Annotated in this window: 51 protein-coding genes and 3 pseudogenes (2 of these 54 running past the window's edge); 23 read left to right on the top strand and 31 right to left on the bottom strand. The window is 70.9% G+C overall.

Annotated features, from left to right (window positions below; genetic code table 11):
* Both AB0O15_RS28935 and AB0O15_RS28940 read right to left on the bottom strand, forming a co-directional pair.
* Window positions 1-1,245, bottom strand: partial view of a PEP/pyruvate-binding domain-containing protein gene (locus AB0O15_RS28935; protein WP_364324414.1) — the 5' end (the start) only. 1,275 nt of this gene lie to the left of the window's left edge; only the first 1,245 of its 2,520 coding nucleotides appear in the window; it begins with the start codon at window positions 1,243-1,245; its stop codon lies beyond the left edge, outside the window.
* 69 nt (window positions 1,246-1,314) lie between these two features.
* The gene (locus tag AB0O15_RS28940; RefSeq protein WP_364324417.1) at window positions 1,315-4,278 is read right to left on the bottom strand and encodes an AAA family ATPase; all 2,964 of its coding nucleotides are present in this window, start codon (window positions 4,276-4,278) and stop codon (window positions 1,315-1,317) included.
* On the opposite strand from AB0O15_RS28940, the gene AB0O15_RS28945 reads away from it, so the two are divergent.
* Window positions 4,277-4,981: a transposase gene (locus AB0O15_RS28945; protein WP_364324420.1), complete on the top strand. Its 705-nt coding sequence runs from the start codon at window positions 4,277-4,279 to the stop codon at window positions 4,979-4,981. The genes AB0O15_RS28940 and AB0O15_RS28945 overlap by 2 nt on opposite strands.
* Before the next feature lie 48 nt (window positions 4,982-5,029).
* On the opposite strand, the gene AB0O15_RS28950 is transcribed toward AB0O15_RS28945, so the two are convergent.
* Window positions 5,030-6,592, bottom strand: coding sequence for a methyl-accepting chemotaxis protein (locus AB0O15_RS28950; RefSeq protein ID WP_364324422.1), 1,563 nt, complete (start codon window positions 6,590-6,592; stop codon window positions 5,030-5,032).
* Window positions 6,593-7,279: 687 nt separating this feature from the next.
* Between AB0O15_RS28950 and AB0O15_RS28955 the strand changes: the two are divergent.
* Window positions 7,280-7,477 (top strand): annotated as a pseudogene (locus tag AB0O15_RS28955) (nitroreductase family protein); the annotation flags it as partial.
* A gap of 227 nt (window positions 7,478-7,704) precedes the next feature.
* On the opposite strand, the gene AB0O15_RS28960 reads toward AB0O15_RS28955, so the two are convergent.
* The gene (locus AB0O15_RS28960) at window positions 7,705-8,295 is read right to left on the bottom strand and encodes a TetR/AcrR family transcriptional regulator (RefSeq protein ID WP_364324425.1); all 591 of its coding nucleotides are present in this window, start codon (window positions 8,293-8,295) and stop codon (window positions 7,705-7,707) included.
* A gap of 88 nt (window positions 8,296-8,383) precedes the next feature.
* On the opposite strand from AB0O15_RS28960, the gene AB0O15_RS28965 reads away from it, so the two are divergent.
* Window positions 8,384-9,403: an aldo/keto reductase gene (locus AB0O15_RS28965; RefSeq protein ID WP_364324428.1), complete on the top strand. Its 1,020-nt coding sequence runs from the start codon at window positions 8,384-8,386 to the stop codon at window positions 9,401-9,403.
* 13 nt (window positions 9,404-9,416) lie between these two features.
* Here AB0O15_RS28965 and AB0O15_RS28970 read toward each other — a convergent pair whose 3' ends face one another.
* The 3 genes from AB0O15_RS28970 to AB0O15_RS28980 are packed head-to-tail and all read right to left on the bottom strand — an operon-like array spanning window position 9,417 to window position 11,646.
* Window positions 9,417-10,154: an alpha/beta hydrolase gene (locus tag AB0O15_RS28970; RefSeq protein WP_364324431.1), complete on the bottom strand. Its 738-nt coding sequence runs from the start codon at window positions 10,152-10,154 to the stop codon at window positions 9,417-9,419.
* 31 nt (window positions 10,155-10,185) lie between these two features.
* On the bottom strand, window positions 10,186-11,169 hold the full coding sequence (locus AB0O15_RS28975; RefSeq protein ID WP_364324434.1) for a zinc-binding dehydrogenase: 984 nt from the start codon (window positions 11,167-11,169) through the stop codon (window positions 10,186-10,188).
* Window positions 11,170-11,223: 54 nt separating this feature from the next.
* Window positions 11,224-11,646, bottom strand: coding sequence for a MarR family transcriptional regulator (locus AB0O15_RS28980; protein ID WP_364324437.1), 423 nt, complete (start codon window positions 11,644-11,646; stop codon window positions 11,224-11,226).
* 113 nt (window positions 11,647-11,759) lie between these two features.
* Between AB0O15_RS28980 and AB0O15_RS28985 the strand changes: the two genes are divergently transcribed.
* Window positions 11,760-12,743 (top strand): phosphotransferase, encoded by a 984-nt coding sequence (locus AB0O15_RS28985; protein ID WP_364324440.1) that lies wholly within the window; start codon window positions 11,760-11,762, stop codon window positions 12,741-12,743.
* A gap of 72 nt (window positions 12,744-12,815) precedes the next feature.
* Here the strand turns inward: AB0O15_RS28985 and AB0O15_RS28990 are convergent, their stop codons facing one another.
* Window positions 12,816-15,041 carry an MMPL family transporter gene (locus AB0O15_RS28990; RefSeq protein ID WP_364324444.1) on the bottom strand — a complete coding sequence of 742 codons (2,226 nt, stop codon included), beginning with the start codon at window positions 15,039-15,041 and terminating at the stop codon, window positions 12,816-12,818.
* A gap of 191 nt (window positions 15,042-15,232) precedes the next feature.
* On the opposite strand from AB0O15_RS28990, the gene AB0O15_RS28995 reads away from it, so the two are divergent.
* Together AB0O15_RS28995 and AB0O15_RS29000 are read left to right on the top strand one after the other, a co-directional pair.
* The gene (locus AB0O15_RS28995; protein ID WP_364324446.1) at window positions 15,233-16,417 is read left to right on the top strand and encodes a histidine kinase; all 1,185 of its coding nucleotides are present in this window, start codon (window positions 15,233-15,235) and stop codon (window positions 16,415-16,417) included.
* A gap of 1 nt (window position 16,418) precedes the next feature.
* Window positions 16,419-17,102: a response regulator transcription factor gene (locus tag AB0O15_RS29000; RefSeq protein WP_364324449.1), complete on the top strand. Its 684-nt coding sequence runs from the start codon at window positions 16,419-16,421 to the stop codon at window positions 17,100-17,102.
* A 72-nt stretch (window positions 17,103-17,174) separates the two neighbouring features.
* On the opposite strand, the gene AB0O15_RS29005 is transcribed toward AB0O15_RS29000, so the two are convergent.
* From AB0O15_RS29005 to AB0O15_RS29025, 5 genes are read right to left on the bottom strand one after another with little or no spacing between them, the layout of a single operon-like run.
* On the bottom strand, window positions 17,175-18,218 hold the full coding sequence (locus AB0O15_RS29005; protein WP_364324452.1) for a methyltransferase: 1,044 nt from the start codon (window positions 18,216-18,218) through the stop codon (window positions 17,175-17,177).
* A complete protein-coding gene (locus AB0O15_RS29010) occupies window positions 18,211-18,528 on the bottom strand; it encodes a hypothetical protein (RefSeq protein WP_364324455.1) in 318 nt (105 codons plus the stop codon). The genes AB0O15_RS29005 and AB0O15_RS29010 overlap by 8 nt, the downstream gene beginning before the upstream one ends.
* Window positions 18,525-20,810: a lanthionine synthetase LanC family protein gene (locus AB0O15_RS29015; RefSeq protein ID WP_364324458.1), complete on the bottom strand. Its 2,286-nt coding sequence runs from the start codon at window positions 20,808-20,810 to the stop codon at window positions 18,525-18,527. The genes AB0O15_RS29010 and AB0O15_RS29015 overlap by 4 nt, the downstream gene beginning before the upstream one ends.
* A complete protein-coding gene (locus AB0O15_RS29020; protein ID WP_364324461.1) occupies window positions 20,807-21,913 on the bottom strand; it encodes a phosphotransferase in 1,107 nt (368 codons plus the stop codon). Before AB0O15_RS29020 ends, AB0O15_RS29015 begins: the two co-directional genes overlap by 4 nt.
* A 28-nt stretch (window positions 21,914-21,941) precedes the next feature.
* Complete coding sequence (locus AB0O15_RS29025) at window positions 21,942-22,256, bottom strand: hypothetical protein (protein WP_364324463.1); 315 nt, start codon at window positions 22,254-22,256, stop codon at window positions 21,942-21,944.
* 273 nt (window positions 22,257-22,529) lie between these two features.
* Between AB0O15_RS29025 and AB0O15_RS29030 the strand changes: the two genes are divergently transcribed.
* The 4 genes from AB0O15_RS29030 (at window position 22,530) to AB0O15_RS29045 (ending at window position 25,709) form a co-directional block, all read left to right on the top strand.
* Window positions 22,530-23,297: an HD domain-containing protein gene (locus AB0O15_RS29030; RefSeq protein WP_364324466.1), complete on the top strand. Its 768-nt coding sequence runs from the start codon at window positions 22,530-22,532 to the stop codon at window positions 23,295-23,297.
* Between the two features lie 186 nt (window positions 23,298-23,483).
* Window positions 23,484-23,771 (top strand): hypothetical protein, encoded by a 288-nt coding sequence (locus AB0O15_RS29035; RefSeq protein ID WP_364324469.1) that lies wholly within the window; start codon window positions 23,484-23,486, stop codon window positions 23,769-23,771.
* Window positions 23,768-25,168, top strand: a complete 1,401-nt coding sequence (locus AB0O15_RS29040) for a hypothetical protein (RefSeq protein WP_364324472.1) — start codon at window positions 23,768-23,770, stop codon at window positions 25,166-25,168. Before AB0O15_RS29035 ends, AB0O15_RS29040 begins: the two co-directional genes overlap by 4 nt.
* Window positions 25,152-25,709 carry a hypothetical protein gene (locus tag AB0O15_RS29045; protein WP_364324475.1) on the top strand — a complete coding sequence of 186 codons (558 nt, stop codon included), beginning with the start codon at window positions 25,152-25,154 and terminating at the stop codon, window positions 25,707-25,709. The genes AB0O15_RS29040 and AB0O15_RS29045 overlap by 17 nt, the downstream gene beginning before the upstream one ends.
* Window positions 25,710-25,727: 18 nt before the next feature.
* On the opposite strand, the gene AB0O15_RS29050 is transcribed toward AB0O15_RS29045, so the two are convergent.
* Window positions 25,728-26,537, bottom strand: coding sequence for an SDR family oxidoreductase (locus tag AB0O15_RS29050; protein ID WP_364324478.1), 810 nt, complete (start codon window positions 26,535-26,537; stop codon window positions 25,728-25,730).
* A gap of 63 nt (window positions 26,538-26,600) precedes the next feature.
* Here AB0O15_RS29050 and AB0O15_RS29055 point away from each other — a divergent pair, with 63 nt between their 5' ends.
* From AB0O15_RS29055 to AB0O15_RS29070, 4 genes are all read left to right on the top strand, one after another.
* Window positions 26,601-27,386 (top strand): helix-turn-helix transcriptional regulator, encoded by a 786-nt coding sequence (locus AB0O15_RS29055; RefSeq protein ID WP_364324481.1) that lies wholly within the window; start codon window positions 26,601-26,603, stop codon window positions 27,384-27,386.
* Between the two features lie 52 nt (window positions 27,387-27,438).
* A complete protein-coding gene (locus AB0O15_RS29060) occupies window positions 27,439-27,693 on the top strand; it encodes a hypothetical protein (protein WP_364324488.1) in 255 nt (84 codons plus the stop codon).
* Between the two features lie 77 nt (window positions 27,694-27,770).
* Window positions 27,771-28,106, top strand: coding sequence for a hypothetical protein (locus AB0O15_RS29065; RefSeq protein WP_364324490.1), 336 nt, complete (start codon window positions 27,771-27,773; stop codon window positions 28,104-28,106).
* A 25-nt stretch (window positions 28,107-28,131) separates the two neighbouring features.
* Window positions 28,132-28,692 (top strand): MerR family transcriptional regulator, encoded by a 561-nt coding sequence (locus tag AB0O15_RS29070; RefSeq protein ID WP_364324493.1) that lies wholly within the window; start codon window positions 28,132-28,134, stop codon window positions 28,690-28,692.
* A 30-nt stretch (window positions 28,693-28,722) separates the two neighbouring features.
* Here AB0O15_RS29070 and AB0O15_RS29075 read toward each other — a convergent pair.
* The 4 genes and pseudogenes from AB0O15_RS29075 to AB0O15_RS29090 all read right to left on the bottom strand — a co-directional run.
* Window positions 28,723-29,880 (bottom strand): annotated as a pseudogene (locus AB0O15_RS29075) (MFS transporter); the annotation flags it as partial.
* Between the two features lie 116 nt (window positions 29,881-29,996).
* Window positions 29,997-30,410, bottom strand: coding sequence for a hypothetical protein (locus AB0O15_RS29080; protein ID WP_364324496.1), 414 nt, complete (start codon window positions 30,408-30,410; stop codon window positions 29,997-29,999).
* Between the two features lie 37 nt (window positions 30,411-30,447).
* On the bottom strand, window positions 30,448-31,242 hold the full coding sequence (locus tag AB0O15_RS29085) for a PRC and DUF2382 domain-containing protein (RefSeq protein WP_364324499.1): 795 nt from the start codon (window positions 31,240-31,242) through the stop codon (window positions 30,448-30,450).
* Window positions 31,243-31,356: 114 nt separating this feature from the next.
* On the bottom strand, window positions 31,357-32,058 hold the full coding sequence (locus AB0O15_RS29090; RefSeq protein WP_364324502.1) for a hypothetical protein: 702 nt from the start codon (window positions 32,056-32,058) through the stop codon (window positions 31,357-31,359).
* Window positions 32,059-32,500: 442 nt separating this feature from the next.
* Here AB0O15_RS29090 and AB0O15_RS29095 point away from each other — a divergent pair, with 442 nt between their 5' ends.
* Window positions 32,501-33,661, top strand: a complete 1,161-nt coding sequence (locus AB0O15_RS29095) for an EAL domain-containing protein (protein WP_364324505.1) — start codon at window positions 32,501-32,503, stop codon at window positions 33,659-33,661.
* A gap of 29 nt (window positions 33,662-33,690) precedes the next feature.
* On the opposite strand, the gene AB0O15_RS29100 is transcribed toward AB0O15_RS29095, so the two are convergent.
* From AB0O15_RS29100 to AB0O15_RS29125, 6 genes are read right to left on the bottom strand one after another with little or no spacing between them, the layout of a single operon-like run.
* Entirely contained in the window at window positions 33,691-34,230 is a 540-nt protein-coding gene (locus tag AB0O15_RS29100; RefSeq protein WP_364324508.1) for a cupin domain-containing protein, read from the bottom strand.
* A gap of 44 nt (window positions 34,231-34,274) precedes the next feature.
* Entirely contained in the window at window positions 34,275-35,897 is a 1,623-nt protein-coding gene (locus tag AB0O15_RS29105; RefSeq protein WP_364324511.1) for a long-chain fatty acid--CoA ligase, read from the bottom strand.
* Entirely contained in the window at window positions 35,897-36,916 is a 1,020-nt protein-coding gene (locus tag AB0O15_RS29110) for an ABC transporter permease (RefSeq protein WP_364324514.1), read from the bottom strand. The genes AB0O15_RS29105 and AB0O15_RS29110 overlap by 1 nt, the downstream gene beginning before the upstream one ends.
* On the bottom strand, window positions 36,913-37,905 hold the full coding sequence (locus AB0O15_RS29115) for an ABC transporter permease (RefSeq protein ID WP_364324517.1): 993 nt from the start codon (window positions 37,903-37,905) through the stop codon (window positions 36,913-36,915). The genes AB0O15_RS29110 and AB0O15_RS29115 overlap by 4 nt, the downstream gene beginning before the upstream one ends.
* Window positions 37,902-39,425 (bottom strand): sugar ABC transporter ATP-binding protein, encoded by a 1,524-nt coding sequence (locus AB0O15_RS29120; protein ID WP_364324520.1) that lies wholly within the window; start codon window positions 39,423-39,425, stop codon window positions 37,902-37,904. Before AB0O15_RS29120 ends, AB0O15_RS29115 begins: the two co-directional genes overlap by 4 nt.
* Entirely contained in the window at window positions 39,422-40,447 is a 1,026-nt protein-coding gene (locus tag AB0O15_RS29125) for a sugar ABC transporter substrate-binding protein (RefSeq protein ID WP_364324523.1), read from the bottom strand. The genes AB0O15_RS29120 and AB0O15_RS29125 overlap by 4 nt, the downstream gene beginning before the upstream one ends.
* An 88-nt stretch (window positions 40,448-40,535) precedes the next feature.
* Between AB0O15_RS29125 and AB0O15_RS29130 the strand changes: the two genes are divergently transcribed.
* Complete coding sequence (locus AB0O15_RS29130) at window positions 40,536-42,374, top strand: GAF domain-containing protein (protein WP_364324526.1); 1,839 nt, start codon at window positions 40,536-40,538, stop codon at window positions 42,372-42,374.
* A 26-nt stretch (window positions 42,375-42,400) separates the two neighbouring features.
* Here the strand turns inward: AB0O15_RS29130 and AB0O15_RS29135 are convergent, their stop codons facing one another.
* Window positions 42,401-43,435, bottom strand: a complete 1,035-nt coding sequence (locus AB0O15_RS29135) for a hypothetical protein (RefSeq protein WP_364324529.1) — start codon at window positions 43,433-43,435, stop codon at window positions 42,401-42,403.
* Between the two features lie 194 nt (window positions 43,436-43,629).
* Here AB0O15_RS29135 and AB0O15_RS29140 point away from each other — a divergent pair.
* Window positions 43,630-43,716 (top strand): annotated as a pseudogene (locus AB0O15_RS29140) (DNA-binding response regulator); the annotation flags it as partial.
* 29 nt (window positions 43,717-43,745) lie between these two features.
* Here the strand turns inward: AB0O15_RS29140 and AB0O15_RS29145 are convergent.
* Window positions 43,746-46,232, bottom strand: coding sequence for an EAL domain-containing protein (locus AB0O15_RS29145; RefSeq protein ID WP_364324532.1), 2,487 nt, complete (start codon window positions 46,230-46,232; stop codon window positions 43,746-43,748).
* A gap of 263 nt (window positions 46,233-46,495) precedes the next feature.
* On the opposite strand from AB0O15_RS29145, the gene AB0O15_RS29150 reads away from it, so the two are divergent.
* Both AB0O15_RS29150 and AB0O15_RS29155 read left to right on the top strand, forming a co-directional pair.
* On the top strand, window positions 46,496-47,263 hold the full coding sequence (locus tag AB0O15_RS29150; protein ID WP_364324535.1) for a DUF427 domain-containing protein: 768 nt from the start codon (window positions 46,496-46,498) through the stop codon (window positions 47,261-47,263).
* A 47-nt stretch (window positions 47,264-47,310) separates the two neighbouring features.
* Complete coding sequence (locus tag AB0O15_RS29155; protein WP_364324540.1) at window positions 47,311-47,910, top strand: hypothetical protein; 600 nt, start codon at window positions 47,311-47,313, stop codon at window positions 47,908-47,910.
* Here the strand turns inward: AB0O15_RS29155 and AB0O15_RS29160 are convergent.
* Window positions 47,900-48,124 carry a hypothetical protein gene (locus tag AB0O15_RS29160; RefSeq protein WP_364324543.1) on the bottom strand — a complete coding sequence of 75 codons (225 nt, stop codon included), beginning with the start codon at window positions 48,122-48,124 and terminating at the stop codon, window positions 47,900-47,902. The two genes, AB0O15_RS29155 and AB0O15_RS29160, sit on opposite strands and share 11 nt — an antisense overlap.
* A 153-nt stretch (window positions 48,125-48,277) precedes the next feature.
* Between AB0O15_RS29160 and AB0O15_RS29165 the strand changes: the two genes are divergently transcribed.
* Window positions 48,278-48,766 (top strand): RICIN domain-containing protein, encoded by a 489-nt coding sequence (locus tag AB0O15_RS29165; protein ID WP_364324546.1) that lies wholly within the window; start codon window positions 48,278-48,280, stop codon window positions 48,764-48,766.
* A gap of 190 nt (window positions 48,767-48,956) precedes the next feature.
* On the opposite strand, the gene AB0O15_RS29170 is transcribed toward AB0O15_RS29165, so the two are convergent.
* Complete coding sequence (locus AB0O15_RS29170; RefSeq protein ID WP_364324549.1) at window positions 48,957-49,775, bottom strand: polysaccharide deacetylase family protein; 819 nt, start codon at window positions 49,773-49,775, stop codon at window positions 48,957-48,959.
* A 199-nt stretch (window positions 49,776-49,974) separates the two neighbouring features.
* On the opposite strand from AB0O15_RS29170, the gene AB0O15_RS29175 reads away from it, so the two are divergent.
* Both AB0O15_RS29175 and AB0O15_RS29180 read left to right on the top strand, forming a co-directional pair.
* Window positions 49,975-52,032 (top strand): hypothetical protein, encoded by a 2,058-nt coding sequence (locus tag AB0O15_RS29175; protein ID WP_364324552.1) that lies wholly within the window; start codon window positions 49,975-49,977, stop codon window positions 52,030-52,032.
* 20 nt (window positions 52,033-52,052) lie between these two features.
* Window positions 52,053-53,879 carry an endonuclease/exonuclease/phosphatase family protein gene (locus AB0O15_RS29180; RefSeq protein ID WP_364324555.1) on the top strand — a complete coding sequence of 609 codons (1,827 nt, stop codon included), beginning with the start codon at window positions 52,053-52,055 and terminating at the stop codon, window positions 53,877-53,879.
* A gap of 139 nt (window positions 53,880-54,018) precedes the next feature.
* On the opposite strand, the gene AB0O15_RS29185 is transcribed toward AB0O15_RS29180, so the two are convergent.
* Window positions 54,019-54,459 (bottom strand): hypothetical protein, encoded by a 441-nt coding sequence (locus tag AB0O15_RS29185; RefSeq protein WP_364324558.1) that lies wholly within the window; start codon window positions 54,457-54,459, stop codon window positions 54,019-54,021.
* Window positions 54,460-54,661: 202 nt separating this feature from the next.
* Between AB0O15_RS29185 and AB0O15_RS29190 the strand changes: the two genes are divergently transcribed.
* A complete protein-coding gene (locus AB0O15_RS29190) occupies window positions 54,662-55,846 on the top strand; it encodes an acyltransferase (RefSeq protein ID WP_364324561.1) in 1,185 nt (394 codons plus the stop codon).
* Here the strand turns inward: AB0O15_RS29190 and AB0O15_RS29195 are convergent, their stop codons facing one another.
* Window positions 55,847-56,320 (bottom strand): hypothetical protein, encoded by a 474-nt coding sequence (locus AB0O15_RS29195; protein ID WP_364324564.1) that lies wholly within the window; start codon window positions 56,318-56,320, stop codon window positions 55,847-55,849. It lies immediately after the preceding gene.
* Window positions 56,317-56,730, bottom strand: partial view of a HAMP domain-containing sensor histidine kinase gene (locus AB0O15_RS29200; RefSeq protein ID WP_364324567.1) — the 3' portion only. Its footprint extends 966 nt past the window's final position; only the last 414 of its 1,380 coding nucleotides appear in the window; its start codon lies off the right edge, out of view; the stop codon is at window positions 56,317-56,319. Before AB0O15_RS29200 ends, AB0O15_RS29195 begins: the two co-directional genes overlap by 4 nt.

Raw genomic sequence — 56,730 nt, forward strand, 5'->3', positions numbered from 1 at the left:
GTCGTCGGTGGACGGCTCGGCGGCCAGGAGCAGGCTGGTCCGGTTCTTCAACGCCGGCTGCCACTGGTCGTACCAGGCGGTGATGTGCCGGGCCGGCAGGTCCGTCCGGTACGCGTCGACGCAGGCGCGCACCCGCCGGCGTACCGCCGGAACCAGCCGTGCCAGCAGCCCGACGAGCAGGTCGGGTGGTGGGCGGCGGTCCCGGCCGCCGAGGGGCACCAGTCGTACGTATTCCCAGCCACCGATGTCGCGCAGGTCCACGCGCTCGAGGAGGAAACCGAAGTCCGCGCACATCGCCGCGATCGCGGGCGCACGGGCGGTGAGCAGCTCCCGGGTGAACGGCGTCCACGGCAGCGGCGCATGGCTGGCCTCGCGTGTCCAGTACCCGGGTGGCGGTTCGGCCGGGACCGGGACGGGGACCGGCACGTCCATTGCGGCGGTGACGATGGGCCGGGCCTGCAGCAGGACCAACCGGTCCCCGGCCAGCGCCCATTCGATGTCCTGCGGGCTGCCCTGATGCTCGGCCACCCGGCGGGCCAGCGCCGCGACGCGAAGCGCCGAGTATCGGTCGATCGCCGACCCGTCGCTGGTCAGGCGCTGTGCGGCCGCGTCGCGCACGACCCATTCGTCGGCGGCCACCGCGCCGTCGACCAGCCGGTCGCCGAGGCCTTCGACCGCGTTCACGATCGTCTCGCGCTCGTCGCCGCTCACCGGGTTCTTGGTGAACGCCACACCGGCGGCGTCGGCCGGCACCATCGGCTGGACCAGGACGGCGACGCGTCCGGCGGCCGGCAGCCCGCGGCTGGTCCGGTAGGCGGCGACGTGCTCGGTGTAGCCCGACGCCCAGCAGTGGCGGATCGCGCGCAGCAGCGCCGCGCCGCCCGGTACGCCGAGGAGCGTGCGGTACTGGCCGGCGTGTGACGCCTGGGTGCCGTCCTCGTCCACGCCCGAGGAGCGGACGGCGTACGGGCCGCCGTCCAACCGCTCGGCGGCGGCGAGGATCCGAGCGGCCAGTTCCTCGTCGAGGTCCAGCTCGGCCGCGCCTGCCGCGGTCAGGCCGGTGTCCGGCCCCGCGGCACGGACCACCCGATCCAAAGCGTCGGTGGTGACCACGAATCCATCCGGTACGTCGAACCCGGCCCGGCGCAGCACCGCCAGGGTGGTCGCCTTGCGGCCGGCCGCCCCGGCGTCCGGTGCCTTCAGGCCGGCCAGCATCAGGACGTCGCGGGAGGTGGATGCCGACATCGACGGCTCCTCTGTTCGGGGACACCACCAACCTTCCCGGCCCTTGCCCCGGCGCGGCTATCCGTCGGGCTACGTACCGGGCTGTCGCGGGCTACGTATCCGCGCCGGGGCCACCACCGCGTGATCGAGGGCGTAGCGGACCAGCGCGGCCCGCGAACCGATGCCGAGGCGGGCGTAGACGTGTTGCAGGTGGGTGGTGACGGTGCGCGGGCTGATCACGAGCCGGCGTGCGATCTCCGCGTTGCCCAGCCCGGCCGCGACGAGCAGGACGACCTCCCGTTCGCGTGGGCTCAGCGGGTCGCCGGCCGGCCGGGGCGACCGATCGGCCGGCGCCGGTACGGCGCCCAGCGCTCGCAGCCGGTGCCGGGCCTGGTCGGCGAGGTGCCGGGCGCCCAGCCGGACGAAGACACGCAGGGCCTTCTGGACGGTGTCCACCGCACCGGGAGGATCACCGTCCCCGGCCCACTCCAACCAGCACCGCGCGGCCTCGAACGGCATGTGCAGGCCGGTGAACGTGGCGGCGGCACGCGCCGCCGCCTCCCGCGCCGCGACCACATCACCGCGCGCCCGGTGGATCGATGCGGTGAGCCGGTCGGCCAGGGCCAGCGAGAACGGCGCGCCGGGCCCGACCGCCGTCAGGCGATCGCGGGTCGTGGCCGCCGCCACCACGTCGCCCGCGGCCAGCTGGGCGTGACCATGGACCGCCAGGGTGAGCTCGGCGAGGAACAGCCCGGGCGCGGTCGGCGCATCGGCCGGAACGCCGCCGGGATCGCGATGTAGAGCGACCATCATGTCCAGCGTCTCGATGTGGCTGAAGATGTGGCGGTCCGCCGGCCGCCCACCGCCGAAGGCCGACCGCGCCTCGGCCAGGCACTGGGCGGCGGCGGCCAGTTCACCTCGGTGGCAGAGCACCAGGGCCCGGCCGGACAGCCCCGCCGCCACCGCCCGCGGGCTGGCGATCCGGTGGCCGACCGCGAGCAACTCGGTCGCCGCGCGCAACGAGGCCTCCCAGTCGCCGGCGAAGAAATGCGCGATCCCGATCAACGTACGAGGCCTGACCTCCAGGGCGAGGACGGCCGACGCGCGGGCCCGGGACATCGCCTCGGCGCCGCGCCGCAACGCCGCCGGGGGACCCGCCAGCGCCAGCTCGATCAGGATGAGCGGACGCAGGGCCATGTTGAGCAGCAGGGGATCGTCGAGCGCGACGATGGCGTCGTACCGATCGAGCAGCACGCGCCGGGCGGCCTCGTATTCACCGCGATCGCGTTGGGCCGCCGCCTCGAAGAGATCGGCCAGCAGGGTGGCCCGGTTCGAGCCGAACCGTCGGCCCTGCGCTCGCAGTTCGGCGGCGTGGGCCTCGCCTTCCGCCATGTCGCCGGTCCGCAGAGCCAGCCAGAGCGCCGTCTCCCGCAGCCGGAGCAGCTCCGAAGCCGGTCCGGCCGGCTGGTCGGCGGCCAGGACGTCCGCGACCAGCTGCCTTGTGCGGTCGAACTCGCCGCTGTCCCACAGCGCGTCGGCGAGGTGGCGAGCGACCCGCGCCACCGCCTCGGTGTCGCCGGCCCGCCGGTGGCCGTCCAACGCCTCGGACCAGGCCTCGACCGCCGCGTCGGTGCGCCGGACGCTGTACCAGGCGTCGCCCAGCCGCTCGGCCAGGGTGATCCCGAGCGCCGCGTCGCCCCGGGCGCGGGCGACACCCCGGGCCGCGGCCAGCAGATCGACCGCCTCGGCGCCGGCGTGGGCGGCCAGCGCGCGGTTCCCGGCCGCGTGGAGCACCGCCAGGGCCCGCTCCGGATCGACCTGGTCATGAGCGCCCAGGTAGTGCGGTGCGAGCAGCCGTACGTCGTCCGCGTACCGCCGCTCGAGCGCGGCCGCGACCACGGCGTGCCGGTGCCGGCGCATGGACTCCGGCTGCCCGGCGTACGCGACCTCGGCGTACACCGGATGGGTGGTGCGGTATCGGACCGTGCCGTCCACAATCTCCTCGGCCAGCAGGCCCACCTCCGCGAGGTCCCGGGCCGCGGCCAGGACGGACGCCGCACCGGCGCCGGGGATCTCGGCGCCGTACGCGTCCGCCAGCACCGGCACGGTGGCGGCGGCGCCCGCGACCGCGACCAGCTCCACGACGGTCCGCTGCGCCGGGTCCAGGCGGCGCAGTCGCGCCCGGGCCAGATCTCCGACGACCGCGGGTACGGTCCGCAGCGCACCCGGGCCGACCACCCACGCGCCGCCGCTGCGGAACAGCTCACCGGTCGAGCGCAGCTCCTCGACCAGCGCCGTCACCATGAACGGACTGCCGACGGTGCGCGCCACCAGGCTCGTGACCAGCTCCTCCGGGGGATCGCCGCCCAGCATCGAAGCGGCCAGCGCGCGGGTCGCCTCCACGTCCAGGCCGCTCAGCCGGATCTCGTCCACCAGGTCGTCCCGGCTCAGGTCCCGCAGCATCGTGAACAGTTCCGGCGTGGCCTCGGCCTCATCCGTGCGGTAGGTGCCGATCACCAGCACCGGCCGGTCGGCCAGTCCTCGAGCGGCGTAGTGCAGCAGCTCCATCGACCCGGGGTCGCTCCAGTGCAGATCGTCCAGCGCGACCGTGACAGGTCCGCGATCGGCGATCCGGACCAGAAGCCGGGCCACTGCCTCGAACAGCCGGGTACGCTCCAGCGCCGCGTCGAGCAGCGGCACCGGGGGCGCCAGGTGCAGACCGGCGAGCAGCCGCCCCAGATCCGGCAGCCCGTCGACCAGCCGCGTTCGCTCGGGCTGCGGCAACCCCGCGAGGTACGGCGCCAGCACGTCCAGCCACAGCGCGTATCCCTGCCGGCTGCCCAGAACCCGGGCCCCGCCGGTGAGCACCGTCCAGCCCGCGTCGCGGGCGAGCGCCAGGATCTCCGACGTCAACCGGGTCTTGCCGATGCCCGAGGGACCGGCGACCATCAGCATCCCGCCCTGCCCGCCGGCCGCGCGCTCCAGCCGCACGGTCACCCGGGCGAGCTCCGCCGACCGCCCGACCAGCGGCGGCACCGCTCCAACCGCAGACATGGCGACCGTCCATTGCCGACCGGATCGAACCGTCACAGTATCGCGCGGACCGGCCGGGAGCGCGATAAATCGGTCTTGTCCCCGTCAGCCGGGGGACAGCCAGGCGCTGTCCAAGATCTTCCGGAAGGCCGGAAGGCCGGAAGGCCGGAAGGGTGGTGGCACCTCGCGCGGCCGCTGCTGCCCGAGCACCCGAGTAAGGCATCAGGGCGGCGGCCGGCGGCGTATCGACGACCGCGTAGCGCTCGCGGCGATCCTGTACGTGCTCGGCTCCGGCTGCGCCTGGAACGAGCTGCCGGAGTCGTTCCCGATCTCGTCGGCCAGCACCCACCGCCGCGGAAACGGCCCGCGAAGCTGCACGGCGAAAAAGGCTACGACCCTGGCCCGGCGCGGGATCACCCGGCCGACCGCCAACACAGCCTGCCCACCGCGCAGGCAGGCGACTGCCAGCTCATCCCAACGGCACAGGTGCGACCACAGCATCGCCACCGCCGGCCTCGCGGAAGCGCCGCCGGCGCGGCTGTCCTGGCCGCCCACCGTCAGGACATCGAAGCCGATAACTGGCCCGACCGCGCTCCGCCGCGCCGTCGGACTGAGAGTTTCGTCGGGCGAAGTTGCGGATGGCTCCGCCCCGGGGCTGACGCGCCGATCATCCTCGGGCCGGATGAGGCCTACCGATGTGGCACCTCGGAGCGGGGTGCCATAGTGGATCTTCTCTCACAATGGGCCGTTCGTGGAGATCGAGTCGGGGTGGTCAGACCTGGTAGGCGGCGACGGTCGACTGGAGTTCGGCGGCCATTCTGGCCAGGTCCTGGGCGGTGGCCTGGGTTTGGGTGGCGCCGGTGGCGGTGGAGTCGGCGGCCTGGGCGACGCCGTCGATGGTGGAGGCGATGTCGGTGGCGCTGGTGGCGGCGTCGTTGACGCTGCGGGCCATCTCGCTCGTGGTGGCGGTCTGTTCTTCCACGGCCGCGGCGATGGTCGAGGTGTAGTCGTTGATCCGTGAGGTGACCGAGGTGATCTCAGCGATCGCGGTGACGGCCTGGCCGGTCTCGTCCTGGATCGTCGCGATGCGGCGGGAGATGTCCTCGGTGGCCCGGGCGGTTTCCTGGGCCAGGTCCTTGACCTCGGAGGCGACGACGGCGAAGCCTTTGCCGAGTTCGCCGGCGCGGGCGGCCTCGATGGTGGCGTTGAGCGCGAGTAGGTTGGTCTGTTCCGCGATTGCGGTGATCAGCTGAACCACGCTGCTGATCTCGGTGGACGACTGGCCGAGTTTCGCGACGATGGTGTTGGTGCGGTTGGCGGTCTGGGTGGCTGAGGCGGAGACGTTGGCCGCCTCGCTGGCGTTGCCGGCGATCTCCCGGATCGACGCGCCCATCTCTTCCGCGCCCGCGGCCACGCTCTGCACGTTGCGTGAGACCTGTCCCGCCTGGGTGGCCACGTTGCTGGCCTGCGCGGAGGTCTGTTCGGCGGCTGAGGACATCTCGACCGAGACACTGGACAGCTGTTCGGAGGCGGCCGCGACGTGCTGCGAGCTGGCGCCGACTTGCTTTACCATACCTGCGATCGCGGCGGTGGAAGCGTCCAGCGCCTGGGCCAGTTGGGCGACCTCGTCCCGGCCGGTCAGTCCGGTGCGTCCGGTCAGGTCACCGCCGCGCACCCGGTCCAGAACTTGCACGCAGCGCGCCAGCGGCCGGGTGATCAGCCGGGCGATCCCGATCGACGCGGCCACACCGAGTGCGGCACCCACGATGATCAGCACCACGACCAGGGTCCGGGAGGTGGTGTAGTCACTCTGCGCGGTAGTCTTTTCTTCCTTCGCCTTGACCACGGTCTGCGCGGCCAGGGTGTCCATCGCCTCCCGCATCTCCGCGATCAACGGCAACGTCTCGGTCTTGCGGAGCTTGGCGATCTCGGCCTGCTTGCCGGCGCGGCTCAGCGGCAGCAACCGACCCTTCACGATGCTCAGAAACTCTCGCCAGGCGTCGTCGAACTTTGCCAGCGCTTCGACACGGATGGGGCCGAGGGGGAATTGCTTGTAGGCGTTCTCCGACTCGGCGACACCCTTCTCGTTCTTGGCGAGAGACTGCTCGGCCGCATCTTTACCGGCACCGTCGGCAGCCACCAGATGTTCGAGGACGTCGGTGCGGACACGGTTGAACGCGTTGCGCATCTCGGCGACCTTCTGCAGCTGTAGGCCGCCGTCGTACACCGCGCCGGTGCTGTCGTTGACCGCCGACATCTTGACCAGTGAGAACACCGCGACCCCGGAACCGATCGTCGCGACCAGCAGCACCGCTGTCAGGATCTTCGTGATCACCGACCGGTCCTTGATCAACCCTAGAAGACCGGACGTGCCCACCGGCCGACCGCTATCCGACACCGAACTCACGACGACCCCCGTGGACGTGGATGCTCTACCGAAGCACCAATCGGCATCCTCGGCGGAGTTCTGAGCTTTCTCCGTTTTGGCAGAACCGATCACGGCCGACGACGGAAGGCTGTCTCCTGGTGGCGAAGGACGCGATGCTCGGCTCAAGCGGCGCCTGCTCGCCGCTGATGGTGTTCGTTGTGGTGAAAGGGCTTCTTGGGGTTGATCTTCGAGGATGATGATCCGGCGGGCCGCTTCCAGAGCGGTCCCCTGGCACACCGTGTCCTATGCCTGCGGGTCTGGATCGAACTTCCGTCATCTCCCGAGGCCGCCACCACCGAGACCCGGATGGTTCCAGTGGCCCGGGTGGTCAGCAGTTTCGAGTCAGCTCCCGGGCTCTATCTGGCGCTGGACCCGGATCTGCGGATCGTCGCGGCAAGCGACGCTTATCTGAGCGCCACCATGACGGCGCGCGGCGAGCGCCGGACACGATGGCGGTGCGGAAACACGACGAGGCGCGGAGGTCGACGCCCTGAGCCGGATGGCGCCGGCCGGCACCGGCGGCCCGCCGGTCGATCCTCCGCAGGATCTGCGCGAGTACGACCCCGAATGGGGCGACGCGTTTAGGAGCACCTGGTGACACCGGCCTCCGTCGAGGCGGGCGGGCTCGAGGCGGCCGGCCGCGGGTTGCTGTTCGGCGACGCGCACACCGTCAAACGGTTCGCGCCCGCACCGGTCGGCGACGATCTGCTGGCCGAGATCTGGGACCTCGCGAAATGGCCACCGACGATGTTCAACATCCAGCCGTTGCGCGTGCTGTTCGTGCGTACCCCGGAAGGTTTTGACCGGCTCTTACCGCACCTCAACGAACGTAACCGGGCGCAGTCGCGTGGCGCGCCGGTGACCGCCGTGCTGGCCCTGGATCGTGACTCCACGAGTTCGCCGGCCGGGTGGCGCCGTACATGCCGCAGCTCGGCGACCACCTGGCCGCGGCCGACGGCGAGCGTGCTGAGCTGGGCCGGTTCAACGCCGGCGGGGACGTGTTGCGCTGGGCGTGAGGGTTACGGCGTTTGTGCCGTCAGTCCGTCCACGAATACCCGGGCCATCCGCCGGTTGAAGTCCGCCGGGGCGCCGGGAACCGGCTGGCAGATCAGAGCGACGGTCGTGAGCACGTCACGCGCGGTGACGTCGCCGCGCGCCTGCCCGGCGGCCACCGCGTCGGCGAGGAGCACCTCGAGCGCCGGTTCGAGCCGGTCGAGGAGATGCAGCGGGAGGTCGTTGTAGGCCGGATCGCCCGAGTGTAGCGCGGTGGCCAGCCCGCCCTTGGTGCCGACGAACTCGGTGTACTGCTCGATCCAGGTCATGAACGCCGGCCAGGGAGCGACGGTGGTCCTGAGCTGCCCGGCGGCTTGCACGCATTCGTCCACCTCATGTTGCAGCACCGCGACGATGAGGTCGGACCGGCGGGGGAAATGCCGGTAGAGAGTTCCCACGCCCAGTCCCGCCAGGTCGGTGATCTCCTTGGCCGGCGCGTCCACGCCGCTGCTCATGAACACCGACTTGGCGGCCTGCAGCAAGGCGGTGACGTTACGCGTGGCGTCGGCCCGTTGACGCCTGGGCGCGTCACCGTCGCGTCTGCCGCTCGCGGGCATGATTCCCTCCTGTTGCTAACCGGAAAGCTTTTCCGCTACAGTTCCGGAAGGGCTTTCCGGTTATCGCAGAGTACAACAGGAGACCGCCATGCAGTACCGAACCCTCGGCCGAACCGGCATCAAGGTCAGTCCCTACGGGCTGGGCGCGTTGATGTTCGCCACCTCGATGGGCAACGAGCCGGCCGAATCGATCCGCATCATCCACAAGGCGCTCGACGCCGGCATCAACCTGGTGGACACCGCGGACGCCTACCAGGACTCGGAGGAGATCGTCGGACGGGCGCTCAAGGGCCGCCGTGACGACGTGGTGCTGGCCACCAAGGTGGGCCGTCCGGTCGACGCGGACCCCAACCATCAGGGGGCCTCCCGGCGCTGGATCACCACCGCCGTGGAGAACTCGCTGCGCCGGCTGCAGACCGATCACATCGACGTCTACCAGATCCACCGGCCCGATCCGGGCACTGACATCGAAGAGACGTTGTCCGTGCTGACCGACCTCGTCCGCAGCGGCAAGATCCGTGCGTTCGGGACGTCCGGGCTGCCGGCCTCCACCATGGTCGAGGCGCAGTGGACGGCCGAACGGCGCGGGCTGGAGCGCCCACGCACCGAGCAGCCGCCCTACTCGATCCTCAACCGCGGCATCGAACGTGAGGTGCTTCCGATCGCGCAGCAGTACGGCATGGGCACCCTGGTCTGGGGTCCGCTGGGTCAGGGCATGCTCACCGGCCGGGTCCGCCGCGGGCAGGACAGCGACGTCCGCCGCTCGACGATGATGAGGTCGTTCAGCGATGAGCGCCGCGTCGACGCGGTCGAGAAACTGATCCCGCTCGCCGCGGAGGCGGGGCTCACCATGCCGCACCTCGCGATGGCGTTCGCGATCGCACACCCCGGGGTCACGACCGCGCTGCTCGGCGCCCGTTCCATGGAGCAGCTCGACAACCTGCTCGCCGGGGTTGACCTCGCCCTGTCCGACGCGGTGCTCGACCGGATCGACGAGATCGTCCCGCCCGGCACCGACGCCGGTCCGCTCGACCAGGCGTACGTGCCGCCGGCCATCGCGCGCACCGAGCTGCGCCGGCGTCCGCTCGGCGAGCGCTCCGCCGCCTGAGGGGCGAGGCGCCTTACCCGGCGGCCCGTCCCCAGAAGTCGCGGAGCAGCCCGACGGCGCCGTCCGGGTCCTGGTGCATCCAGTAGTGCGACTTGCCGGGCAGGTCGATGAACTCGGTGCGGAGCCGCTCGGCCGTCTGCCGGCTCAGCTCGACGTCGCCGTACGGGTCCTCGTTCCCGTGCACGATCAACCCCGGTGCACGTACCGCCTCCATCCGCGGGCCCCACGAGCGGTAGTGGTAGAAGTTCGGGACGGCATCGCGGTAGAACATGAGCATCGTGTCGGCCAGCACCTGGTCCGAGGTCCGGTCGACGTCCGCCAGCGACGCCTCGTTCATGCCGCGTGGGCGCAGGAACTCGGCGAACGTGCCGCCGGGTCCGGTCAGGCCGGCCAGGAACTCCGGGCCCTGTGGCGATTGGATCACCTGGGCGCCCTCGGCCCAGACGAAGTCGGGGTGCCAGGCTTCGGCCGCGTCGGCCACCCAGGACCGGCAGTCGACGTCGTAGGCCGACAACGCGCGGATCAGGAGGTGGGCTCCCCAGTCGTGGGCGACGAGATCCAGCGGTCCCGGAATCTCGCGCAGCCGCTCGGCCAGCCAGGAGGCGTAGGCCTCGTTGTCGCCCAGTTCGGCGGGGCGGGGGATGCCGAATCCGGGCAGGCGCACGACCTCGCTCCCGGCATCGAGGCGCTGGCGGATGACGTCCCACATGGCGGGTGTCTCGGGCACTCCATGAATGAAGACCACGGTCATGACGACTTCCTTGTCGGTCGGAGGGGTGCGCTCACGGGATCAGGACGACTTTGCCCTCGACCTGGCGGTTCTCGAGCCGGCGGTGCGCCTCGGCGGCCTGGTCGAGCGGCACGGTGCTGACCTCGGGCTTGAGCGCTCCGGTGGTCAGCTGATCGACCAGCGCGGCCATGTCGGCCCGGAAGCCGGCCGGGTCCCGGTCGACCGCCCGCGCCACGGTGTGCACGGCCACCCGGGCGCCCGGCGTGAGTTTGGCCCGCAGCAGGGCGCCGACGGTGCGGGTCATCGCCCCGGCCTTGGAGTAACCGGCGCCGGTGGCGAAGCTGAATCCGTAGGACACGACCACCCCGGACGGTTGCGTGGCACGGCGGGAGCGTGCCAGCGACGGGCCGCCCACCGGGTCGAAGGTGGCCGCGACCGGGGCGGGCACCGCGGCCGCGTCCCGCACCCAGATGGCCCCGCCGGCCTCGACCCGGGCCCGCCGGGCCGGACCGGAGGTGCCGTAGACCTTGACGCCGGCCGCCTGGGCGATCTGGCTCAACGCCGACCCGACACCGCCGGCCGCGCCGAGCACCAGCACCGCCTGGCCGGGCGAGGGCCTGGCCACCCGGTGGAACATCTGCCAGGCCGTGAGGTAGTTGAGCACCAGGGCGTCGAGTTCCTCGGCGGGATGACCCTCGGGCAACGGGGCGACCCGCTTGGCCGGCGCCAGCACATGGGTCGCGTACCCGCCGGCGCCGATCAGGGCGCCGACCCGCTGGCCGACGGCGAATTCCGTGACGCCGGCGCCCACCCCGGCGACGTGGCCCACGACGTCGAAGCCGAGCACCTCGGGAAGGGCGCCGGGGGTGAGGCCCTGCCGCGTGGTGACGTCGTGGAAGGCCACCCCCGCGGCCTCCGTGGCGATGAGGACATGCCCTGGTCCGGGCGCTGGTATCGACATGGGTTCCACGCGAAGCACCTCGGGGCCTCCGGTGGAGGTCAGCCGGACCCGGCGCGCACCTGCTTCAACAGCCATGTTGAAAACATACATGAGTTTCTCAAGGAATTGGGTACGTGTGTTCCGCTCCACTCACCGGCCGGCGAGCGCCTTGCCCAGCAGGGACTGCAGGTGCCGCTGCTCCTCGGCGTCGAGATCGGCGAACGGGGAACGCTTGGCGACGATGCCGAGCAGTTGCTCGCGCGTCTTCCGGCCCTCGGGGGTCAGCACCAGCGTCCGGACGCGTCCGTCCCTGGGGTGAGGGCGTCGCTCGGCGAGCCCGCGTTCCTCCAGCTTGGCGCTGAGGAGGGTGACGTTGGAAGGATCGCAGTGCAGAAGGGCGGCCAGCTTGCGCAACGGCGGCGGTTCGGCGTCGGGGTTCAGGATCCAGAGCAGGTTCGCCGTCGGGCCGGTCAGGTCAAGCCGCTCCAGGCCCTCCTGCATCCGGCCGGTGACCTGACCGGCAACGGCCATCACCTGATAGAGCAACGACGCCGCCACCTCGTTCACCGCCATGGGCCGAGCTTAGCCCGGCATACTCCTGGAGTATCTCCATGAGTTGTCGCACGTCCGCTCGGGCGCCGACAAAGTGCTGGCGGCCACCGAGGCGTCGGCGGTACGTTGCGCGGATGCCGCCACTGGTGTCGAAGCGTGCACAGGTCGCACGCCTCCGCCGCACGGCCGTGCGGGCGCTCGCGGACTATCCGATCGACGAGCCACGCCTGTCGTTCATCGCGCACGGCGAGAACACCACGTTCCGGGTCGACTCCCGCGAGGCGCGATTCCTGATGCGCGTGCACCGGCCGAACCGGCACGGCCGTGGAGTCGATTCGCGGGTCGCGGTCGGATCGGAACTGACCTGGCTGGCCGCATTGCAGGCAGACACCGACCTGAGCGTGCCCATGCCGATTCGGGCCCACAGTGGACAGCCGACCACCGTCGCCGACGGCCGGGTGTGCTCGGTCCTCGGCTGGCAGAACGGACGGATGCGGGCCGCCCATCCGAGATCCGTGCACTTCCGGCGGTTGGGCGGCGTCCTCGCCCGCCTGCACGAGCACGCTTCGGTGTGGGCTCCGCCATCCGGGTTCGTACGCATGCGGTGGGATTGGGAGACGTTCTTCGGCAACACCATGGAGTACGGCGGTGTTTCCGCCGCCGGGTGCTGGGACCTGGTGCCGGCGCCGGTGCGTACGCGATTCGATGAAGTCGCGCGCCGGATGCGTACGGTCATGGCGGGTCTGGGATCCGAGCCGGACGTCTTCGGGTTGATCCATGCCGACCTCCACCTGGAGAACGCTCTGTTCGACGGTGATGTGGTGCGGCTGATCGACTTCGACGACTGCGGATTCGGTTACTGGCTCTATGACATCGCGGTTCCACTGTGGGAATACCATGGCCGGGCCGACTACGCCGCGATCCGTGCGGCGCTTCTCGATGGCTACGGTGAACGCCGCGAGCTGCCCGATCTCACTCATCTGGACGACTTCATCGCCACCCGGGACGTGGCCTTCGGCCTGTGGTTCGCCGGGATGGCCCAGGTCAATCCGGCGTTCGCGGCCGACCTGGACGAGGTGATGGTCTCCCTGCAACGGTCACTTGATCGAGTGCTGTGACCGCACCCTTGGCGCAGGCCGCTGTCCGGCGCCTGCTCGCGTGCCGGACAGCGGCCCACCGTGTTGAGCCGGTTACGGGCGCTGCGCGGCGACGGTTTCCCCGGGCGCGGAGCCGAGCCCGGGCTGATCAGCCGCCGGCGACCTTCGGCCGGCGAGCCGCTGGGACAGCCGCTCGCCTTCGACGTCGACGTTCGGCAGGATCCGGTCGAGCCACCTCGGCAGCCACCACGCCGACCGGCCGAGCAGTGACAGCACGGCCGGGACGATGGTCATGCGGACCAGGAAGGCGTCGACCGCGACGCCGAACGCGAGGGCGAACCCGAGCGACTTGATGATGATGTCGTCGGCCAGGACGAAGCCGGCGAAGACGCTCATCATGATCAGCGCCGCGGCGGTGACGACTCGCGCGCCGTGCCTCATGCTGGACACCACGGCGTCGTTCGGGTCGGCCCCGTGCACGAACTCCTCCCGGGCCCGGATGATCAGGAAGACCTCGTAGTCCATGGCGAGGCCGAACAGGATGCCGATCAGGAAGATCGGGATGAAGCTGACGATCGGGCCGGTCGACTCGATGCCGACCAGATCGGTGAGGTGGCCCTGCTGGAAGATGAAGACCAGGGCGCCGAACGACGCGATCACCGACAGCAGAAATCCCAGGGTTGCCTTGATCGGCACCAGGATGCTGCGGAACACCACCAGCAGCAGGACGAAGGCGAGGCCGACGACGACGGCCAGATAGGGCAGCAGCGCGTCGTTGATCTTCTCCGACACGTCGATGTCGACCGCGGTCCGGCCGGTGACGGCCAGGGTCGCGCCGCCGGTGGCCGCGGTGAAGTTCACCTGCTGGGCGCGGATGTCGTGCACGAGCTTCTTGGTCTCCTCGCTGAGGGGACCGCTCCGCGGAATGACGTTGAGGGTGGCGGTGTCTCCGGCCCGGTTCGGTTCCGGCGGGGTGGCGACCACCACGCCCCCGAGACCGGAGATGAGCTTCTGCGCCTGTTCGCCCGCGGCCGCCGACCGGCCGGCGGCGGCCTCGACCACCACGAGCAGGGGACCGTTGATACCGGCTCCGAAGCCTCCGGCCAGCTGGTCGTACGCCTTGCGCTGGGTGGACCCGGCGGCCGCGGTGCTGTCGTCGGGCAACGCGAGGTTCAGGCCGAGTCCGGGGATCGCGACCACGCCGACCACGACCACCGACAGGATCAGTGCGGGTACGCGATGCCTGACCACACCGCGGGCCCAGCGCTCGCCCAGCGGAGTCCGGGCGGGCCGGTCGGTGCCGCGGCGCTGGGCCCGGGGGAGGACCTTGCGACCGGCGAAGCCCAGCAGCGCGGGCACCAGGGACAGGCTGATCACCACGGCCACGGCGACGGTGCCGGCCGCGGCGGCGCCCATGGCGGCCAGGAACGGGATGCCGACCACGGCGAGCGCGGCCAGGGCGATGATGACGGTCAGGCCGGCGAAGACGACGGCCGAACCGGCGGAACCCGCGGCCCGGCCGGCGGCTTCCTCACCACTACGGCCGAGCGCGAGTTCGTGTCGATAGCGCGACAGGATGAACAGCGCGTAGTCGATCCCCACGGCCAGGCCCAGCATGACGGCCAGGTCGGCGGTGTTCGAGGTCAGGTCGAGGAAGCCGGTGGTGATCTGGATGCCGAGCAGGCCGATCCCGACACCGATGAGCGCGGTCAGCACCGGCAGGCCCGCGGCGACGAGCGAGCCGAAGGTGATCAGCAGGACGATGGCGGCCACGACGAGGCCGAGAGCCTCGGTGCCGCTGCCGGCTTCCTCCTGCTCGGTGACCTCTCCGGAGTACTCGACACCGATGCCGGCCTGTCGCGCGGTGTCGCCGGCGGCGACCAGCGCCTCGCGCGCTGCGGCGTTCACGTCGGTCGCCACCACCGCGTAGTCGACACTGGCGTAGGCCGTCTTCCCGCCCGGCGCGATCGTCTTGGCCTCGTAAGGGTCGGCGACCGCCGTCACCTGGGGCGCCTTGCGCAGGGCACGGATCGTGGCCCGTACGGCGGCCTGCTGATCCGGGCCCGCCAGCGTGGCACCGCCGGACACGGTGAACACCACCCTCGCCGAGGCGGTGTCCGTGCCCGCGTGGAACTTGTCCGTCACCACCTCCAGCGCCCGCAGCGACTCGGTGCCGGGAATGGCCAGCTCGTCACTGGTCGGCCCGGACAGTTGGGCCGCCCCCACGCCGAACAGGCCCAGGAGCATCACCCACACGACGAGCGTCAGCCGCCGGCGCCGGAACGAGAACCGTCCCAGTCGGTACAGAAGGGTTGCCACGATCGTCTCCTCTTGTCGTCAGGCCCGAGTTCCGGGGCCGTCTCACGATCGCGGCCGGCGCCGGGGTGTGTCGTCCGGCCGGCGCAGGCGTCCGGCTACCGCGAACGCGGTACCTTCGTGGCGCTCGGTACCGCGGGAAGAGGTCGATGGGAACGGCTCGCCGCACTACCGTCGTGATGATGTACGCGGCGATGAGTCAATGGAGGCTCCCGAACCTCGACCGTTACCGTGGCCCGCTCGGCGACGTGCTGCTGGCGGTGAGCGGCGTGGCACTGCTGCTGTACCTGGGCCCGACGCCGGCGCACGGTGGCACGGCGCTGCTGGCGGTGGCGTCCGCCGCGCTGATCCTGATCCGCCGCCGGTATCCCGTGCCGGTTCTGCTGGCCGGCGCCGGCGTCTTCATGCTCACCACCGCACTGACCCGGCCCCCGGACGGGATGTTCATCCTCGCCGGCGTGCTGACCTACTCCGCCGCCGCGTCGAGCCCGCGTCGGCGGCCCTGGTTCTACGCCGCGCTCATGTGGGGTTCGCTCATGGTCGCCGGCTCGGTCGTATACGTCGCCGACTGGTGGACCGCCGACCAGTTCACCACCTTCGCGCTCGTCTTCGGCGGCGCCGCGGCGGGGGACTCGACCCGGATGCGCCGGGCGTACGTCGCCGAGGTGACCGAGCGGGCCAGGCAGGCGGAGATGAGCCGGGACGAGGAGGCCCGCCGCCGGGTGATGGACGAGCGTCTGCGCATCGCCCGGGAACTGCACGACGTCGTGGCCCACCACATCGCGGTGATCAGCGTCCACGCCGGCGCCGCCGGATACGCGCTGCGCGACGAGCCGGAGAAGGTGTGGCCGGTGCTCGGGCACATCCGCACCGCCGCGGACACCGTCCTGGACGAGATCAAGTCGGTGGTCAGCGTGCTGCGTGACCCGGACGAGATCCGGAGCACCGAACCGGCGCCCGGCGTGGAACGCCTGCATGAGCTGCTGACCGTGCTGAGCGCCGTGGGCTTCGCCGTACGCCATCAGCAGCGCGGCGAGCCCCGGCCGTTGCCGGCGGTGGTGAACCTGGCGGCGTACCGCATCGCGCAGGAGGCACTGACCAACGCCCACCGTTACGGCGACGGCGGCGCCACCCTCGAGATCGAGTACACCGTCGACACCGTCAAGATCGGCATCACCAACCGCATGGCCGGGTACGGCCACGGCCGGCCCGGATCCGGGTTCGGGCTGCTCGGCATGCGAGAGCGAGCCGCGGCCGCGCGCGGCACGATCGAGGCCGGGCCGGTCGCGGGCGGCCTCTTCCGGGTTCAGGCCGAGTTACCCACCGACGATCGGGCGATCAACCGCCTCAACGCATCCACCCCGGCCGAGAGGGCGTGACGTGAGCATCCGGGTTCTCCTCGCCGACGACCAGGCTCTCATCCGCGCCGGCTTCAAAATGATCATCGATGCCGACCCCGGTCTGGAGGTCGTCGGTGAGGCCGCCGACGGCGCCGAGGCCGTCGAGCTGTGCCACAGCGGCCGGGTCGATGTCGTCCTGATGGACATCCGCATGCCGCACGTGGACGGCATCGAGGCGACCCGCCGCATCGGCGCCGACGAGCGCCTCGCCGGCGTGCGGGTGCTGGTGCTCACCACGTTCGACGACGACGACAACGTGATCTACGCCTTGCAGGCCGGGGCCAGCGGCTTCCTGGGCAAGAACGTGGCGCCCGGCGATCTCGTCAACGCCATCCGGGTGGTCGCCGACGGCGAGGCGCTGCTGTCACCGCGGGCCACCAGTGGTCTGGTGAGCCGGTTGATCCCCCACATCCGGCCGCCCGTCACGGATGTGCCGCAGCTGGCGCTGGTCACCGATCGGGAGAGGCAGATCCTGTTGCTGGTCGCACACGGGCTGTCGAACGACGACATCGCCGAGCGGCTGTACCTGTCGCCACTGACGGTCAAGACCCACATCAACCGTACGATGATCAAGCTGAACGCCCGCGACCGGGCCCAACTGGTGGTCTTCGCCTACCAGCATCACCTGGTCAAGCCGGGCGACCCGCTGCCCGACGGCCCGTGACGACCGCCTTCCTCGGCACCATTGGCACGGTGGCCCAGGTTGCCGGCCCCGTGTGGCGGGAACGGCCCGGTCTCACGGAGTTGCCGATTCCGACTCGAGGAGCACGGCGCTGCGGTGCTGGGCGGCCTCGGTCGAGACCACCCGCAGCCCGGCGGCGGCCCCGAGGGCGCAGACCTCCTCGACGGTACGGGCGGGCCGGGCCATCTCGATGTCGAGGCGGACGCGGCCGGCCGTCGGGTCGAACAGGTCTCCGGCGCCGCCGGGGAGGATCAACTGGGTGACGAGCACGGCGGGCCGTACGCCGGCCGCCTTCCGGACGACGCCCAGCAGGTGGATCGCATCGTCGTCGGGCCAGTCGGCGAGGATGTCACAGAGGACGTAGAGGTCGGCCGCCGGCAGCGGGTCGGTCATGAAGTCGGCCTCATGGAGGCTGTAGCTCCGGTGGTCGATGTCGTCGAGCATCTCGTCGGCCAGCGAGATCATCGGCTCCAGATCGACCACGTGGCAGTGGGAGCAGAGCCGCCGGGTCAGCAGTTCCCGGGCGAGTCTCCCGGTGCCGGCGCCCAGGTCGCACACCGTGCGCGGCGCGTAGGCCCGGACCAGCTTCTCGATCGGGCCGAACTCGACGACGGGGTTCCGGTGCCCGAACAGGGCCCGCGTCTGGTCGAGGTCCATGCGGGCCACCCGGGACCAGACCGGCTCGCCGTGGTGTTCCTCCAGGCCGGTCCGCCCGGAGCGCACCACGTCGAGCAACGCGACGACGCTGTGGTTGACATCGCCGGTCAGCGTGCCCAGGCGTAGCGAGTCGACCAGCCACGATTGTGGTGAAGGGGCCGGCGTGCTGCAGGCGGCCCGTCCGAGTGCGGTCAGGGTGTAGCGGCCGCCCGGTCCGGCGCGGACGACCTCTCGCGAGGCGAGGTGCTCGAGGATGCCGGTGAGGATGCGGGCGTTGCATGACGTCAGCTCGGCCAGCTCGGCGGCCGTGCCCGGCCGGTCTCGCAGGTGGTCCGGTAGCCCGAGCGAGACGAAGGTCCGCAGCGCCATCGGTGTGACCAGGTCGGTCAAGGCGTGCAGTCGGCGGACCACGTCGAGCTCGGCGGGTTCGCCATCACTCATTGCACGATCCGGCGCAGGACAGGACCGGGCTGCACGTCATGAACGTGAGGATCATGACGGACACCGTTCCGTAGCGGGGGTTGAGCTGTTTGGCCAGCTCCACCAGGCGCTGACGCTCGTCCGAGCCGCCGATCAGGTCACCGTCGAAGAACTCCATCATCTGCCGGCTCGCGTCGTCGAGGGAGACCTCGCCGTTGACGAAACCGCGGGCCGAGCTGGCGAACCGGTCGATTCCGGGGATGCTCGCCGTCTCCTCCTTCAAGCGGGCGAGCATTGTCGCTTCGAACCGATGTCCGTCCGCCGCGTTCATGATTTGTCCTCTCGTCGGCGTGGCAACAGGGGATACAGGGGAGACGGGACGTCTCGTGGAGCGCATGCGCGCAGAGCGGTCAGACCCGCACCGGCGGCCCCGGTCATCAGGCCCGGAGCCGTTCGCGTCACGCTGCCGGTGTGGTAGTGCTCGAATGCTTCGGTGAGCAGCTGGGCCTGCCGCCCGGCGTTCATCGGCAGATCGGTGAGGTGGGTGATCAGCTCGGCGGCGCCCGCGACCGCGAGTTTGCCGTGGCATGCGCAGGAGTCGGCGGACCGGCCGAGGAAGCGGGCGCCGGCCGCGTCCACGGCGCGCGCCGCGAGCGTCAGGTCCTCGGTCGCCACCGCACCCTCGGCCAAGACCAGCCGTGCCAGCGCGATCCCCGGCGCGCCGTAGCACCAGTTGAACCGGGACTCCTCGGCGCCCGAAGGGCCGCCGGGCCAGTTCTGTGTCGTGTGGTCGAAGTGGCGGCGCTCGTGCTCGACGGCCAGTGCCGCTGCCCGGTCCAGGTCCGCCACCCCGCCGGCCAGGCGGCTCAGCTCGGTCAGGGCGAGCACGGTGGAGGAGGGCCCGTGCGCCAGGCCGGGGACCGGTCCTGCGTCTGGCGCCGCGCCGAGTTCGGCGTGGGTATGTGCGGCCAGTTGCTGACCGAACGCACTTGCCCGGTCCAGCAGCTGTTGCCGGGCCCGGCCCGGTCCAGCCGACTGTGCCGCCCAGCAGTAGGCCAGGACGGTCCCGGAGATGCCGTAGATCAGGTCGTGATGGCGCACGTCCTCGGCCGGTTCGGCCGCGTCGGGATCATCAACGGCGTCGGCGGCGAGCAGGTATGCGATCGCGTCGTCGCGCAGGCCCCGGTGGGTGAGCGTCCGCCCGACCTCCGCCACCGTAGCCGCTGCGCCGACCCGGCCGCCGTAGAGGCCGTGATGGTGCTGTACGGCGTGAAGGCGGTCCAGGGCGCTGGCCGCGGCCATCTCCGCCAGCTCCGCGTAGCGGGGCTTGCCGAGGACAGCGTGCGCGTGGGCCAGGAACATCGCGATCCCGGACAGGCCATCGTAGAGTTCGGCTTCGACCGTCCGCAGGTCCGTCGCGTCATCCGGGTCGGCACCCCGGGTGAACCAGGTGCAGCCGTGACCGGCGGTGACGGCGAGGCCGGCGACCAGGTCGGCGAGCTGCTCAGCCTGGTGCGCGGCCGCGAGGGTGCTGCGGCGTGCCGCGAGGGTGGCGGGCCGGCTCGGCCTGGCGGCAAGCGGTCCGGGCTCGGCGGGCAGTTGCAGGTCCAGTTCTCGGTTGCCCGGATTGAGATGGGTGGAGCCGGCCGGGCGACCGCTTCCGGCCAAGGCCAGGCGGATGCTGACGGCCCTCGTCGCGGGCGTGGACCGCGAACCGTGGCGGATGTGGTCGTCGACGATGCCGGCGGCGAGAATGCGGGAGATGGTCTGGCCGAAGCTCAGTCCGCCCGCCGGGTCGTCGGCGAGGGCGAGACCGGGTGCGATCGTGCGCGTGTACGCCGGGGTCCACGGACGCAGGTCGGCGCGGACCTCGTCGTACACGGCGAGGATCGTCTTCCAGCGCGCCACCAGTCGGCTGGCCGGCAGGTACAGCACCGCGACGTCGGCACGTTCCGGCCAGGTCGGGCCGCTGTGCGCGATCTTGAACTGGAACGGCTCCGACTGGTCGTTCAGGGCCGCGGAGAGGCCGGCGACCAACTCCGGCGCTCCCCGCCGGGAGACGTTCCAGTAGAGGCGGGTTGTGCACTCGCCGGTCGAGGCGATGTCATGCGGCCCCTGGTCGCCGACGAAGTACACGAAGCCCGGTGAGCGCATCGGCAACGCGGTGGGCAGCCGTCGACTGTGGTCGTCGGAGGTGAGTTCCGGGCGCAGGAAGCGGACTCCCCAGAGGGTGATATCGGTCTCCGTCTCCTGCTCGAAGGTGGGCTGCCAGGACCGCCCGCCGCGGTAGGCCGACAGCAGCTCGCGGACCATGCCGGCGTTGCTGCTGAGAGCAGGTGAGAGGTTCTCGACGGCGGAGATCGGCCGAGGGGCGCCGAAGACGTAGTGCGCGGAATAGATGATGTCGGCCAGGTGCGATCGGAGCGCGTCCGGCACCAGTTCGTCGGCGACCTGCAGCGGGGGCACGGCGGTCTCGCCGAACCAGGAGATGCCGGTGTCGGGGTGGATGCGTACGCGGGCGGCCAGGTCGTCAATCCCGTCCGCGTCCGGTCGGAGCGCATCCAGCCGGACCGCGTCCGGCTCGATTGTGGCCGACCGGTGAAGTGGTGTCACGGCTGCCTCACCCCGAGGAAGATGTGGGCGCCCGCCTCGGGACGCCGGAAGATGTTCGCCGCGACCTGCAGCAGATGCCGGCAGGCGGCCGAGACCGCGGGGGCCGTCGAACAGCGTTCCATCGTGGTCAGGATCATCCGTCCCGCCACCCATTGCACGAGTTCGGCGGGCTGCAAAAGGGTCTTGGTGCCGTCCTGGTAGGCGTCGAAGACGTGCCGCACGACGGTGTGCAGTTTGCCGAGCCGGTCCGCTGAGGCTGCGGTTCGCTGGTCCGGTGGCCGGGTCCAGGTGTCCGCGTCCTCGAGGAACGCGATCACGTGCTCGGCCACGAGTGCACCGAGGTCCCACAACGGGTCACCGCGGCCGGCCAGTTCCCAGTCGATGACGACGAGGTCCCCGTCGGGGGTCACGATGATGTTCTCAGGTCGCAGGTCGTTGTGGATCTGGTGGCCGGCCCGCCACCGCGAGTACAGCAGCAGCAGCCCCGCCACGAGCGCTTTGTCGGCCTGGACCAGCCGGGTCAGCTGGTGCGTGCCGTGGCTGTGGAACTGAAAGGCGGTCAGCGGCGGGCTGACCAGCAGGAAGACCGGCGAGGGGCGGGCCGGTGGGATGGTCGGCAGGTCACCGGCGCTGCGGTGCAGTCGGGCCAGCACGCCCGCCACGTCCGCCGCGCGCCCGGCATGCACGCCGGGGTCACGGTTGATGCTGTCGGCCAGCGTGGTGCCGGGCACGCACTCGGTCACCAGACAGCCGTCCTGGAACGAGTACAGGCGCGGGATGGGCACGGATTCCCGGAGCCCGTCCAGCCGGGAGTAGGCCTCGGCCTCGTTGTGCACCGATTGCACTGTCTCGCTGTTGGTGCCCTGCTTGACCACGTATCCGGATGTTCCCGAACGGACGACGAACGTCCGGCACCGGCTGGACTTGTCGGTCACGGTCACCCCCTCGCGGACCAGGCGCTCCGTCGACATCAGCCCGGCCGCGATCAGGTGGTCGATCGTTCCCCTCGCGTCAAGCAGCTGTGCGCCCTCCGGTGCGGAGTTGATCAGCGCTCTCGGCGGTCCGGCCGCCCGTTCGTCGTCGTGATCGCGGGAAAGTCGCACAGCTGCTCGATTCAGTTCGCGGTGGGACTCAGCAGGTCCCGCAGCTGAGCACGAGAGTGCAGGACGTGATCGTCAGCAGGATCGACGGCGTGCCGCACATCGTCTCCATCCGCTTGGTGAGCTCGACGATGCGGTCGCGCTCGACGCGCCCGTCGATCATCGCCCCGTGGAAGAAGCTCTCCATCTCGTCGAGTGTGGCGTCGATGTCGAGGTCCCCTCGCAGGTACGACCGCGAGGCGACGTCGAAGGAATCCGCGTCCTCCAGGGTGCGGAACGAGGCGGCGATCGCATCCATCGCGCTGTCGTAGGTCTTCTCGGACTCGGGCATGGTGACGGTGGCCATTTTCCGAACCTTTCGCAGGCAACTAGTACGGGTACGGATCGAGGTGGTGGATCGGGCGCCAGTCTCCCCACTGGGTCTCGTGACCGATCGGCGACAACCGCTGCGGTGTGCCGCTTCGCCCGAAGGTCTATCGAGGCCGAGCTTCAAAGATGCTTCACGGCCGCTGTCACGCCGGCCAGGTGGCGGGATCGCGTTGGAGATTGGCTATTTTGCGCATATCGCGCCGGAGGTTCGATGCCTACCGTCAAACTCACCGTCGCCCCTGGAGGAACTGTGCCGAGCTTCAACATCGAACCAGATCGTCAAGCCGTGGATCGGCGAACATTGCTGCGCGGAAGCATGGCCGCCGCCGCCGTCCCAGCGTTACCCGTGGCCGGCGAGACAGGGAAACGACCGGCGGGGCTGCCGCCGGTGGTAGCGGGAATCCCGATACCCCAGACCAAGCTCGCCCGCGATTCCGCGGCATTCGCCCGGGAGGCCTTTCCCGAGGTCTTCTTCAACCATTGCATGCGTACGTACGTCTTCGGCTGCCTGCTGGCCGATCGCCAAGGCGTCCGGTACGACCGTGAGCTCGCGTTCGTCGCTTCGGCCCTGCACGACCTCGGCATGCTGCAGAAATACGCCACCCCGGCGCAACCCTTCGAGGTGGACGGTGCGGACGCCGCCCAGCGCTTCCTGACCGGCAAGGGCGTCTCGGCGAGTCGGATCGATGTCGTCTGGGACGCGATCGCCCTGCATACGAACGGCGGAGTCGCCCGGCGGAAGCGGCCGGAGATCGCCCTCGTCTCGGCCGGGTCCGGACTGGACTTCGCCGGCTTCAATTACGAGCTCATACCGCCCAGCACGATGCGTGACGTGCTTTCTCATTTCCCGCGGTCGGGCTTCAAACAGATGGCGCTCGGTGATCTGTTGCGGCACCTCAACGAGAAACCGGCGGCTTATGTCCTGCATCCCTTTTCCGAGGTGGGACGGCGCCGCATCCCGAACTTCCCGATTCCCGCCCCGGACGACATTTTGATGAACGCTCCGTTCGCCGAGTAGGAGAAGCAGCCCGCGGCCCTGGCTTTGGTTCAGGTCGAGGCGTTCAACGGCCCCTCGACCGGCGCGTCCAGCGCCTCCCCGAGCCCCAGCTGTAGATGCCGCGGAATCGAGGGGCGGCGATCCACGCCCGCAAATTTTAGTATGGTGCCGGGTGGAGGCCGATGCAGAGGGTGGTGACCACGGACTGTGAGCGGTTTCGAGCTTCAGATCGGCCAGCTGCGGAGCGCGGCCAAGGCGGCCGGATCCGCCGCGGACCAGGCCAGGGCGGTGAGTCCGGGTACCGGCCTGGACGCGATCGCGACAGCGTTGCCCGGTGGGGCCGCGGCGGCCGGCGCGCCCGCTCTGGCGTCGGCGCTCAATGAACGCGCGAAGGGGTGGGCGGGCGAGATCGATCGGTGGAGCAGGTCGGTCACGTCGGCCGCGAAGGAATACGCCGCGAGTGACGAGTCGGCGAAACGAGCTTTCGGGGGATGACGGTCAGCTACGACGACGTCCGGAACTGGGACGCTGACGGGCTCGAGACGTCGGCCACCGAGCTGCGTGGCCGGCAGAACACGCTCGTCGGGCTGCAGGACGAGCTCGACGACGCCAAGAGACTGCCCGACTGGCACGGCCCCGCGGGGGAGGGCGCCCGCAGCTCGCTGGGAAAGACCCGGAACAACGCCGAGATCCTGGTCGCGGAGCTGTCCGCCGTCGTACGAGCCCTGCAGAACGCGTCGGACGATGTGACCGCGTTGAGGAGCCGGATCGCCAACAACGACGCTCTCGCCGACACCTACCAGTTCCGCATCAACCCCGACGGCGCGATCGTGGACGTCAGACCGGCCGACCCTCCGCCGCGGTCGCGGTTCGAGGCCGAGGACCGCGCCGAGGTCCAGCGGTACCGCGCCACCATCCAGCAGCAGCTGGTGCGCGAGACCACGGCGATCCTCACCACGGCGACCGCCATCGACGCCGCGCTGGCCCGGGTGATGCAACTCGTCCAGGACCGCAGGATCAGCGACCACGAGGCGACCACCCTGTCCGACGCGGGCAAGGGCGGCGACCTCGACGCCCGGGTGGCCGAGATGGAGCAGTCGCTGCGCGACGCCGGGCTGCTGACCGGGCCACCCGTGGACGGCCAGTACCGGCACTGGCTGGAGAACGCCGTACGCCGCGGCGTTTCGATCGACACGATCAAGCAGATCGCCGCCGACCACCACATCACGCCGGAGTCCTTCAAGGTCCTCGACGGGATGGAGGAGATCCGCGAGGACGAGGACGGCGACGGGATCTACAAGTCGTACTTCCTGATGCCGACCGACATCAGCGGGGACGACGCGGCCGCCGCGGTGCGGATGACCTACGTCCTGAACGCGGGCACCGACTACGGCACCGAAGGCGAGACGACCGACTTCACACCGACCCCGTACAGCTCCGAGGAACTGCGCCGGATCACCGACCGGCAGAAGGAGAACTCCTTCAGCTACGACGACGATGTGGGATTCGTGCACGGCAACGGCGGGCGGTTGGTGACCACCCCGAACGGCATGATGATGGGCCTGGGCGGGAACCTCATCCAGGACCAGTTCAGCCAACGCGGCGGAACGACGTGGGGCGACACGTTCATGATGAACATCGACGACCCGGACGATCCGGCGCAACAGCTGCGGGAGGCGGCGAAGTCGGGCCAGGCATGGTACGAAGGCGACGCGGGCCCAGAACCTGGTCAACTCGACATGGACCGGCTGCTGCACCACGAGGAGCGCCACTCCCAGCAGTGGGCGCGCGAAGGCTACACCGGCTTCCTCGCCTCGTACGTGTGGGAGCAGGTCACCGGCGGCAACGAGACCGAGGAAGACGCGGGACTGTCCGATGGCGGATATCACTGAGCGGCTGCGCGCCGCGTGCGCTGCCCTGCTCGTGGTGGCGGCGGCCGCGGCGTGTGACACCGAGGCGCAGTTCGCGCCGTCCCTGCCGCCGGCGGCCGGGTTCCGCGTCGACGACGGCGTCCTGAAACTGTGGACGGGCACCCCCTGCCAGGGTGTCATCGGCATGAGATTGATCTTCGACTCCGGCACCAAGCAGAGCACGCAGCAGGAGTGGACCGCGCCCAAGCCGGGAGTGCAGGTCGAGCGCATGGACCTGCTGCGTAGCGGTGGCGGCTCCCCGCCGGACTCCGGTGGGCCTCTCCAGGTCAGGACGCCGCTGCCCGCGGGCTACGACTGGACCAAGGCCAGTTCGATCGTCTTCTCCGTCGACGGCCCGAAGGCGAACGGCGCCCGGGCCGACGTCGCCCAGGTGCTGCGCGAATCGGCCCAGCACCCGGCCGACAGCTACCTGTTCGGCCGGCAGGGTTGGATGACCGCGTCGGACGTCCAACGCGAGAACCAGAAAACCTTTCTGACCATCTGTACGCCCGACCCGGACTGACGGCGGCCCGGTGGACGCTTATGTCGCTTGCTCGGCGAGCCAGCGCCAGTCATTCCACGTGGCCAGCCGCTCCTTGTAGAGCTTATCGACGACGGTGTACGGGAATAGGCCGAGAAACAGACGCAGCGGCGGATGCTCGGCGTCGACAAGCCGCAGGATGGCCGCGGCGGTCACCGCGGGATCGGCGGGGGTGCGGGCGGATGCTCCGGCGCGGCGCGCCTGCCGTACCGGCTCGTAGGCGTCGATGGGCTCGGTGTGCACCGCCGATGCCCCCGACCAGTCGGTTCCGTACGGTCCGGGCTCGACGATCGTCAGCTTGGGGCCAAGCGGTGCGAGCTCCGCGGCGAGCGCCTCGCTGAGCCCCTCGAGAGCCCATTTCGAGGCGTTGTAGAGGCCGAGCGTCGGGAACGCGCCGACGCCGCCGATGCTGGACACCTGCAGGAGGTGGCCGCTGCCCTGCGTACACAGGACCGGCAGGACCGCCTGCGTCACCCAGAGCGCGCCGAAGAAGTTCGTCTCCATCTGCGCGCGGGCTTGTTCCTCCGTCGTCTCCTCGACCATGCCGAACAGTCCGTATCCGGCGTTGTTGACCACGACGTCCAACCGGCCGGTCACCTCAACCGCGCGGGACACCGCGGCGAAGACCGCTGACCGGTCGGTCACGTCCAGCGCCAAGGGGAGGACGCGGTCCCCGTACGTATCGACCAGATCGTTGAGCCGGCGAGGATCGCGTGCGGTCGCGACCACCCGGTCCCCGCGTTCGAGAGCGGCGTCCGCCCAGACGTGGCCGAAGCCGCGGGACGCGCCGGTGATGAACCATGTCTTCATCGCTCCACCGTCCGTCGGCCGCTGGACGGTAACCAGACCCCTGCCAGGGGTACCCTCGGAGCGATGCGCGAGGACAACGAGCTCGGCGCCTTTCTCAAGGCGCGGCGCGGGCGGGTCCGGCCGGAGGACGTGGGCCTGACCACGTCGGGCCGCCGTCGCGTCCCCGGTCTGCGCCGGGAAGAGCTCGCGCGCCTCGCCGGGGTGAGCGCACGCTACCTGACCCGGCTGGAACAGGGGGAGGACCACAATCCCTCGGCGCAGGTGCTGAGCGCCCTGTCCAGCGCGCTGAGACTCGATGCCGACGAGGCCGCACATCTGTACGCGCTGGCCGCCCCGCGACCACGACCGGCCGGCGAGGAGAACGCCTCCGACGCGGTGCAGCGGTTGCTCAACACGTGGGAGCACGTCCCGGCCTACGTACGCGATCGTCGCTTCGACGTGCTGGCGGCGAACAAGACGGCCATGGCGCTGTCCGGCCTCTACACGCCCGGACAGAACCTGGTCCGCGGTATTTTCCGCGATCCCGCCGTACGCGCGCTCTTCCCGGATTGGACGCAGGTCGCCGCGCATACCGCTGCCGCGTTGCGCGCGGAGGGCGACGTCCGCGATCCCCGCACGGCCGAGCTGATCGAGTCCATGCTGACGGACGACGAGTTCCACGGCATGTGGAAGACCTACGACGTACAGCCCGTACGCGATGAGATCAAGCGGTTCGTCCACCCGGTCGTCGGGCCTCTGACGCTGCGACGGCAGGCCCTGACGATCGCGGCCGCGCCGGATCAGACGATCATCGTTTACCAGGCCGACCCCGGCACCCCTTCCGAGGATGCCCTGGCCCGCCTGCTCTAGCCGGGGGTCCGCAGCTTGCCGCCGGGCCGGTTCGCAGATCTTCCGGCTGGTCGTGGCCCTCGTGCTGCTCCCGCTCGGGCTCTGGTTCTGGCTCCTCGCCCGCGCCGTACGAGGCAGAACCGCTGACCGGCCGCCCCTGCCCCGGCGCGCCGTCCTGGCCCTCGGGGCCGCCGTCGGCACGATCGGCGGCTACCTCGGCGCCCACCTCCAACCCCGGATACCCGAACGAGCCCTGCGGATCCTGCTCGGCGGCCTCGCCACCCCCCTGGCCGGCCTCTATCTCGTCCAAGCGACGTTCCTGCCGTAGCCGGGGGCTTGCATCCGGTACCCGGGTACAGCCTTACCGTCGAGGGACGCCCGAAGACCTCACACAAGGAGACCGGCATGTCGTACGCCGTACTCGATGCCTGCACGTTGCCGACGGCCGAGCAGCCCGTGCGGCTGGCCGAGTTCGACACCCTGTTCAGCACCGCCGTCCGGACCGTCGAGCACCTCACCGCGACGCACGCCCGGATGCGCCTGACCGGCCCGGCCGACCTGGCCGCCACGGTCCGCGACCTGACCACGCGCGAGTCGCAGTGCTGCTCGTTCTTCAGGTTCACCGTCACTCCCGCACCAGACGAGGTGGTCCTCGACATCGAGGTGCCCTCCCGGTACGCGGACGTCCTCGCGTCCCTCGCCGAGCGGGCCCGCACCGCGACGAACGGCCGGGCGTCATGACTGGCGCGACGCACGGCCGGCCGTCATGAGCGGCGCCGCGAACGGGCTGCGTACCGGCGAGGTCGCCGAACGCGCCGGCGTCAACGTACAGACCCTGCGTTACTACGAACGCCGTGGCCTGCTCGCCGAGCCGGTCCGGTCGAACGGCGGGCACCGCCTCTACCCGCCCGACACGGTCGCCCTGCTCGGCGTCATCAAGGCCGCCCAGCGCCTCGGCTTCACCCTGGACGAGGTCGCCGACCTGATCGCCGCCGGACGAGGCCGGCATCCCGCTCCTGACCTGCGGCAGCGGGCCACCGACAAGATCGCCGAGATCGACGCCCGGATCGCCGATCTCACCGTCATCCGAGCCGCCCTGACCGACGTCGTCGACGCCCGCTGCGACAGCCTCACCAACTGCACCTGCGAAGACTGCCCCATCCCGTTCCTGACCATCACGCCGGTTCGCCCGCCTGACAGACCTTGTCAGGACCCCCTCGCGGTACCACCGACAGCAGGAACACCCCGGCCCGCGGGGCCTGCGGTTGTCTTGACGGTGTCACCTCGGGGTGCGCCGACCAGGTGCCTCTCGTGGGCGGCCGGGTGACGCGGGCGAACTGGGATCCGGCGTTCGCCTGCGGGCCAGAACGGTCAGCAGGATGAGCATTGCGGCGGCCTGCGTGGCCGCGACCACGACGAGAAGCCAGGTCAGGGATGCCTCGTAGAGGGTGCCCGCCGTGGCGCCGCCGATCAGCGCGCCGGCTCCCTGCACGGCGGCGAAGATCCCGTACGCGGTGGCCCGGCGCTGCCGTGGCACCAGGTCGGCGACGAATGCCTTGACGGTGGAGTCCTGCACCCCCGTCGCGGTACCCCACACCAGAACCCCGCCGGCCGCCACGGCCAGGCTGGTGGAGAAGGCCAGCGCCGGGACCACCGCGACCAGCACCGGCAGAAGCAGCAGCACGCGTGGACCGACACGGTCGTAGAGAGCGCCGGTGGCGAGCGCCGCGACCGCGGCCGCGGCCATCGCGGCGGCGTACAGCAGCGGCACCCCGGCGGTCGGCACCACACCGGCTCGTGCGAGATGGAACCCGATCAGCCCGAACGTCATCAGTCCGCCGGTGCACACCGCGCACGCCACCGCGAACCACCAGAACAGCCGGGGCAACCTGGTACGCGCCTCCTCGGCCGGTTCGCCGACAGCAGCGGCGCCGGCGCGGGGGCGCGGATGGACGGCTACGGCACGGCGCCGGACGACAACGAGCACGACCATCGCCAGCAACCCCGGCACGGCCAAGACGGCCAGACCCGGCCACAGCCGCCCACCGGCCGCGACGATGAGCCCCGCCAGCAGCAGCGGGCCGGCGAACGCCCCGACCTGATCGAGGGCCTGGTGCACGCCCATTCCGCGGCCCATCCCGACCGCGCCGGCAGCGTCGGCCAGCAGCGCCGACTTCGCCGGTGAGCGCACCGCCTTGCCCAGCCGCTCAACCACGATCAGCACTACGGCCACCGCCAGCCCCGCCGCACCCAACGCCGGAGTCACCGCCAGCAGCGGCACGCACACCGCCGTCAGCGCATACCCGGCGATCGTCAACGTCCAGTACCGGCGGGTCCGGTCGGCCAGCGGCCCCGACACCAGCCGCAGCACCAGCGCGGCCGCCTCGCCGGCGCCGGTGATCAGACCAACCGCCAGCGCGGACGCGCCGAGGGAGGCCAGCAGCGGCCCGTACACCGACCGGGCACCCTCATAGACCATGTCCGCGGCCAGGCTCACCACACCGAAGCCGATCACCACCCGCCACGGCGACCACCCCGGCCCAGCCGACAACCGATCACCGGAATCCACGCGGCCGACCGGCCCTGACGTTGTATCGCTACCTGGCACCTCATGACCTCACACGACTCTTGTCACGGGGTCAACCAAACCGGCGTCCAGCGCGGCCTGCGCGACACCGGCATCGTGGCGCGGATCGGCGGCGACGAGTTCGGCCTGCTGCTGAACCGACGCACGACGGACGACGCACCACCGTGGTCGCGCGCATCGACGCCGAGCTCGAGGCCGCCGGCATCTCCGGATCCATCGGCTGGACGGCCGTCACCGCGCGGAAGACTTCGCCGCAGCCGCAGCCGCAGCCGCAGCCGCAGCCGCAGCCGCAGCCGCAGATCGATGTAGGCGTCCTTGGCCGGGGTGCCGGTGTGGCCCGTGATGATCCCCAGGGCAGGTCGAATGGTGGACCGCGCGGCGAGGGCCTCCGCGAAGCCGGTGAGTAGCTCTTCGCCACCCCATCGTGCGGCTACCCCGGCGTGCGGCGTGTACCCCAAGAGAGGGCGCTCACACCGCCCCGCCTCGATCTGGAGTTCAGCGGTTCGACCGGTTGCGGTCCTCGGGACCATCGAGGTCGATCTGCTCCTTGCGGACCTCGCCGCTGACGGTCTCCTCGTCGGTGACGGTCTGCTTGCCGAGTCGCACGCGCTCGACCGGGACGGCCTCGGTCTCCACGACGGGGCGTTCCGCGTGGAGGGTCACCTCGTGCTCGGACTCGGTGATGGCCGGGCCGTCCAGCGCGTTGCCGGCGTTGGCGTCGGTGATCGGCTCGCGGTCCAGCGTCACCTCTTCGCGGGTGACCGGCACGGTGACCTGTTGCTCCTCGGTGACGACATACTTACGCAGCCGCGCCGTGCCGGCCCGCTCGGTGCGGGTGTCGGCGACCAGGCGCTCCTCGGAACGGGTCATCGCGTTGTCGCCCGAGCGGTCCCGGGTGTCGTCGCGGCCGGCGTCGGTCACGGTGTCGCTGGTCGTATCGGTGTTCCGGTCGGTGTCGCCGGCCGGGCGGTCGTTGCCGGCGGCCCGGCCGTAGTAGCGGTACAGCTCTTCCTCTTGGCCGGGGCTCAGGTCGTCGTCGACGTCGACGTGAGGCGCCTTTCTGACCTGGGACTTGGCGTACGGCACCTCAAGGCGGTCACCGGACAGTCTGGCCCCGTCGAGCGGCACGAAGGACTCCTTGGTGCCGAAGAGGCCGGTCTTGACCGATACCCATTCCGGGTTGCCGGTTTTGTTGTCGAGGTAGACCTGGCCGGCGGAGCCGATCTTGTCGCCGTCGTCGGCGTAGACGTCGGTACCGATGAGTCGTTGAATGTCGTTGCGGGTGATCACGACGATCCCTTCCTTCCGGGGGAGTGCCCGGCATGTTCGTGAGCAGGGCAGGGTGAGGTAAGGGCGCACGAGAACGTACGCCCGCCTGAGATCGGTTTTGGGTGTTGCCTTGAGTCAGTGGCCGAGGCCGGCCCGGTCGACCTTGCGGTGGAACCGCATGCCGGCGAGCCCGCCGAGGATCGCGCCGGCGAGGGCGGCGATGACGGCGATCACCAGGGCGATGATCGCGCCGGTGGTGACCTCGTCGCCGCCGACCGGCAGCCGGGGGAACCCGCCGACCTTGTCGAGGATGTCGAACTTGCTGCCGGCGACGGCGCCGGCGACCGCGACGAGCGCGGCGATGACGATCGCCCACACCCACACGGCGATGCCCTGCTTGGCGCCGTTGAAACGGGCCATCCGCCCGGCGACGTAGCCCCCGCAGAAGTAGGCGATCAACAGCACCAGCAGCAGCAGGAGACCGCCGGCGACACCGATCGTGCCGGCCTGGTCCGACGCCTGTGCCTGCGCCTCGGAGGCGTCGGTGCCGGTCGAGACGCCGACCGCGGCGCCGGTGGCCACGAGCAGGGCGGTGAGGATGACCGCGGTGCCGGTGGCGGTGAGCCAGCCGAAGAAGGCGGAGCCCCACTTGATGCCGCCGTATCGGTTCTTCTCCCGCGCGATGACCGAGTCCCGGTCGGTGCGGGCGGGGGTGGAGCCGTGCCTGCGGTCGCCGGACGAATCCTTGGTGTGCGACGGCGTCTCGTGCTCGCGGTCGTCGTTGCCGGGTGTGAAGGCGTGCGACCCGGAGTTGGTGGAATCGGTGGACGAACTCATGATTCTGCTCCGATGAACATCGGCGATGAGGGGTGGGCGAGACTGGATCTTCGGCTCGTCCCGGTTGACGTGGCGCCACTGTCCGCATGCCCGAGCGTTCCGTCCATAAACGCGTGAGCTGCGACTTCGGTCGATGTCCCATGGTGCTTGCCGGCACACCAGCGGCCGAGCCGATCACCATCCGCACCGGTCGATGTCGTCCGGCATGAGTTCATCGACCGCACGAGGTGTTGACCCCGTACGCGGCAGAAGAGGACGGAGGCGGCGGGCTGGACTGTCTCCAGCCCCTTCCTCACCAGTGGCCCCCCACCGGGTCGAGGGTTCGCTCAGGTCATGGCCACGGCAGCCGATGGGTGGATGGTGTGGCGGGTGTTCCGTCGCCGGTTGCGGGGCCGCGGAGGGGAACGTAGTGCGCCAGGAACGCACGGAAACCGCTCAGAATGTGGCTGAGCTACTCCGCGCCGCGGGATTCACGGCCGACAAGAACCTCGGCAAGCGCGACAAGGCGCTGATGGAGGCGTTGTCGCGGGCCGCGTCGTTGCTCATCGAGCCCGACATGCGCCGACGTGTTCAGCACGCGGAGATCGCCGCGCGGATCGCGCCGATCGTTGCCGCGGGTGGGCCGGTGGTGCTGCTCCAGCCGATCGTCGACCTCGACAGCGGTGATCGGATCGGCGCCGAGGCGCTCAGTCGTTTCCCGCGGCAGTGGGGCCTCCCGCCGGACCGGTGTTTCGCCGACGCCCACATGATCGGTGAAGGACACCGCCTGGAGCTCCTCGCCTTGCGCCGGGCGGCCGACCACCTCGCTCACGTCCGCGGGTACGTGGCCATGAACGTGTCTCCGTCGACGCTGCTGATCCCGGAGTGCACCGATCTGCTCTCGCGTCTCCCCACCGACCGGGTCGTACTCGAGCTCTCCGAACACGACCCGGTGGACGACTACGATCAGTTGCGCGCGGTTCTCGCACCGCTGCGGGCCGCCGGCATGAGGCTGGCCATCGACGACGTCGGCGCGGGAAGCGCGGGCCGGGCCACCCCGTTGCCCGGCAGGTCACGTGACACCTCGGCGGTGAGCAGGTCGACCAGCGCGCGCCGGTCGGAGTCGGGTGGCGTGACGATGACCGGCGGCAGTTCCCGGAGGAAGCGGTGCTGGGGCCTCGTGGTGCTCGCACCGGTCGTGGGGGCGACGGTCGGCGCCCTCGACGTGATCCGGGCGTTGTTCGCCTCGGATCGCAAGCCCTTCTTCACGTCGTACGCACGGATGAGCGACTCGCCCGGGGCACGACACTGGCTGGTCGAGGCCGCCACGCTCACGCGGCGAGCGGAACGGACGATGCTGGCGCTGGCCGCCGCCCTCGACGCGGACGCCATCATCACCGACGAGCAGGGCAGCCGCATGCAACAGGACCGCGCCGATGCGGCCGCCGACTGCCGGGCCGCGCTCGAACGCATGCTCGACCTGCCCGGCGCGAGCGGTTTCCGGCCGGCCAACGCGCTGCGTCGCTTCTGGCTGGACGTGTCGGTCGCGAGCCGCCACCCGGGGCTCAACCCGTACCTGGCGATCGAAGACTACGGACGCGCCCTGACCACACCGGCGGAGTGAGCCGGCGCGGCCACAGCGGAGGTGGATGTTCAGACGCGCACCGCTCCGATCTGGACATAACACATCAGCGCCGGTTGGTCGCTCTTGTTGTGCCACGCGTGTCTGGTGCCCAGCTGGATCACGCAGGTGCCGGGGGTCAGCGTCTTCTCCGCGTCGTTGTCGAGCGTGAGACACAGCTCGCCTTCCAGGCAGATCGCGTAGTCGATGGTGTCCGTCGTGTGCATGCCGTCGCCGTCGTCCTCGAACGGGTCCAGCAGCCCGGGGAGTTTCGCCGCGACCTCGCTCGCGATGTCGGCCGGGTCGACGACCGGCTCGGGCTCCGAGGAGTGGGCGGCCCAGCGCAGGAAGAGGGCCCGGCTGCCCCCGACGCCGGGGAAGTAGGGCCGCAGTACCGGTTCCGCGTCCTTCTCGCCGACCCGGGGCTCGCCGTCGGCGGTGCCCCACAACAGGTAGAAGTCGGCGCCGGGCAGAGCCTGGACGGTCACCGATTCGGGCCGGCGATCCTCGACGAAGACCGCGTCGCCCTGAGGGCTGTGGCCGGTGACGATCAGGCGTGGTTCGATGGGCATGGCGGCTCCTTCGTTCGCTGGCGGTTTACTGTGACCCGGTCGGTTCACGGTGACCCGGTCGCCGGGTCGGCGAATCGTCGACGCAATGCTTGTTTCGACCATTTCCCGGTCGCGGTCTTCGGGATCTCGCCCATGATTTCGATCCGTTCCGGAATCCACCACGAGGCGACTCGGCCGCGGAGGTGCGCACGGACTTCTTCCGCCGTGAGGTTAACTCCCGCGGCAGGGACCACGCAGGCCATCGGGCGTTCTCCCCAGCGCGGGTCGCTGATGCCGATCACGGCCGCTTCCCGGACCCGCGGGTCGGCCATCACCGCGTTCTCGAGGAGCACCGACGAAATCCATTCGCCTCCGGATTTCACCAGGTCTTTCGTACGGTCGACAATGCGCAGATAACCCCATTCGTCGATCGTGGCCACATCGCCGGTGCGGAGCCAGCCGTCGGAGGTGAAGCCGTCCCGGCCGATGTCCGTGCCGAAGTAGGCGCGGGCGATCGTGGCTCCGGCGACCTGGAGTTCGCCGGGGGTCTTTCCATCGTGCGGCTGCACCGTGCCGTCGTCGCCGACGACCCGTATCTCGGTCAGCGGCACGGCCGGCCCCGGGGTGCCGATCAGGAGTCGTCGCGCCTCGCCGCGGAGGTTGTCGTGGTGCGTCGCCAGCCGGGAGGTGGTGACGACCGGACTGGTCTCGGTCATGCCCCACGCGTTGGTCAGCGGGATCCCGACGATCTGCTCGTACGCCCGGGACAGCGCGTCGTCGACCGCGCCACCGCCGCAGGCGATGTGGCGCAGGCTGCCGAGATCGTGACTCGCCAGGGCGGGGATGAGGTCGCGCCAGACCGTTGCCACGGCGGCGCTGAAGGTGACCCGGTGCCGGGACAGCAGGGAGACGATCTGCTCCGGGTCGCGAATGGATCCGGGGAGGACCAGATCGGAACCACACTGCATGACGGCGTACGGGAGCCCCCACGCGTTGACGTGGAACATGGGCACGATCGGCGCCACCACGTCCCGCTCGCTCAACGCGAAGACGTCCGCGCCGAGCAGGAGGAGGCTGTGCAGGATCACCGACCGGTGGCTGTAGAGGACGCCCTTGGGGTTGCCGGTGGTTCCGGACGTGTAGCAGAGGGCGGCGGCCGTGTTCTCGTCCTCGACCACCGTCTCGAAGGGCCGGTCGGCCTGCCGGCTCAGGAGCTCCTCGTAGTCGAGAACGCGGGGGTCGTCCGGCAGCGGCATGTCGCCGCCGTCCTCCATCACGACGACGTGCCGGACCGTGCCGAACGACGACACCAACGGCCAGATGACGGGCAGGATCGTCCGGTCGATGAACAGGACGTCGTCGGCGGCGTCGTTGACGATGAAGCTGATCTGCTCGTGGTGGAGCCGGTGGTTGATGGTGTGCAGGATCCGCCCGGAGCTGGGAATCGCGAGGTAGAGCTCGACGTGGCGCTGGCTGTTCCAGGCGAACGTGCCGACGCACGCGCCCGCGGGCACGCCCAGGCTCTCCAGGGCCCGGGCCAGTTTGCGGACCCGGGGTGCCACCTCGCGCCACGTGCTCACGGTCTCGGTGGCGCCGCCGGTGACGATGCGCTTGTGACCGAAGTTGGTCTCGGCTCGCGACAGCAGGGGCGGAATGGTCAGCTGGCGGTCCTGCATCAAGCCGCGCATCAAGACAGCTCCCTTGTGGTGATCGGCATCGAGGCGGGGTTTCGCTCCGGGCGCAGGCGCGTCCGTTGCCGCAGGAGCGCCCGGTGCAGGTCGGGGGCGTCGATCACGACGATCACGCCGAGGAGACCCGCGAAGAAGAGCTGCGTGACGTAACCCGGCAGGGCGGCGACCGTGACGATCTCGGCGAGCAGCGCGACCGCCATGATGCCGCCGAGCAGCCCGAGCGCGTTGCCGCGGCCACCGGCGAGGGAGAGCCCGCCGAGCAGCGCGGCCGCCGCGGCCACGATCAGCGGCTGGACCCCGGGGTCGGGGTTGGCCGATCCCAGACTGAAGCTCAGGAGGGAGCCGCCCAGGGCGGACAGCATGCCGGAGAGCATGAACGTGCCGACGATGAGGCGGCCGACCCGGACGCCGGCCACCTGGCTCGCGCGCCGGTCGCCGCCGATGGCACGCAGCTCACGGCCCCATCGGGTGACGGCCAGCACGACCGCCGCGAGGAGGAAGAGCCCCAGCGTGAGCAGGCTGCGCGGGGAGAAGAACGTCAGCACCGTCTGATCGACCCACAGGGTCACGGACGGGTTCGAGTACGTCTTGGTGAGACCGCCGGACAGCGCGCTGGTAAGGCCCAGGAGCGTGATGTACGTCGCCAGGGTGACCGGCATCGACGGGAGCTTGAGGCCGGCGATGACGCCGCCCTGCACCAGGCCGATGACCCCGCCGGCGGCCACCGCGGCGAGCAGGCCGTAGACCCAGTGCTCCTGGCCGGCCTGAACGGCCAGCATCCCGCCGAGCGCGTACGTTCCCACCACCGACAGGTCGAATTCTCCCGCGATCATCGTCAGGCCCAGCGCGAGCGCGAGAAGACCGAGGCGGGCGAAGATCTGGAAGGTGTTGTAGACGTCGAAGGGCGCGATCGCCGCATCCGTGTACGCCGGGATCATCGCGAACGCGACGATCATGATGGTGACCGACGCCAGCGGCACCAGCGTCTCGGGCCGGCGGAGCGAGCGGGACCTCATGCGTTCCTCCCCTTCGCGTGCAGGTGCACGAGAATGACGACGATCAGGACGATGAGTCCCTTGACCATGATCTGGACCCCGGTGGAGTAGCCGCGCAGCAGCAGGATGTCGGACACGGCGGCGATCAGGACGGCGCCGGCCAGGGTGCGCAGCGCGGAACCGCGACCGCCGGAGATCGGGGTGCCGCCGGCCAGGACGGCGGCGATGGCGTCGAAGGTGAGCGTGCCGCCGAGGTTGACGTTGGCCGACGTGTTGAAGGCCGCGGTGAACGCCGCCGTCACGGCGAACAGGGCGCCCGCCGCGAGCCAGGCCACCGTGGTCGTCCGGCCGACCGGCAGGCCCGCGGTCCAGGCGGCGCGACGGTTCTCGCCGATCAGGTAGAGGGTCCGTCCGAAGGCCGTCCGCCGCAGCAGCCACTCCAGGATCAGCGTCAGGCCGACCAGCGCGTACACGCTGAGCGCCACGCCACCCGGTGTCGCGTTCAGGCGGTCGTACCCGGTCCCGGTGGGGGAGACCGTCTCACCTCCGCTGATCCCGGTGGCCAGCCCCGCGATGGCGAAGCTGGTGGCGATGGTGAGGAGCACCGGGTTGGCCGCGGCATAGCCGATGACGGCGCCCTGCAGGCCGGTGATGAGGGTCCCGCCGGCGATGGCGAGGACCAGCGCCGGCGCCAGGCCGAGCGACTGGGCCGACAGGAAGATCATGCCGACCGCCGCGACGCTCGGCGAGATCGCGAGCGAGACCGCCGACCCGCCGATCGTGATCAACGTCAGGCCGAGCGCCGCGATGCCGACGAGGCTCGCCGACGTGATGATCGCCTTGGCGTTGGCCACCGTCGCGAAGCGAGGGGTCGACAGGCCGGCGACGATGGCCGCCAGCACGGCGAGGACCACGACCACGACGATGATGATCTCGGTACGCGAGCGCCGGCCCGCTCGCTCGGTGGCCGGGGCCTCGGGGCGCGCCGGCGCGGACAGCAGGTTGTTCATGGCCGTTCCTCCACCAGAGCCGGGCCCGCGCCGTGGGTCATCTCCCGCAGCAGGACCGTGTCGGCCGGGTCGCCGTCGTGGCGCCGTACCGCCTCGCCCTGGTGCATGGTGACCACGACATCGGCCAGGTCACGCAGTTCCTCGAGCTCGGTCGAGCTGAACAGCACCGCGATGCCACGGTCGGTGGCGTCCCGGAGGAGCGCGTGGATCGCCGCCCGCCCGCCGACGTCGACGCCACGCGTCGGATCGTCGAGCAGCAGCACGCGGACGTCGTCCCGGCCGAGGCAGCGCCCGACGAAGACCTTCTGCTGGTTGCCGCCGCTGAGCGAGCCGACCGCGTGGCCGGCCCGCGCGGGGTCGAGACCACACAGGTCGAGGAGTACGGCCAGCGCCTTCGACCAGCGGCGCGGGTCGAGAACCCCGAGCCGGGTCACCTGGGACAGCCGCGTGGCGAGCAGGTTCCAGCTGACCGGCCGGCGCAGGAACAGCCCGTCGGCCTTGCGGTCGTTCGAGACGAACGCGATGCCGGCCCTGATCGCGCCGGCCGGGTGGCCGAGGCCGACCGCCGTACCGTCGACGGTCAGCTCCGCGGTGGCCGCGGGCATCAGACCCGCGATCGCGCGCAGCACGTCGGAGGCGCCCGACCCGAGCTGGCCGGCCAGGGCGTACACCCGGCCGGCCCGGAGGGTGAGGCTGAAGTCGCGGACACGGCCGGGCACGGACAAGCCGGAGACGGTGAGCACCTCGACGCCTTCGACGTCGCCGGTGGTGCGCCGGCCCAGCCGTTGTGGCGCCTCGCCGAGCATCTGGACGATGAGCGAGTCGAGCGTCAGCTCCGCCACCGGGGTGGTCGCCACCACCACTCCGTCGCGCATCACGGTCACCTTGTCGCAGAGGCCGAGGACCTCACCGAGCCGGTGCGAGACGAAGAGGACGGCGCAACCGGCGGCCGCGACGTTGCGGACGGCCTCGTACACGTAGGCGCTCTCGACGTCGCTGAGCGTGGCCGTCGGCTCGTCGAGGATGACCAGCCGCGCGTCCTGGCCCAGGGCGCGCGCGATCTCGACCAGCTGCCGCTCCCCGATGCCCAGGTCACCGAGCGGCTGATCGAGGCCGACGTGGGCGAGGCCGACGCTGTCGAGCAGGACCCGCAGCCGTCGCCCGGTGGCGCGTGGCCGGTTGATCCAGCGGGCCCGGAGGTCGCCGAGAATGAGGTTCTCGGCCACCGTGAGCGAGGTGACGACGCTGAGCTCCTGGTCGACCAGGGCCACCCCGTTGCGCTGAGCGACCTGCCGGCTCCGCAGGTCGACCACCTCGCCGCCGATGAGCACCGCGCCGTCGTCCGGCGCCACCTGCCCGGACAGCATCTTGACGACCGTGCTCTTCCCGGCGCCGTTGTGCCCGCACAGGGCGTGGATCTCGCCGGCCGCGAGGCCGAACGAGGCGCCGCGTACCGCCCGCGTGTTGCCGAAGCTCTTGACCAGCCGGTCCACCCGGACCAGGTCGTCATCCGGACTCATGCTTTGCTGCACTGTTCCGCGTACTGGTCGACGTTCCCCTTGGTGACCCGCTCCTCCTTGACCAGCTCCTTCGCCGGCGGCTTGGGCCCGCCGAAATACCTGATCACGTAGTCGGCGGTCTGCTCGGCGATGGTGCCCGGGTCCTCGGTGGCGGTTCCGTAGAGGGCGCCGGACCTGATCGCGTCGATGCCGACCTTGAAGCAGTTGCTGCCGGTGACGATGACGCCGGTTTTGCCGCCCACCTCGCAGCCCGCCTGCTTGGCCGCGGCGATGATCGGGAGCGCCTGGTAGTCGGCCATGCCGTACGCGCCCTGGATGCCCGAGCAGCCGTACTTGGCGAAGAGCTGGGTGGCGATCCGGCCGGAGAGGGTCGGATCCCAGTTGCCGTCCTGGACGTCGACCACCTTGTACTCCGGCGTCCTGGCCAGCTCGGCGTCGAAGCCCTTCATCCGGTCCTGGGAGGCGAAGCCGGACTTGGTCCCGGTGATCGCGATGATGTTGCCGGAGGACTTCCCCTGCGCCTTCATCCCTTCGACCAGGTTCTGGGCCGCCGCGGTGCCCAGCGCGTCGCTGTCGGACAGGACCTGCATGACATCGCCGTCGGTGGACGGGTCGGGCCGGCCGTCGAAGACGAGCACCGGGATGCTCGCCTGCTTCGCCTTCTTGATCGGCACGACCATCGACGAGGTGTCCAGCAGGGCGGCGACGATCAGGTCGGGACGGTTGGCGATCGCCTGGTTGAAGTTCGACACCGCGGTGCCGGGATCCATCGTGGTGAGGTCCCGGATCTTGGCGCCTTCGGCTTCGAGCTTCTTGACGAACACGCCGTTGAAGTAGGCCCCCCACGGGTTGTCCTTGCCGTACCCGACGAAGTCGATCGTCTTGCCCTCGAGCCCGCCGGCGCCGCCGGACGACGTGGCGCTGCCGCCGCCGGACGAGCCGCCTCCACACCCGGCGGCGAGCAGGCCGACAGCCGCCGCGGCTACGGCGAGCCTCAGGTGCGTGACATGGGCACTGATCATGAGACAACTCCCGGTTTGCGCATTTCTGTGACCCGTGTCACATGGTCGTGCGACGAACTCTAGGAGCGTCTGGATCACTCGGTGAGGGATGATCAGCACACTGTCCGGCGCAACGAGGTGGGGAGATAGTCCACTGAGTGACCCCTCCACACCTGAGACGTCCAGCGCGGATCTGGCGTCCTATCGCCTGCGGCGAGAGCGAGAGCTCAGTTCGCTGTACGCCACCGCCCGCTCGCTGACCGCCCTCGGCGAGATCGACGAGGTGCTCGATTCGATCGTCCGCGCCGCGCATGAGCTGATCGGCACCGACATCACGTACCTCTCGCTCCTCACGCCCGAGGGCAAACTGACGCTGAAGGCCTCGCAGGGCACCATCTCGCCGACCTTCAACCAGGCCAGCGTGCCGTGGGGGACCGGCGTCGGCGGCCGCGTCATCGCCACCGGCGCCCCCGCCTGGGTGAGCAACTACCTGAACACGCGTGACGTGCCGCACGACCAGAAATTCGACGACCTCGTCGCCCCCGAGGGAATGGTCGCGCTGCTCGGCGTCCCCCTGCTGGTGGGGGAGAAGGTGATCGGCGCGCTGTTCGTCGCCGACCGCACCGAGCGGCCCTTCGAGAACGACGAGGTGGCCCTGCTGAGCGCGTTCGCCGACCACGCGGCGATCGCGCTCAACAACGCCCGGCTGTACGACGAGAGCCGCTCCGCCCTCAAACAGCTCCAGTCCGCGTACCTCACCATCGAACGCCAGATCGCGATGATGGAACGGGCCCAGTCGGTCCATGAGTCCCTGGCCACCGTGGTGCTCAAGGGCGGCGGCGCCACCGAGATCGCCACGCTGCTGGTCGAGCACCTGCACGGCGTGGTCACCGTGTTCGACCGGCACGGCGCGATCACCGCCCGGTGCTCGCCGGACACGCCCGACGCGCGGCCTTCGCCAGGGTCGACGCCGGACGCGGTTGAGCAGGCCCGGCGGTCCGGGCGGTGGGCGACGACCTCCGACGGCGCCGGCCGCTGGCACAGCGCGGCGGCCATCCAGGCCGGCGACACACACCTCGGCGCCCTGCTGCTGACCCGGGACGAGGAGCCGACCCCGGTCGACATCCGCACCCTGGAACGGTCCGCCCAGATCATGGGCCTGCTCATCCTCAAGGAGACCGCCGTCGCCGAGGCCGAGGAGCGGGTCAGCGGCGAGCTGCTCACCGAGCTGCTGGTCAGCGCCCCGCCGGTGGGCCCGGCCCAGCGGGCGCGCGCCCACGCCCGAGGTGTCGACGTCGATTCGCTGAACGTCATCGTCGTCGTGCAGGCCGAAACGAAGCTGGCGTCGGAGGTCAGCCGCCGGCTGCACGCCATGTCGCGGGAGTGGAACGGGCTGGCCGGTGAACACCTGGGACGGGCCACTCTGCTGGCCGCGGCGGATGACCCCGCCGGACTCGCCGCGACAGTGCACGGCCGCCTCCGCCGGGAACTCGGCTCACCGGTGCGGGCGGTCGCCGAAGGCGTGCCGGACGGCACCTGGGGACGCGCGTTCGAGATCGCCGGCAAGTGCTGCGACCTCATGCTCGGTCTCGGCCTGACGGACCAGGGCTCGACGACCGAGCCGTACGCCATGTACGCGCTGCTGTTCGACCCCGGCCGCGCGCAGGACCTCGACCGATTCCTCACCGAGTCGCTGGCGCCCCTGCTGGCCTACGACCAACGCCGATCGACCCGGCTCGTCGCCACCCTGTCGGCGTATTTCGGCAACTCCGGCAACCTCGCCCGTACCGCCGGCGCCCTGCACGTGCACACGAACACCCTGCTCAAACGACTCGACCGCGTCGAAAGCATTTTGGGCGACCAATGGCGTACCCCGGACCGAGCCCTTCAACTGCAGGTGGCACTACGCCTGCACGAGCTCCGGAACCGGATCGACCGGCAGACCTGACCGCTCGTGACGTCCTGGGCGGACGGTCAGAAGGATTCCCAGACCGACCAGTTCCCGACCGGCACATAGGTCTGCTGCCAGAGCTTCCCGGCGGCGCTGACCGTGACGACCCGGAAGCGGCTCCGGCTGGTGGCGGCGGCCGCGATGTCGACGACGTGATCGGGCGACCGCTTGTCGTACCAGGGGTCCCACGCCTCGTCCTGCCAGTGCCACCGGTGGGCGACCTCGCCGGCCGCCCCCACGACGAAGATCTCCTGATGCCGTGGCTCCCCGTTGAGGGCGGCGATGGCGATCGGCGCCGACATGGCGTCCGGTTCGCCGAGCGACTCCCACGGCGACCACCGCTCGTCGACGTACCACCGGTGCCAGGTCCGGCCGTGCCGGTCGACGACGAACGCCTCCAGCTGGTCCTTCAACGGCGTGGAGAGGGCGACGTCGCGGCAGTCGGCGATCTCGGCGGAGTACCACTCGGACCACGGCTCTTTGTCCCATTGCCAGCAGTGAGCGACGTCGCCGTTCTCCGTGACCACGTAGATCTCCCGGTGCCCGCGCCAGCCCGACATGACGTCGAGGGCGACCGCTTGCCCGATCCGCTGATCGCTGCGCAGCCGGGTCCAGCCGGACCACTCGGTGCGGGAGTCCTGCCGGCGGCACCAGACCCCGCCCGACCGGTCGACGACGTACACCTCGATGCGGCCGTTCACCGGCACGACCGCGGCGACGTCCCAGGCCTTTCCCGCCCGGAAGCCGTGATCGGCCCAGGCCGACCAGGAACCGTCCTGGTGCTGGACGCGGGTCAGTACCGCGCCGCCGCCGGTGACGCCGAACAGATGCGCGGTCTCGTTCCCGTCCGACGCGAGGGAGACCCGGCGGATCACCACCCGGCGGCGCCGGAGGCGATAGAACGGCAGGAAGAACGCCACGAGCAGCAGCGCGGTGAGCCCCCACCACCAGCGGCGGGTCCACTCCGGTGTGACGACGGCCGTCAGGAGGTTGATCAGAGCGGCCAGGACCAGAGCCTGGACCGCGGATATCAACGCGTCCTTCGCATCCCGCTCCAACGGCCATCCTCCCCGGCGCATCACCTCGCATGCGGAGACTAGAGGGAAGAGCTGCGCGGACGGCATCCTCTGGACGGTCCAGATCGGACGCCGTCGTACGCCGGGTGTCCGACGGCCCACTGCAGGAGTGGTTGCGAGCCGTCGACCGGACGAGCACGGCGTACTTGTGGGCGCCGGGCCGGTGGAACGGCAGCACCTCGACCCTGGCGAAGCTGGGCCTGGAACGGCGAACCCGGGCCGCGGTGCCGGCCACCCGCCTGCTGGGCGAACACCCGCACTGATCGGGCGCTTCGGCGAGCTCCGGCCTCGCTCAGGACAGGATGGGTTGCGGGGCTCGCAGGAAGTCGTCGATCTGCTCGGCGGGCATCGGCCGGCCGAAGTAGAAGCCCTGCATCAGCGGGCAGCCCAGCCGGCGGAGCCGGGCGAGCTGGTCGGCCGTCTCGACGCCCTCGGCCACGACGCGCAGGTCGAGGACCTGAGCCAGGTTGAGGATCATCTCGACGATCGCCTCGTCCTCGCGGTCGTGGCCGATGCCGGCGACGAAGGACCGGTCGATCTTCAGCGCCTGCACCGGGAAGCGACGCAGGTAGGTCATGGAGGAGTAGCCGGTTCCGAAGTCGTCGAGCTCCAGGCGGACACCGAGCGCGGCGATCGCACGCAGCGTCTCCGCGGCCGCGTTCGTGTCGGCCATGAGGGTGGTTTCGGTGATCTCCAGCGAGAGGGCGTGCGCTTCGAGTCCGGTCTCGGCGAGGACGGCGGCGACCGTCGAGGCGAACGACGGGTCGGCCAGTTGGGCGCTCGCGACGTTCACGGCCACTCGCAGACCGGGCCGATGCTGCTGCCATCGCACGGTCCGGGCGCAGGCCTGGGCCAGGATCTCGGCCCCGAGTGGCACGATCAGACCGGTCTCCTCGGCCAGCTCGATGAAGTCGCCCGGCCCGAGCAGCCCGCGGGCCGGGTGCTGCCAGCGGGCGAGCGCCTCGAACCCGACGACCGACGCGGTGACGCCGTCGACGATCGGCTGGAAATGGGGGCGGATCTGCCCGCCGGTGATCGCGTGCCGCAGTTCCTCCTGGGTCCGCAGCCGTAGTTCGACGGCTGTCCGCAGGGTCTCGTTGAAGATCACCACCCGGCCGCGGCCGCGTTGCTTCGCCTGGTACATGGCGACGTCGGCGTCGCGTACCAGGTCCTCGGGGGTCTGGTCGCCGGTCTGGTCCGCGAAGGCGATCCCGACACTGGCGCCGACCGTGACCTCCCGGGCCGCGGCGCCGGTGCCGACCATGATCGGCCGGCTCAGGTCCGTCATGATCAGGTCGGCCGTCCCGGTCGCGGTGTCCGGGACCACGAGGTCCGGGCAGATCACCACGAACTCGTCGCCGGCCAGCCGCGCCACCGTGTCCCCGCCGCGCGAGATCGTGGTCAGCCGGCCGGCGATCTCGATGAGGACCTCGTCGCCGGTGTGATGCCCGAGCGAGTCGTTGATCGGCTTGAACCGGTCCAGGTCGATGAACAGGACGGCCATCAGGGTGCCGTCGCGCCGGCTGCGGGTCAGGGCCTGCTCCAGCCGGTCCAGCACGAGGGCCCGGTTCGGCAGCCCGGTGAGGGTGTCGTGGGTGGCCTGCTGCGCGAGCCGGTTGGTCGCGGCTTCGGTCCTGGCCACCGTCTCGTTGAGCGCTCGGGCCACGGAGCTGAGCTCGTCCCGCGTGTCCACCGCGACCCGCCGCGTGAGATCGCCACCCGCGACGGCGTGCAGGGTCGCCATGATGCGCCGGATCGGCCACGCGACCGAGAGATAGAAGCCCACGAAGAGGTACGCGGCGAGCAGCGCCGCCAGCCCGGTGGCCAGCTCGACGCGTTCGGCCCGGCCCGAGAAACCGTCGATCCGGACCCTGAGCAGCCGGTCCAGCGACGTCGCGGCCTGGGCGGCGAAGTCGGTGGCGGCCACCCGTACGGCGTCGGAGACGTCCGCCGGGATGTCGCCCGGGCGGCGGTCCTTGACGGCCGCCGCCAGGGTGGCCGTCAGCCTCGCCATCGCGTCGTCCAGCCGCCGGAAGCTGGCGCCGGTGTCGAGGCGTACGCCGGAGTCGGCGGTTTTGGCCATGATGGTCGCCACCGCGCGGGCGATAGTGGCCCGGGTCGCCGTGAGGACGCCGTTGGTGAGCCCGAGGTCGATCAGCGCGTCCGTCCGGGCACTGGCGGGCGCCGAGGCGGCCAGCACGGCCAGATCCGCGCTCCGCCCGGCGTTGTCGAGCACCACCGGCAGCCGGAACTGGAGCGTGTCCATCAGGTAGTAGCTGTCGATGTCCGGATCGAGGGTCAGGTTGGAGGCGTCACCGACCCGGACGATCAGATCGAGAATCGACTGCATCGCCGCGTTGTAACCCTCGTACCGCTCGCTCGCCGGGCCGGTGGCCGACTGCGCGGCGATGATCAGCCCGCGGGCGCCCGCCCACGCGTCGCCGGTGCCCAGGATCGAGGTCAGGCGCCGGTTGACGGCGTCCACCGTACTGATCTCGCGGTCGAGCACCACGGAGCCCCCGTCGCCGGTGACCGTCACGTGGCGGGCCTGTGCGACCCGGGAGGCCAGGTGGGCCAGCGGGGCCAGGCAGGCGACGCCGTCACGCTCCTTGGCGCTGAAGGCCACCTGGTCACGCTGCAGTTCGACGTACGCCGCGGCGACGAATCCCAGCGGGAGCAGGAGCACCAGCCCCACCACGACGAACTTCTGCGCATACCGCAACCGGCCGATGAGCGTGGCGGCCGCCCCGAACACCAGGCCGACCGCTCGAGTGATCACAACCTTCGCTCCTTGTCGGCCGCGGCCGGATGCCACTCAATGATCATCGGCCGTCAGCGGCCCGTCTTGAGGCACTCTTGCCGGAGAAGTCGCCGCCGGCGTCCGGTCCGGAGCACCGCAGGCTGTGACCGCCCGGAACACCCCGCCGGGCGTGATCCACCGTAAGGGAGCCGTAAGGTGGGAAAGCAGGCTCGGCCGGACCTGCGGCTCTACGGTGGTTCCAGCGTCAGACGTCCGCACCGCCGAGGGATCAGGACGACAGAATGGCTGATTACCCACGCATGATCGCCGTGACGGGCACCGTCGAGCCGGCTCCGCGGCGAGTGCGCGGTGAGGTGGGCGGCCGGCTGGTGTTCGACACCGTCAACGCCCTGTACGTCTGGGAGTGGCCGAACTATCCCCAGTACTACATCCCGCTCGACGACGTCGACCGTTCGATGCTGGTCGACGAGGGACGCGTGCTGCGATCGCGCCGTGGTCCGGCGCAGGGACATGCCCTGCGAGCCGGCACGGTCGACCGGCCGAACGCGGCGAAGGTCTACGGCGAGGGCGCGCAGGCGGGGCTGGAGTCGACGGTGCGCTTCGAGTGGGACGCGCTGGACGCGTGGTTCGAAGAGGATGAGCAGGTGTACGTGCATCCGCGGAACCCGTACACGAGGGTTGACGCCCTGCGCTCCACCCGGACCGTCCGGATCGAGTCGGCCGGCGTGCTCCTGGCGCAGTCGTCGGCGCCGGTGATGGTGTTCGAGACGGGGTTGCCGACGCGGTACTACTTCGACCGCCACGCCGTCGACTTCACCCACCTGGTGCCGAGCGGGACGATGACGTCCTGTCCCTACAAGGGGAACACGAGTGGCTACTGGTCGGTCCGGCTCGGCGACGAGGTCGAGCCGGACCTGGCCTGGACCTACGACTTCCCGACGCGTCAGCTGCTGCCGATCGCGGGACTGATCGCGTTCTACAACGAGAAGGTCGACGTCGTCGTGGACGGGGTGCGGCTCGAACGCCCCACCACGCACCTCGTCCGTTGAGGCCCGCACCGCGCGATGCCGCCCGAGGTGGGTGGACTCTGCCGCTCGTGACGGTCGGACCGCTGCTGCTGGCCGCGGCCGGGCTGGCGCACCCCGGCGGCCTGTCGGCCACGACCGCCCACGACTGGGTCCACCTGCACATCGTCTTGCTCCCGTTGTTCCCGCTGCTGGCTCTCGGCTTCGTCGTGCTGCTGCGCGGGCGTCCGCGTGCCGACGTGGCCGGAGTGGCCACGGTTGTCGCGTGGGCGGGCGCGGCGGTCTACGCGGTCGGCTACACGGGCCTGGACGCCGTCGCGGGCATCGGGGCGGGCACGGTCGCCGGACAGCCCGGCGATCCGTCCGAGCTGCGCCGGTTGGTGCTCGCCCTGTACGAGGTGGCCGACGAGATCGGTCGCGCCGGCGTCTACGCCCTGCTCGTCGCCGTGCTGGCCGGCACGGTGGCGCTGCTGACGTGGCACGGTCCGGGCGTCCTCGCGGGCACGGTCGTTCTGCTCGGCGCCGGCTACTCGTTCCTGGACAGCCACATCTTCTGGCCGCGCGGCGTGCTGACCATGCTGGCGATCGCGATCGGGTTCGCGCTCTGGGCCTGGGCCGCCGGGCGTCGCCCCCGGCCGGCGGCTCCCGCCCCGGACACCGTCACCACCTGATGCCCGTCGGCGCGACCCTGAGCACCAGGCGGTCGATGTAGCGACCGCCCGGACGAGCGTCGTCCGCAGGCCGGACTTCTGGAGATGCGTCCTCGACGTGGCGCTTCAGTTCGTAGAGCGGTACGCCCGGGCTGCGTTCGGCGCCGCCGGCCGAGCTGAAGACCACGCTGGGTACGGCCACCGCGCTCGGCGCAGGGTCTTTCGGCACGCTCACAATACGTATCGAAATCGAGCCGATACGTAGGTGTACGGATCCCGCTGTAGCCCCCGACCGGCCCATCGTGACTAGCGTGAAACATCGCCCGGATCCGTAGCAACCTGCGCGGCGTGCGGTGCGCCGCCGTCGTTGCATCTCTCTGGAGGGACCATGAATCGACACATCCGTCGGGCGCTTGCCGCACTCGCGGCCACCGCAGCCATCATCGGCACGACTGCCACTCCCGGCGCCGCCGCATATCCCTACTACAAAGTGGTCAACCGGCACAGTAACCAGTGCCTCGAAATTGCCGGGGGCAGCAGCGAATCTGGATGGTGGGCCCAGCAATGGCCATGTTTCGGCGGAGAACACCAGATATGGCGCATACCATTGTTCACGTCCGTTCGACAGATCGTAGTCCGGCACACCGGTTTCTGCCTGACCGCGCTCGGCGGATACGCGTTTCAGATGCCCTGCAACGGCACGGTGAACCAGAACTGGGATAAGACGCTCCTGCCTGGAACCGTCGGCATCTACGAGTTCCGCTCCGCGCTCAACGGCCACTGTCTTCAAGTCGAGAACAGGAGCACGGTCGAAGGCGAGCTCGTCGGGCTAGCGACATGCACCGGTGCGGCGTGCCAACAATGGCAGCTGTTATAAGCATGCCGAGTACGTCGCCCGAGCCCCATCCATGATCACGCGTCCTCACATCGGCCAGGTCGTCGAACCCGTCCGGCGCTGTCAACGCCGTGATGGGCGGTGAACTCAGACATCTGCCGCTCCCCGTGTATCCGGGACCACCCGGCGCCGCTGGCGGCGGCGCCGTTACCGCAAGCCGATTCCTGGACGGTCAGAGCTCCGCGGCCGGATCGACGATGACGTACGGCTGCGGGGGCAGGACGTCGCCACTGGTCGGCCCGAGCGGCAGGTAGGGCACCGGGTTGACGACCCGGGGAACGGGCGTCCGCCCAGCGTGGAGCCGCGCCGGAACCACCTCGCCGACGGCGTTCAGCAGGCCGAAGCAGTAGCCCGACCGCTGGGCCTGGTGGATCACCTGCGGCAGCGCGGCCTGGACGGCGGCTCCGGCCGCGGAGTCGATCGGACCGTCGTGCATCAGGATCACCAGTCCCGGCCGCAGGGCCTGCACGATCGTGTCGCGGATCTCGTCGCTGGTGGTGGCGACGTCCCAGTCCACGGCGACCACGTCCCAGTTGACGTAGTGATAGCCCAGGCGGCCCAGTTGCGCCCGGACGGCGTCATCGGTGTCGCCGAACGGAGGCCGCAGAAGCTTGAACGGCATCGGCGCGCCGGCCTTGCGAAGCACCTGCTGGGTCCGGAGGACCTGCGACCGCACCTGCGCCGGCGTGAGAGTGGGCAGGTGTGGATGACTCCAGGTGTGGTTGAGGACGAGGTGACCCTCACCAGCCTCGAACGCGGCGAACTGCGGATTCGCCTCGACGCGCATGCCGACGTCGAAGAAGGTGGCCGGAACGCCGTTACGGCGCAGGGTTCGCAGGGTCGCGCTCCGGTAGTGGCTGGGACCGTCGTCGAAGGTCATTCCGATCCAGTCACGACACTTCTGATCCGCCTGGGCCGCCTGCGTCGTGGTGGACATCGCGAGGGGCAACCCGAGCGCCGCTGCCAGCAGTCCGCGCACGAAGCGGTTCATCGCTGCTCCTCTATGTCCTCGGGTGGCGAATCCGGACGTTACTCCTGCTCTTGACCGACCAACAGGCCTATGGCCCCGGCGACACCGGCTCCCTTGATCCATTGATGCGACGTCTTGACAACAACCGATGCCTGTCTGACGCTCAATGAACTTCGGCCGCCGGAGCGAGCCATCCGGCCTGCAAGAAGGGACCGCCGCCATGTCCCTGTCGCTGCGCCACCGATTCCGCCGCAACCGCACATCCGCCTACCCGGTGGCCGCGCTCCTCTCGCTCGCCGTGGCCACGGTCGTCTCCGTGCCCGCAGCTCAGGCCGCGCCGATCACGCCCGACGCCGACGCCCTCGACGGCGCATGCGCAACGCTGCAGGTCCACAACGGCTCTAGCCCGGTGGGCTACGTGGCGCGCAGCGGTGCCGGCTACGGCTTCACCTCCGCCGTCGCCGGCGCCACGCCGTTCCGGCTGGAGGCCACCCAGCTCGGCCGCTACGAGGTGTTCGGCTCCGACGGCAGACCGGCGTACCAGAGCGTCGTCGGTTTTGTCCTCGCCGGGGACTCGTACGGCGACCGGGCCGACTTCACGGTGACCAAGACCGGCGACCGGTACCGGTTCACCGCGACCGCCACCGGCCAGGTCATGGGCTCGCTCCTGGGCCGGCTCGGAGCGGCCGGATCGTCGTACACCGTCGCTCTGGCCACCGCGACAGGCTGCTACACCCCGCCGGACATCGATCCCGGCGTCAGCGGCACCGCCGCGCCCGGCGTCGACAGCAGCGGCCGGCTCGTGGGCACCATCGACGCCCACGCACACATCACCGCGGCCGCCGCGTTCGGCGGGCGGATGCACTGCGGAGAGGCGTGGGCCTCCGGTGGCGTCCAGACGGCGCTCGCCGGCTGCGACACGCACCGCAGCCTCAACGTGGGTGCCCTGTTCGAGGCGATCGTCGGGGGAACCGACCCGGTGAACTCTCCCGAGGACGGCTGGCCGACCTTCGGCGACTGGCCGCAGCACAACTCGTTGCTGCACGAGCAGTCGTACTACCGGGGGATCGAACGCTCCTGGCGGGCCGGCCAACGCGTGCTCAACGCGCTGCTGGTCGCGAACCGCGCCATCTGCGAGCTGTTCCCCTACCGCGACACCTCGTGCGACGAGATGGATCAGATCCGGGTCCAGTCCCGGTACCTGTACTCGATGCAGGACTACATCGACGCGCAGAGCGGCGGCGCCGGCCGGGGCTGGTTCCGCATCGCCACCACGCCGGCGCAGGTACGCGCCATCGCCGCGCAGGGAAAGCTGGCCGTGACGATCGGCGTCGAGAACTCCGAGATCTTCGGCTGCCGCGAGATCAACGACGTCCCGCAGTGCACCACCGCCCAGATCGACGCCGGCCTCGACGAGTTGCAGTCGATCGGTGTCTCCGGTCTCTACCCGGTGCACAAGTTCGACAACGCCTTCGGCGGCACCCGGTTCGACTCGGGCCTCAGCGGAGCGTTCGTCAACGTGGGCAACCTGCTGTCCACCGGGCACTGGTGGACAGCCACCAGCTGCAGCGGCCCGTCCGACAACGAGCAGCCGCTCGTCAACGACGACCTGGTCCGGCTGCTCAGCCTCGGCGTCGTGAACCTGCCGCCCGGCACCGTGCTGCCGGTCTACCCCAGCGGCAAGATCTGCAACACCCGCGGGCTGACCACCCTCGGCCGCTACCTCATCCAGAAGATGATCGACCGCGGCATGATCATCCACGTCGACCACATGAGTGTGAAGACCGTGCAGGCGGTGCTCGACCTGGCCGCGGCCGCCGGCTACCCGGGCGTGACCTCGGTGCACAGCTGGTCCGATCCATCGATCATCGATCGGGTACTGGCGCTGGGCGGCTTCGTGGCGACGTATGCGAACTCCGTACCGGAGTTCCTCAGCGAATGGCGCGCCAACCGCGCCGGGCCGCACGGCAGCGCCATCACCGGGTACGGCTACGGCACCGACGTCAACGGCCTCGGCGATCAGGCGAACCCACGTCCGGACGCCGCCGCCGACCCGCTGGTCTACCCGTTCACCGCGCCCAACGGCACCACGGTGACCAAGCAGGTCTTCGGATCGCGGACGTTCGACGTCAACACCGACGGCGCGGCCCAGTACGGCCTGTTCGCCGACTGGACGACCGACCTCATCCAGCAGTCCGGCGGCGACAGCACCCTGCTGCGGCAGCAGTTGCTGTCCGGGGCCGAGGCGTACGTCCGGATGTGGGAGGCCGCCCGATAGGCGCGGGATACCGTCCAGGAATGGAACTCCGTGGCGTTGCGCGCCGGGCCTTCGGGCTCGCGGTGGGAGTCCTGCTGTTCGTCGACGTGCTCCGGGTCTGGCTGCCGTCGATCATCACCATCTTCGGACAGGCGGCGTCGACCCCGGCGTGGCTCCTCGGCGCCTTCGGGCTGGTCTGGCTCCTCGGTGGCTTCGCCGCACCCCCGCTGTGCCGGTGGCTCGGCCCGCGGCGGGTCGCCGTCGCCGCCGCCGTGCTCCTCGGCGCCGCCCGTGCCGCCCTGCTCTTCGTGCACGGCGGCCGGCCGCAGCTCTACCTCGCTTCGGCCGGGCTGCTGGCCGGGATCGGCTGGCTGGCCGCGACGGCCGACCGCGGCGCCCGGGTCAGCCCGGGGGTGCCGCTCGGGATCGCCGCCGCGAGCATCCAGCACGCCGTGCTCGGCATGGTCGACCTGAGCTGGCGCACCAGCTGGTGGGCGTGGCTGGCCGGGCTCGCGGAGGTGGCCGCGTTCCTGTGGCTGTCGGCCGGTGACCAGGATGATCCGGAGTCGCCGGCGGGCGGCTGGTTCATCGTCGGCCCGGCCCTGCTGCTCGCCGGCATGCTTGCCGTCTCACCGGCCCTCAACTCCGTCGCGCTGTCCTACCTGGGCGCACCCTTCGAGGACACCAACCGCCCCTTCCTGCACGCCCCGATCAGCGTCGCGGGCGCGTTGCTCTTCCTCTGGTCCGCCGTGAGCCCACCGGAACGGCTGCGGCTCGCCGCCGGGCTGGGGCTCGTCGGAGGCACCGTGGTATTCGCCTACGCCGGTGGCCGCTGGCTGCCGGTCGCCATCCTGCTCGCCGCGCCATCCCTCGGCATCTGCGTCGGGCTGGCCGCGGAACGCGCGAAGCACCGTGGTTACGCGCTCGTCAGTGGGGTGCTGGTCTTCGGCCTCGCCGCGATCGCGTACTACGCGGCCTACGACATCGGCTATCCGAACCAGTGGGTGCCCGTCGCCGTTGGTCTTGCCGCAGCGGTCTACGCCTGGCGTGCGCCGGGTCCGGCCCGGGTCATCGTCGTACGACCGGCCGTGGTGGTGACGGCCGTCGTGCTGCTCGGCGTCTCGACCGGCCTGGCCGGCGTGGCGCGGACCAGCGGAGACCGCCGTGGACCGGACCAGCCCCGGCTGCGGCTCGTCGCCTACAACATCCGGATGGGCTTCGGGCTGAACGGGAGGTTCGACCCGGACGCGACCGCCCGGGCGATCGCCGTGGAGCGGCCCGACGTCGTCGCCCTGTCCGAGGTCGACCGGGCCTGGCTGCTCAACGGCGGCCACGACGACCTCGCGCTGCTCGCGCGCCGGCTGGACATGCACGCCTACTTCGCACCGGCCGCCGACCCGGTCTGGGGCGACGCGATACTCACCCGCCTGCGCGTCGGCACCGTGCGCAGCCTGGTTCTGCCGGCCGCCGGCGCACCGACCGGCGCGCAGGCCCTCGGTGTCACCGTGCCGGTCGCCGGCCGCGAGTGGACCGTGGTGGCGACCCACCTGCAACCGCCTCCCGACGGCGCCCCCGACGCGCAGGCCCGCGCCCTGACCGCGTTCGCCAAGGGCTTCGGCGGCGGCCCGACCGTGATCGCCGGCGACCTGAACATCGCGCCGGACGGCACCACGATGGGCCTCTTCCGCGACGGTGGCCTGGCCGACGGCCTGGCGCCCTTCCGTCCGGTGCCGACGTTCCCGGCCGGCAATCCGGTCGAGGAGATCGACCACATCCTGGTGCTGGGCGGCTTGCGCGTGACCGACGTACGGGTCGGCACAACGACCGCATCCGACCACGCCCCGGTGGCGGTGACGCTCGAGGGATGAGGGACGCATCCGCGTCGCTGCACTTCACCGGGATCGCCTGCCGGGGAACCGTCGAAGGTTGGCGCGCGGCGCCGTCAGCCGCCTTCAAGCGCGGTGCGGTAGCGTCCGGGCGACCCGATCGGAGACGCTCACCAGTGAGTCAGGGCCGGCCGGCGTGGCGGGCGTCGGCGAGACGGGCCGCGGTGTCGCTGGCCCATGCCGGGAACAGACAGACCGCGGTCATCGCGACGCCCACGATCAGGCCCAGCTCACCGTCGAGGAAGCTGTAGGCGATGACGCCGGCGATCGCGGGAACCGCCGCGATGATCCAGTCGACGCGGGCGGGGATGGAACGGACACGATCGCTGGGGACCGACCGCAGGCCCTGGCTGAGCGCGGTCATCAGGAACGCGACCCGGACCAGGAAGATCGCCGTCGTGGGGAGCACGACGATCAGGGCCGGCTCCTCCGGGAGCGCGACGACGAAGATGATCGGCAGGGTAGCCACGATCGCGGTCATGACCAGCGTGATGGCGAGGAACCCGGCGTAGGTCAGGCGTACCCGCCGGCCGCCTCGCGCTGTGAGTTGTCCCTCGCCCACGTGAGCAGCGTACGCACACGCTTGTGCCGCGCGGCCCCGGGGGAGGCAGCGCGGGGCCGGAACCAGTTTCCCGGGTTCCCGACGCCGGCGTCTCGACGCGAATCCTGAAGAGCCTCGGGCTTTCGCTGCGTCGGCTCGGGTTGCGACACGATCAGGACGTCGGTCGGACCGGGCCTCGACGTGGATGCCCGACGGTCGGGGCATGGTGAATGTGCACACGCCGTACGTGGCCGCGCTGGAAGGTCTGCGGGGCGCGGCCATCGTGGGGGTCCTGATGTTCCACACCGGGAACCTCGCCGGTGGGTTCCTCGGGGTCGATCTGTTCTTCGCGCTTTCCGGATATCTGATCACCGGTCTGCTGCTGCGCGAGGTCCGATCGACCGGCGGCGTGTCCCTGAGGTCCTTCTGGGGCCGGCGGATCCGCCGGTTGCTGCCCGCGCTCGCGCTCATGCTCGGGTGCGTCAGCGTGCTGGTGTGGGCGCTGATGCCGGACGATCTGGTGCGCTCGACGCTCGCGGACGGGCCGTGGGTGCTGGCGAACCTGATCAACTGGCATCTGCTCGCCGACTCGGCCGGGTACTGGGACCGGTTCGGTGCCGCGCGGGTGTTCGAACACCTGTGGAGCATCGCCGTCGAGGAGCAGTTCTATCTGATGTGGCCGGTGATCGTCCTGCTCATCGCGCGGCGGGGGCGGCGCGCGGATGGCTGGGTCGCGGTGGTCGCTCTGCTGCTGTCGGCGGTGTCGGTGACGCTGATGGCCGTGCTGGTCGATCCGGCGGATCCGAGCCGGGTCTACACCGGCACCGATACCCGGGCGTTCTCGCTGCTGCTGGGCGCCTTCGTCGCCACCGCGCCGGTGCGATCCTGGCTGGGCCGGGTGGTGGCCGGGCGATGGGCCGAGGTGGGTGGGCTGGTGGTGGTCGCCGGGATCGGCACGATCTGGGTGCTGGCCGACGGTGTGACGTCGGCGTGGCTGTTCACCGGCGGGCTCCTCGCGCATTCGCTGGCGTCCGCGGCGTTGATCGGGTTCTGCTGCGGCCGGCCGTCGTCGGTGACCGCGCGGATCCTCGCGGTGTGGCCGCTGCGGTGGCTCGGACAGGTCTCCTACAGCCTGTATCTGTGGCACTGGCCGGTGATCCTGCTGCTGTCCCCGCGGCGGACCGGGCTCGGCGGATGGGCTTGGACCGTACTCGTCTGCGTGGTGTCGGCCGTTCTGGCGCTGCTGTCGAAGTATCTGGTCGAGGACCCGATCCGGTTCCGGGCCGGGTGGGCGCGGGGGCGGCGGGGTGTGCTGGCGGTCGTCGCGGCGGCGGCAGCGCTGCTGCTGCTGTGGACGGCGTTGCCCGCACCACCGGCGCCGGTCATCGACGTCACCGACCTCGGCTGATCAGCCGATCACCGGGCACGTGCGGGCGCGGTCGGCGCCGGGCTCGGCCACGGTGAAGATGATCCGGACGGTGCTGCGCAGGGATCCTCCGCTCTGCACATGGGCGGCAATCGCGGTGCACACGATCTGGTCGATGCCCCGTGCGGTCACGTCGCGGCCGGCCAGCGGCACCCGCAGCTCGATGACGTCACCGGCGACGATGACGCCGACCCGGGTCACGCCCACGTCCGCGATCTCGGTGCGCCGCTGGGGGGTTCCGGAGCTGGCCAGCAACAGCGACACCGCGTCGGAGATGGTGCCGAGGCGGTCGGTGTCGGGCTGCTGCGTCACCAGCGCGCCCGTGCCATCGACGAAATACAGCGTCATGCCGGGCGCCACGCCGGTCGGGGCGTCGCCGCCGTCGGTCACGCCGGTCGGTTCGATGCCGCACCCGGCGAGCAGCAGCACCGCGACCATCCACCCGGCCCGTCTCATCCCTGCTCCGATCCGGTCGGCAGCGCCGCCACGAACCGGGCTCCCGCGGTGCCGGTGTTCCCGGCGGTCAGGTCGCCTCCGTGCAGGCGCGCGTTCTCGCGGGCCAGGGCCAGACCAAGACCACTTCCCGGGGTACGCGTCCGCGCGGCGTCCGCCTTCCAGAAGCGGTCGAAGACGTGCCGCAGCGCCTCCGGGCGCAGCCCAGGGCCGCCGTCGGTGACCTCGATCAGCACCTCGGCGGCCGTGGCGGAAACACTCACCCGCACCGGCGGAGCGCCGTGCCGCAGGGCGTTGCCGACCAGGTTGGCGACGATGACGTCGAGCCGGCGGGGGTCCAGCCGCGCCTCGAGCCGGTCCGGCGCCGACACGGTCACCCGGTGCAGCCAGCCCCGGGCGCGCAGCGTGCCGTG

Source organism: Actinoplanes sp. NPDC089786, assembly GCF_040684855.1.
GTDB lineage: Bacteria > Actinomycetota > Actinomycetes > Mycobacteriales > Micromonosporaceae > Actinoplanes.

Coding starts and splice junctions, on each gene's coding strand:
- AB0O15_RS29125 (WP_364324523.1), bottom strand. CDS start 40,447: ATGATCAGTGCCCATGTCACGCACCTGAGGCTCGCCGTAGCCGCGGCG.
- AB0O15_RS29090 (WP_364324502.1), bottom strand. CDS start 32,058: ATGAGTTCGTCCACCGATTCCACCAACTCCGGGTCGCACGCCTTCACA.
- AB0O15_RS28970 (WP_364324431.1), bottom strand. CDS start 10,154: ATGACCGTGGTCTTCATTCATGGAGTGCCCGAGACACCCGCCATGTGG.
- AB0O15_RS29065 (WP_364324490.1), top strand. CDS start 27,771: ATGTCGTACGCCGTACTCGATGCCTGCACGTTGCCGACGGCCGAGCAG.
- AB0O15_RS29105 (WP_364324511.1), bottom strand. CDS start 35,897: ATGCGCGGCTTGATGCAGGACCGCCAGCTGACCATTCCGCCCCTGCTG.
- AB0O15_RS28945 (WP_364324420.1), top strand. CDS start 4,277: ATGGCGACCGTCCATTGCCGACCGGATCGAACCGTCACAGTATCGCGC.
- AB0O15_RS28960 (WP_364324425.1), bottom strand. CDS start 8,295: ATGCCCGCGAGCGGCAGACGCGACGGTGACGCGCCCAGGCGTCAACGG.
- AB0O15_RS29130 (WP_364324526.1), top strand. CDS start 40,536: ATGATCAGCACACTGTCCGGCGCAACGAGGTGGGGAGATAGTCCACTG.
- AB0O15_RS29010 (WP_364324455.1), bottom strand. CDS start 18,528: ATGAACGCGGCGGACGGACATCGGTTCGAAGCGACAATGCTCGCCCGC.
- AB0O15_RS29115 (WP_364324517.1), bottom strand. CDS start 37,905: ATGAACAACCTGCTGTCCGCGCCGGCGCGCCCCGAGGCCCCGGCCACC.
- AB0O15_RS29190 (WP_364324561.1), top strand. CDS start 54,662: ATGGTGAATGTGCACACGCCGTACGTGGCCGCGCTGGAAGGTCTGCGG.
- AB0O15_RS29050 (WP_364324478.1), bottom strand. CDS start 26,537: ATGAAGACATGGTTCATCACCGGCGCGTCCCGCGGCTTCGGCCACGTC.
- AB0O15_RS29005 (WP_364324452.1), bottom strand. CDS start 18,218: ATGAGTGATGGCGAACCCGCCGAGCTCGACGTGGTCCGCCGACTGCAC.
- AB0O15_RS29045 (WP_364324475.1), top strand. CDS start 25,152: ATGGCGGATATCACTGAGCGGCTGCGCGCCGCGTGCGCTGCCCTGCTC.
- AB0O15_RS29175 (WP_364324552.1), top strand. CDS start 49,975: ATGTCCCTGTCGCTGCGCCACCGATTCCGCCGCAACCGCACATCCGCC.
- AB0O15_RS28975 (WP_364324434.1), bottom strand. CDS start 11,169: ATGGCTGTTGAAGCAGGTGCGCGCCGGGTCCGGCTGACCTCCACCGGA.
- AB0O15_RS29070 (WP_364324493.1), top strand. CDS start 28,132: ATGAGCGGCGCCGCGAACGGGCTGCGTACCGGCGAGGTCGCCGAACGC.
- AB0O15_RS29170 (WP_364324549.1), bottom strand. CDS start 49,775: ATGAACCGCTTCGTGCGCGGACTGCTGGCAGCGGCGCTCGGGTTGCCC.
- AB0O15_RS28985 (WP_364324440.1), top strand. CDS start 11,760: ATGCCGCCACTGGTGTCGAAGCGTGCACAGGTCGCACGCCTCCGCCGC.
- AB0O15_RS29180 (WP_364324555.1), top strand. CDS start 52,053: ATGGAACTCCGTGGCGTTGCGCGCCGGGCCTTCGGGCTCGCGGTGGGA.
- AB0O15_RS29100 (WP_364324508.1), bottom strand. CDS start 34,230: ATGCCCATCGAACCACGCCTGATCGTCACCGGCCACAGCCCTCAGGGC.
- AB0O15_RS28940 (WP_364324417.1), bottom strand. CDS start 4,278: ATGTCTGCGGTTGGAGCGGTGCCGCCGCTGGTCGGGCGGTCGGCGGAG.
- AB0O15_RS29195 (WP_364324564.1), bottom strand. CDS start 56,320: ATGAGACGGGCCGGGTGGATGGTCGCGGTGCTGCTGCTCGCCGGGTGC.
- AB0O15_RS29150 (WP_364324535.1), top strand. CDS start 46,496: ATGGCTGATTACCCACGCATGATCGCCGTGACGGGCACCGTCGAGCCG.
- AB0O15_RS29110 (WP_364324514.1), bottom strand. CDS start 36,916: ATGAGGTCCCGCTCGCTCCGCCGGCCCGAGACGCTGGTGCCGCTGGCG.
- AB0O15_RS28980 (WP_364324437.1), bottom strand. CDS start 11,646: ATGGCGGTGAACGAGGTGGCGGCGTCGTTGCTCTATCAGGTGATGGCC.
- AB0O15_RS28965 (WP_364324428.1), top strand. CDS start 8,384: ATGCAGTACCGAACCCTCGGCCGAACCGGCATCAAGGTCAGTCCCTAC.
- AB0O15_RS29165 (WP_364324546.1), top strand. CDS start 48,278: ATGAATCGACACATCCGTCGGGCGCTTGCCGCACTCGCGGCCACCGCA.
- AB0O15_RS29040 (WP_364324472.1), top strand. CDS start 23,768: ATGACGGTCAGCTACGACGACGTCCGGAACTGGGACGCTGACGGGCTC.
- AB0O15_RS29055 (WP_364324481.1), top strand. CDS start 26,601: ATGCGCGAGGACAACGAGCTCGGCGCCTTTCTCAAGGCGCGGCGCGGG.
- AB0O15_RS29025 (WP_364324463.1), bottom strand. CDS start 22,256: ATGGCCACCGTCACCATGCCCGAGTCCGAGAAGACCTACGACAGCGCG.
- AB0O15_RS28995 (WP_364324446.1), top strand. CDS start 15,233: ATGAGTCAATGGAGGCTCCCGAACCTCGACCGTTACCGTGGCCCGCTC.
- AB0O15_RS29120 (WP_364324520.1), bottom strand. CDS start 39,425: ATGAGTCCGGATGACGACCTGGTCCGGGTGGACCGGCTGGTCAAGAGC.